At 65.2% G+C, this 55,602-nt stretch carries 51 protein-coding genes and 1 pseudogene (1 of these 52 only partly in view); 22 read left to right on the top strand and 30 right to left on the bottom strand.

Annotated elements, in window-relative coordinates; genetic code table 11:
* Positions 1–500: 500 nt before the first annotated feature.
* The 3 genes from CR918_RS17835 to CR918_RS17825 all read right to left on the bottom strand — a co-directional run bounded on the left by CR918_RS17835 (position 501) and on the right by CR918_RS17825 (position 2,399).
* Positions 501–1,004 (bottom strand): cold-shock protein, encoded by a 504-nt coding sequence (locus CR918_RS17835; protein ID WP_099843981.1) that lies wholly within the window; start codon positions 1,002–1,004, stop codon positions 501–503.
* A gap of 46 nt (positions 1,005–1,050) precedes the next feature.
* The gene (locus CR918_RS17830; RefSeq protein ID WP_099843979.1) at positions 1,051–1,407 is read right to left on the bottom strand and encodes a hypothetical protein; all 357 of its coding nucleotides are present in this window, start codon (positions 1,405–1,407) and stop codon (positions 1,051–1,053) included.
* Between the two features lie 689 nt (positions 1,408–2,096).
* Complete coding sequence (locus tag CR918_RS17825; RefSeq protein ID WP_165780910.1) at positions 2,097–2,399, bottom strand: type 2 periplasmic-binding domain-containing protein; 303 nt, start codon at positions 2,397–2,399, stop codon at positions 2,097–2,099.
* Here CR918_RS17825 and CR918_RS17820 point away from each other — a divergent pair.
* Complete coding sequence (locus CR918_RS17820) at positions 2,398–7,359, top strand: AAA domain-containing protein (RefSeq protein WP_165780909.1); 4,962 nt, start codon at positions 2,398–2,400, stop codon at positions 7,357–7,359. The two genes, CR918_RS17825 and CR918_RS17820, sit on opposite strands and share 2 nt — an antisense overlap.
* On the top strand, positions 7,352–8,944 hold the full coding sequence (locus CR918_RS17815; RefSeq protein WP_099843973.1) for a hypothetical protein: 1,593 nt from the start codon (positions 7,352–7,354) through the stop codon (positions 8,942–8,944). The genes CR918_RS17820 and CR918_RS17815 overlap by 8 nt, the downstream gene beginning before the upstream one ends.
* A 264-nt stretch (positions 8,945–9,208) precedes the next feature.
* On the opposite strand, the gene arr is transcribed toward CR918_RS17815, so the two are convergent.
* Both arr and CR918_RS17805 read right to left on the bottom strand, forming a co-directional pair.
* Positions 9,209–9,643, bottom strand: coding sequence for an NAD(+)--rifampin ADP-ribosyltransferase (gene arr / locus CR918_RS17810; protein WP_099843971.1), 435 nt, complete (start codon positions 9,641–9,643; stop codon positions 9,209–9,211).
* Between the two features lie 125 nt (positions 9,644–9,768).
* The gene (locus CR918_RS17805) at positions 9,769–9,969 is read right to left on the bottom strand and encodes an accessory factor UbiK family protein (RefSeq protein WP_099843970.1); all 201 of its coding nucleotides are present in this window, start codon (positions 9,967–9,969) and stop codon (positions 9,769–9,771) included.
* Positions 9,970–10,144: 175 nt separating this feature from the next.
* Here CR918_RS17805 and CR918_RS17800 point away from each other — a divergent pair, with 175 nt between their 5' ends.
* A complete protein-coding gene (locus CR918_RS17800; protein WP_133119699.1) occupies positions 10,145–10,573 on the top strand; it encodes a hypothetical protein in 429 nt (142 codons plus the stop codon).
* A gap of 115 nt (positions 10,574–10,688) precedes the next feature.
* Here CR918_RS17800 and ubiK read toward each other — a convergent pair whose 3' ends face one another.
* Complete coding sequence (ubiK, locus tag CR918_RS17795) at positions 10,689–10,943, bottom strand: ubiquinone biosynthesis accessory factor UbiK (protein WP_080149656.1); 255 nt, start codon at positions 10,941–10,943, stop codon at positions 10,689–10,691.
* Between the two features lie 157 nt (positions 10,944–11,100).
* Here ubiK and CR918_RS17790 point away from each other — a divergent pair, with 157 nt between their 5' ends.
* The gene (locus tag CR918_RS17790) at positions 11,101–11,439 is read left to right on the top strand and encodes a P-II family nitrogen regulator (RefSeq protein ID WP_032977217.1); all 339 of its coding nucleotides are present in this window, start codon (positions 11,101–11,103) and stop codon (positions 11,437–11,439) included.
* Between the two features lie 99 nt (positions 11,440–11,538).
* Here CR918_RS17790 and CR918_RS17785 read toward each other — a convergent pair whose 3' ends face one another.
* Positions 11,539–12,198 (bottom strand): RIO1 family regulatory kinase/ATPase domain-containing protein, encoded by a 660-nt coding sequence (locus tag CR918_RS17785; protein ID WP_051585083.1) that lies wholly within the window; start codon positions 12,196–12,198, stop codon positions 11,539–11,541.
* 441 nt (positions 12,199–12,639) lie between these two features.
* Between CR918_RS17785 and CR918_RS17780 the strand changes: the two genes are divergently transcribed.
* The gene (locus CR918_RS17780) at positions 12,640–13,545 is read left to right on the top strand and encodes an aspartyl/asparaginyl beta-hydroxylase domain-containing protein (RefSeq protein WP_049465655.1); all 906 of its coding nucleotides are present in this window, start codon (positions 12,640–12,642) and stop codon (positions 13,543–13,545) included.
* A 113-nt stretch (positions 13,546–13,658) separates the two neighbouring features.
* Here the strand turns inward: CR918_RS17780 and speE are convergent, their stop codons facing one another.
* A complete protein-coding gene (speE, locus tag CR918_RS17775) occupies positions 13,659–14,513 on the bottom strand; it encodes a polyamine aminopropyltransferase (protein ID WP_032977218.1) in 855 nt (284 codons plus the stop codon).
* Between the two features lie 179 nt (positions 14,514–14,692).
* Between speE and speA the strand changes: the two genes are divergently transcribed.
* Both speA and CR918_RS17765 read left to right on the top strand, forming a co-directional pair.
* Positions 14,693–16,582, top strand: a complete 1,890-nt coding sequence (speA, locus tag CR918_RS17770) for an arginine decarboxylase (protein ID WP_025874563.1) — start codon at positions 14,693–14,695, stop codon at positions 16,580–16,582.
* A gap of 43 nt (positions 16,583–16,625) precedes the next feature.
* Entirely contained in the window at positions 16,626–16,946 is a 321-nt protein-coding gene (locus CR918_RS17765) for a DUF6122 family protein (protein ID WP_033832425.1), read from the top strand.
* A gap of 118 nt (positions 16,947–17,064) precedes the next feature.
* On the opposite strand, the gene CR918_RS17760 is transcribed toward CR918_RS17765, so the two are convergent.
* The 3 genes from CR918_RS17760 to CR918_RS17750 are packed head-to-tail and all read right to left on the bottom strand — an operon-like array spanning position 17,065 to position 19,330.
* Positions 17,065–18,384 (bottom strand): ATP-binding protein, encoded by a 1,320-nt coding sequence (locus tag CR918_RS17760; protein ID WP_025874565.1) that lies wholly within the window; start codon positions 18,382–18,384, stop codon positions 17,065–17,067.
* Positions 18,381–19,040: a response regulator transcription factor gene (locus tag CR918_RS17755; RefSeq protein WP_025874566.1), complete on the bottom strand. Its 660-nt coding sequence runs from the start codon at positions 19,038–19,040 to the stop codon at positions 18,381–18,383. Before CR918_RS17755 ends, CR918_RS17760 begins: the two co-directional genes overlap by 4 nt.
* A complete protein-coding gene (locus CR918_RS17750) occupies positions 19,040–19,330 on the bottom strand; it encodes a PepSY domain-containing protein (RefSeq protein WP_025874567.1) in 291 nt (96 codons plus the stop codon). Before CR918_RS17750 ends, CR918_RS17755 begins: the two co-directional genes overlap by 1 nt.
* Positions 19,331–19,486: 156 nt before the next feature.
* Here CR918_RS17750 and CR918_RS17745 point away from each other — a divergent pair, with 156 nt between their 5' ends.
* Positions 19,487–19,921, top strand: coding sequence for a PepSY domain-containing protein (locus tag CR918_RS17745; protein ID WP_025874568.1), 435 nt, complete (start codon positions 19,487–19,489; stop codon positions 19,919–19,921).
* 151 nt (positions 19,922–20,072) lie between these two features.
* Here CR918_RS17745 and CR918_RS17740 read toward each other — a convergent pair whose 3' ends face one another.
* From CR918_RS17740 to CR918_RS17730, 3 genes are all read right to left on the bottom strand, one after another.
* Entirely contained in the window at positions 20,073–20,564 is a 492-nt protein-coding gene (locus tag CR918_RS17740; protein WP_025874569.1) for a hypothetical protein, read from the bottom strand.
* Between the two features lie 125 nt (positions 20,565–20,689).
* Complete coding sequence (locus CR918_RS17735; protein ID WP_099843967.1) at positions 20,690–21,898, bottom strand: NAD(P)/FAD-dependent oxidoreductase; 1,209 nt, start codon at positions 21,896–21,898, stop codon at positions 20,690–20,692.
* A 12-nt stretch (positions 21,899–21,910) separates the two neighbouring features.
* On the bottom strand, positions 21,911–22,405 hold the full coding sequence (locus CR918_RS17730) for a lipocalin family protein (protein WP_025874571.1): 495 nt from the start codon (positions 22,403–22,405) through the stop codon (positions 21,911–21,913).
* A 182-nt stretch (positions 22,406–22,587) separates the two neighbouring features.
* Here CR918_RS17730 and CR918_RS17725 point away from each other — a divergent pair, with 182 nt between their 5' ends.
* Complete coding sequence (locus CR918_RS17725; protein ID WP_025874572.1) at positions 22,588–22,836, top strand: hypothetical protein; 249 nt, start codon at positions 22,588–22,590, stop codon at positions 22,834–22,836.
* Between the two features lie 90 nt (positions 22,837–22,926).
* The gene (locus CR918_RS17720) at positions 22,927–25,353 is read left to right on the top strand and encodes a DUF3772 domain-containing protein (RefSeq protein ID WP_051501681.1); all 2,427 of its coding nucleotides are present in this window, start codon (positions 22,927–22,929) and stop codon (positions 25,351–25,353) included.
* 698 nt (positions 25,354–26,051) lie between these two features.
* On the opposite strand, the gene CR918_RS17705 is transcribed toward CR918_RS17720, so the two are convergent.
* Both CR918_RS17705 and CR918_RS17700 read right to left on the bottom strand, forming a co-directional pair.
* Positions 26,052–28,157, bottom strand: coding sequence for a phosphoglycerol transferase I (locus CR918_RS17705; protein WP_099843961.1), 2,106 nt, complete (start codon positions 28,155–28,157; stop codon positions 26,052–26,054).
* Between the two features lie 261 nt (positions 28,158–28,418).
* Positions 28,419–30,071, bottom strand: a pseudogene (locus tag CR918_RS17700) (ABC1 kinase family protein); the annotation flags it as partial.
* Positions 30,072–30,274: 203 nt separating this feature from the next.
* Between CR918_RS17700 and CR918_RS17695 the strand changes: the two are divergent.
* On the top strand, positions 30,275–31,201 hold the full coding sequence (locus CR918_RS17695; RefSeq protein ID WP_025874576.1) for a DUF808 domain-containing protein: 927 nt from the start codon (positions 30,275–30,277) through the stop codon (positions 31,199–31,201).
* 87 nt (positions 31,202–31,288) lie between these two features.
* Here the strand turns inward: CR918_RS17695 and CR918_RS17690 are convergent, their stop codons facing one another.
* Positions 31,289–32,827, bottom strand: coding sequence for a GGDEF domain-containing protein (locus CR918_RS17690; protein WP_032976627.1), 1,539 nt, complete (start codon positions 32,825–32,827; stop codon positions 31,289–31,291).
* Between the two features lie 106 nt (positions 32,828–32,933).
* Between CR918_RS17690 and CR918_RS17685 the strand changes: the two genes are divergently transcribed.
* From CR918_RS17685 to CR918_RS17675, 3 genes are all read left to right on the top strand, one after another.
* Positions 32,934–33,569, top strand: coding sequence for a Rossmann-fold NAD(P)-binding domain-containing protein (locus CR918_RS17685; RefSeq protein ID WP_099843959.1), 636 nt, complete (start codon positions 32,934–32,936; stop codon positions 33,567–33,569).
* Complete coding sequence (locus CR918_RS17680) at positions 33,569–34,276, top strand: helix-turn-helix transcriptional regulator (protein WP_080149666.1); 708 nt, start codon at positions 33,569–33,571, stop codon at positions 34,274–34,276. Before CR918_RS17685 ends, CR918_RS17680 begins: the two co-directional genes overlap by 1 nt.
* Before the next feature lie 213 nt (positions 34,277–34,489).
* Positions 34,490–34,876, top strand: a complete 387-nt coding sequence (locus CR918_RS17675; protein ID WP_099785668.1) for a VOC family protein — start codon at positions 34,490–34,492, stop codon at positions 34,874–34,876.
* Between the two features lie 185 nt (positions 34,877–35,061).
* On the opposite strand, the gene CR918_RS17670 is transcribed toward CR918_RS17675, so the two are convergent.
* The 4 genes from CR918_RS17670 to pdhA are packed head-to-tail and all read right to left on the bottom strand — an operon-like array spanning position 35,062 to position 38,950.
* Positions 35,062–36,456 carry a dihydrolipoamide acetyltransferase family protein gene (locus CR918_RS17670; RefSeq protein WP_099843957.1) on the bottom strand — a complete coding sequence of 465 codons (1,395 nt, stop codon included), beginning with the start codon at positions 36,454–36,456 and terminating at the stop codon, positions 35,062–35,064.
* Positions 36,453–36,806, bottom strand: a complete 354-nt coding sequence (locus CR918_RS17665; protein WP_025874583.1) for an SH3 domain-containing protein — start codon at positions 36,804–36,806, stop codon at positions 36,453–36,455. Before CR918_RS17665 ends, CR918_RS17670 begins: the two co-directional genes overlap by 4 nt.
* A 1-nt stretch (position 36,807) precedes the next feature.
* Entirely contained in the window at positions 36,808–37,875 is a 1,068-nt protein-coding gene (locus CR918_RS17660; RefSeq protein WP_025874584.1) for an alpha-ketoacid dehydrogenase subunit beta, read from the bottom strand.
* On the bottom strand, positions 37,868–38,950 hold the full coding sequence (gene pdhA, locus CR918_RS17655) for a pyruvate dehydrogenase (acetyl-transferring) E1 component subunit alpha (protein WP_032976633.1): 1,083 nt from the start codon (positions 38,948–38,950) through the stop codon (positions 37,868–37,870). The genes CR918_RS17660 and pdhA overlap by 8 nt, the downstream gene beginning before the upstream one ends.
* 325 nt (positions 38,951–39,275) lie before the next feature.
* On the opposite strand from pdhA, the gene CR918_RS17650 reads away from it, so the two are divergent.
* From CR918_RS17650 to CR918_RS17635, 4 genes are all read left to right on the top strand, one after another.
* Positions 39,276–40,151 carry a tryptophan 2,3-dioxygenase gene (locus tag CR918_RS17650; RefSeq protein WP_025874586.1) on the top strand — a complete coding sequence of 292 codons (876 nt, stop codon included), beginning with the start codon at positions 39,276–39,278 and terminating at the stop codon, positions 40,149–40,151.
* 179 nt (positions 40,152–40,330) lie between these two features.
* A complete protein-coding gene (locus CR918_RS17645) occupies positions 40,331–41,830 on the top strand; it encodes a peptide MFS transporter (protein ID WP_033832413.1) in 1,500 nt (499 codons plus the stop codon).
* Between the two features lie 16 nt (positions 41,831–41,846).
* Complete coding sequence (locus CR918_RS17640) at positions 41,847–42,449, top strand: thioredoxin family protein (RefSeq protein ID WP_033832411.1); 603 nt, start codon at positions 41,847–41,849, stop codon at positions 42,447–42,449.
* Positions 42,450–42,580: 131 nt separating this feature from the next.
* The gene (locus CR918_RS17635) at positions 42,581–43,720 is read left to right on the top strand and encodes a hypothetical protein (protein WP_088101782.1); all 1,140 of its coding nucleotides are present in this window, start codon (positions 42,581–42,583) and stop codon (positions 43,718–43,720) included.
* 131 nt (positions 43,721–43,851) lie between these two features.
* Here the strand turns inward: CR918_RS17635 and CR918_RS17630 are convergent, their stop codons facing one another.
* Positions 43,852–44,079, bottom strand: a complete 228-nt coding sequence (locus CR918_RS17630; RefSeq protein ID WP_033832409.1) for a hypothetical protein — start codon at positions 44,077–44,079, stop codon at positions 43,852–43,854.
* A gap of 531 nt (positions 44,080–44,610) precedes the next feature.
* The gene (locus CR918_RS17625) at positions 44,611–45,105 is read right to left on the bottom strand and encodes a MarR family winged helix-turn-helix transcriptional regulator (RefSeq protein WP_049467584.1); all 495 of its coding nucleotides are present in this window, start codon (positions 45,103–45,105) and stop codon (positions 44,611–44,613) included.
* Between the two features lie 129 nt (positions 45,106–45,234).
* Between CR918_RS17625 and hppD the strand changes: the two genes are divergently transcribed.
* Complete coding sequence (hppD, locus tag CR918_RS17620) at positions 45,235–46,347, top strand: 4-hydroxyphenylpyruvate dioxygenase (protein WP_025874592.1); 1,113 nt, start codon at positions 45,235–45,237, stop codon at positions 46,345–46,347.
* Between the two features lie 78 nt (positions 46,348–46,425).
* Positions 46,426–47,724, top strand: coding sequence for a homogentisate 1,2-dioxygenase (gene hmgA / locus CR918_RS17615; RefSeq protein WP_099843955.1), 1,299 nt, complete (start codon positions 46,426–46,428; stop codon positions 47,722–47,724).
* A 124-nt stretch (positions 47,725–47,848) separates the two neighbouring features.
* Here the strand turns inward: hmgA and CR918_RS17610 are convergent, their stop codons facing one another.
* On the bottom strand, positions 47,849–48,385 hold the full coding sequence (locus CR918_RS17610) for a hypothetical protein (protein ID WP_099843953.1): 537 nt from the start codon (positions 48,383–48,385) through the stop codon (positions 47,849–47,851).
* Positions 48,386–48,509: 124 nt separating this feature from the next.
* Between CR918_RS17610 and CR918_RS17605 the strand changes: the two genes are divergently transcribed.
* Together CR918_RS17605 and CR918_RS17600 are read left to right on the top strand one after the other, a co-directional pair.
* Entirely contained in the window at positions 48,510–49,154 is a 645-nt protein-coding gene (locus CR918_RS17605; RefSeq protein ID WP_049467575.1) for a hypothetical protein, read from the top strand.
* 73 nt (positions 49,155–49,227) lie between these two features.
* Positions 49,228–50,187: a sodium:calcium antiporter gene (locus CR918_RS17600; RefSeq protein ID WP_099843951.1), complete on the top strand. Its 960-nt coding sequence runs from the start codon at positions 49,228–49,230 to the stop codon at positions 50,185–50,187.
* A 108-nt stretch (positions 50,188–50,295) separates the two neighbouring features.
* Here CR918_RS17600 and CR918_RS17595 read toward each other — a convergent pair whose 3' ends face one another.
* The 6 genes in view from CR918_RS17595 to CR918_RS17570 are tightly spaced (each overlapping or abutting the next) and all read right to left on the bottom strand, a layout consistent with a single transcriptional unit that may run on beyond the window.
* Entirely contained in the window at positions 50,296–50,682 is a 387-nt protein-coding gene (locus CR918_RS17595; RefSeq protein WP_025874597.1) for a Na+/H+ antiporter subunit G, read from the bottom strand.
* Entirely contained in the window at positions 50,679–50,963 is a 285-nt protein-coding gene (locus CR918_RS17590) for a K+/H+ antiporter subunit F (RefSeq protein WP_025874598.1), read from the bottom strand. The genes CR918_RS17595 and CR918_RS17590 overlap by 4 nt, the downstream gene beginning before the upstream one ends.
* Positions 50,960–51,466, bottom strand: a complete 507-nt coding sequence (locus tag CR918_RS17585; protein WP_093818195.1) for a Na+/H+ antiporter subunit E — start codon at positions 51,464–51,466, stop codon at positions 50,960–50,962. The genes CR918_RS17590 and CR918_RS17585 overlap by 4 nt, the downstream gene beginning before the upstream one ends.
* Positions 51,463–52,998 carry a monovalent cation/H+ antiporter subunit D gene (locus CR918_RS17580; RefSeq protein WP_099843949.1) on the bottom strand — a complete coding sequence of 512 codons (1,536 nt, stop codon included), beginning with the start codon at positions 52,996–52,998 and terminating at the stop codon, positions 51,463–51,465. The genes CR918_RS17585 and CR918_RS17580 overlap by 4 nt, the downstream gene beginning before the upstream one ends.
* Positions 52,995–53,372, bottom strand: coding sequence for a Na+/H+ antiporter subunit C (locus CR918_RS17575; RefSeq protein WP_025874601.1), 378 nt, complete (start codon positions 53,370–53,372; stop codon positions 52,995–52,997). Before CR918_RS17575 ends, CR918_RS17580 begins: the two co-directional genes overlap by 4 nt.
* On the bottom strand, positions 53,372–55,602 hold the 3' portion of the coding sequence (locus CR918_RS17570) for a monovalent cation/H+ antiporter subunit A (protein WP_032976643.1). The gene runs 598 nt beyond the window's last position; the window shows 2,231 of its 2,829 coding nt (coding positions 599–2,829); its start codon lies off the right edge, out of view; the stop codon is at positions 53,372–53,374. Before CR918_RS17570 ends, CR918_RS17575 begins: the two co-directional genes overlap by 1 nt.

The raw sequence follows: 55,602 nt of genomic DNA, 5'->3' as shown, positions 1-55,602 counted from the left end.
GAGCGGAAAGACCTGCACTGCCTACAAGGGCTTTGATCGCCACCCCCCTGAAGGGGTTGTTGCCGAGCTTTCCAGGCGGGGGTTGGACAGTCGCAGGTTGATTCATAAAACAGTCTGCGGTTCGATCACCAGCTGGGAGATCCTTCCTGCGGGGGCGTCGATCAATCGGATACCTCCGCCAGATGTGTATGTAGGCGTCCGGCTGAGGGAAGACGGCTCCGTTTCCGTCAGTACGGACCGCCCATGATGTCGGCGCTGCCCCTGATGGTCGAGCATCGGGCCAGCGTCACTGGACGGTAGGATTGCTACGTGGGGCGCTGGGTTTGTCCAGTACCCGGAGAGGTCAGGCTCTGGCCGGACGCGAATCTGATCAATGACGGCGTCGCAATTCGTTTAATGCGGCGCAGTCCAATCTGATGGTCTGCGGAGGGTGGCCAGAGAACGCTCGATGGCGCGACGGACACCCTGCGGGCTGCCGTCGGGAGTCGCTGGCGAAGCGGCTAGAGGGATTGCGACCAAGGGCGGCCCGCGGTCCCCAACAAGCAACGCTGCTCATCAGGCACTGCCCCACTGAAGCGCCCAAACAGCGCTTCGATCCACGATGTTCCTGCACTCTGCACCAGCAACGCGCCCTGGCTCTGGTGGTAGTCCAACCATCGCTCGAAACTGAGGCGCAGGCGCTCGATATCCGGTGCCCGCGTAAGTGCATCGGCGGGCACCCGGATCAGCACGCGTGAGGGAGCATTCTCCACGTCCATCACCAGGACGCCCTTGCAGCGGATCTCGAAGGACGTCACCCCGGCATAGCGCGTGTGCAGTTCAAAGCCCTCATCTGCTTTGGCGGTCACGAAGCCGAGTGCATCACTGTGCAGCTGCCGGTAGTCGGCTGGCTGCAGCTTCTGGTACGCCCACACCTGATCGCCCGCTGGCTCGGGCCACCCCGCCCATACCGCGCCGATCACCACGATGCACACCGCCGCCGCGGCAAGCCCACGCTTCTTCATTCATCACTCCGCACAAAAACAGAACGTCACGCCCACAAGCGTGCCCTCAGTCTCTTGGCCGCACCCGTTCGTGGATGAAGGCCGTGAGTGCGATGTCGGCCATTACCAGCCCCTCCATCACCCGGTCGCCCACGTACTGGTCGGGCTCACCGTTCTGGCGCGTGCGCTCGGCCGCCAACAGGATCTCCTGCACGATGCGCTGGCCGGTGAGGGCGCAGTCTGCGTCGGACAACGCCATCTGTCGGCTGCGTAGGTGATGGCGCTCGGGCCAGGGCTGGCCGTCGGCTGCAGCACCAGCGCCGATGCTGTGCAGGATGGCGATGAGGCTGTTGGGTTCCAGAGCAGGGGCGGGCGAGGGCGCTTCCTGGATGGGGCGTGGGGGAGGGGAGTGCGGCTTGGTCATGGCAGGCTCCGTGCAAGCAGGCAGAAGCCGCCACCGATAAAGGTGGCGGACGATGCGTGGCTCGAAAACCGGATCACTAGACAATCCCGGCGGGTGCAAGACCCCCACGCACCGCCCGCCATAGCCGGCAGACGGATTGCCAGCCGGCACCACGCGTGGCGGTACCGGCTGGCAAGCGTAAACAACGTCTAGTGAATCGGGTTTTCGACGCCCGGCCACCCGTTGTCGGTGGCTCTACCAGAGTTGCCTGATGTTGTTTGAGATGCCAAGGGGTTGGGGCCAAAGCCGCCAAAGCCCGAGACGTTCTTGGCATTGTGGCATAGGAGCGTGTACTGCGAGATTCCTTGGGGGACAAGAGCTTTGGCACTTATGGGGGAGCATCGGCCAGTTGTTCCGATGTCAGGCTCGGAACATGGCAAGTGCGACATCGCTCGTCTAGCTATATTGCCTAGACGCCCATGGGCTGGAACCGGAAGGTGCCGCCTACCTACTTGCGAATACCAGGTGGGGGCCGGTGCGATGTCCGCTTCTGGCCGGAAGCAGTCGTGGGCTCGACATAGCAGCAACCGACCCGAAGCGGACTTAAACGCGCAGCGCAACGACCACCCAACGGAGTGAGGGCGATAGCTTTCTTCGGCTGGGGTAGTACAAGTGTCATCTACAAAAGACGGACACCAGAGTGCTGGCATTCACACCAGCTCAGTCGATTCGATATGAGGCGCGAACTCGTCCTCGGGCAGGAAGGCGACATCTAGACCATTCAGCGTGGCCGCGATGATATGGTGGCTGGCGTTGAAAATGACCTGTCCTTCGACGCGCACGTTCTGCTCTAGCCCGGCTCGCTCGAAATCCCACACGCAGATACGAGTATAGGTCGGCAGCCGGATGCTGATGATGCGGCGTCCGGCGAGATCGCGCGGCGTCTTCGTTGGCATATAATTACTTAATGGCCACCTCTGGGCCAGGGTTGTCGTATGAATGAGGGGACTCATGGACATAAGGATTCTTGGGGGCAACGGACTGCACGCTAGCGAAGTTCGAGCGGTCAAGCGGATGCAGGAGTCGTTGAGACAAAGTTGGTTCGGCTACGCCAGTTTACTCGTTGTTGATGACGAGGGCTCCATGGACGTGGACACAATGATCATCACGCATGACCGTCTATTGCTTGTGGAGCTCAAGGAGTGGACTGGGAAGCTTGAGAGCAGTGATGGCCGCTGGTACCTCAACGGCTATTCAAAAGGGAAAAGTCCCTATGAGATCAAGCGTGTCCACGCGATTCGGATTAGCAAGCTTCTAGGAAGGGAGCTTCAACACAAACTCGGCTATGCGCCCAGAGTCGAAGCCCATGTTGTGATGTGTGGGACTGCCGGTCCAGAAAATCTTTCCACAACAGAACGTCGATTCGTTCACACGCTTGATGATTTTATCAAAATAACTGGAGCCAACGATTACTCATCGATTGTTTCTGAGGCGCCACAGAATTACATGGACCTGTTTGATCGCCGAGGGAAGCCACGCCCAAATAGCGCGACTTGTCGGCCAATCTTCGAACAGTTCTTCACCGGAAACCGAATCAGGCCGAAGGAATTCTCCCATCACAGCTATACGGCTGAACCAACCCCTTGGTTTCGGCACAAGCTCGGCTTGTTCGCGGAATTCAAAGGCCATCATCAGGAAATTGCCAATGATCTGGCTTTGATGAGGCGTTGGAACATGTCGTCGCTCGGCGTCGGAAACGCGACGCAAGAACAATGGGCAAAAGTGGCTCTTCGAGAAAATCGAGTGTTCGCGCTCGCAAAATCCCGTGAGAGAGGACTGGAGGAATATCTACTCCGCCCGCTGGTTCCACTCAGCACAAGTGACGTTTCTGACGATTTTACGGAGCTTTACGAGCTCAGGAGAACCTTTAGCCGCCTGGATGAGTACCTAAGCAAATTGGGGCCTGGTCACGACCACCAGTCTCGCTTGGACTTGGTCAGGGCTCTCTTAGTACCATTTTCAGAATTGCACGCCTTAGGTGTTGCGCATCGTGATATCGATCTTCACAACCTGTGGCACGCATCAGATCAGCGAAGCGTAGTCATCTCTGGCCTCGCAGCGGCTTTTTTTCCGGAGCGTGGAACGATTAGCGAAGTTCGAGACTTTCTGCAGGGTTCGCATGTCCGATTGCCGGAAGAGGCAATGAGCGTAGAGGGCGAGATTTACGACGCCTTTAGACAAGACGTATTCATGCTCGCCGCCGCTGCGTATCGAATTCTCTTCCCTGAGTCAGATCTTCCGCGCGACGAGCAGGGCATCTGGCAATGGATCCCCCCGAAACATGATCCATATGACGGCGCCCTGAGCGCTTGGCTTCAGCGCGCCCTCTCCTGGGGACCGGTTGATCGCTTTGAAAATGCTGCGGCGATGTTGGCGGCTCTCAACGAGTGCGTTAAGCCGGCGGCAGCGAGCAAAGAGGAGGCAATCAATACTTGGAACGAAATATCGGATGGCGACTTCATAAAGCGGGGGTGGGGCCAGTTTCAGATTTTTCAGCACTTCCCGCCAAGCCACGGCGAGAACCCTGGATCGGGACAAGTGCTCAGGTACAGATCCGCATTTGACGATGGGCCCGTACTGGTCAAACTTTGGCTGCAGGTTGCCCCGAACGCGGGCACGCATGGACTGAATCGGCGTGTCGCGGCATTCCGATCCAAGGCCGAAAAAGTCAGGTCGCGTGAAACCGCGACCCCGCACCTTGTCGACTTCGGCTTGCTGGAGTCGGGCGGGCTCCTCGTCGTAACCAGAATTGAGCCAGGTAAGGAGTGGCAGGAGGCTATTGCAGGGGCGGACATTCCATCGCGCAGACGGATCGCCGCGGCCCTTATTCAGGCGGTTTCGGCATTGCACGACCAGCAGCTTAGCCACGGGGATCTTCACCCAGGGAATCTGCTTGTGCAATCTCCGGAGATGCGGGAGGCCGGCTCCGAAAAGGTTCTTCTGCTCGACTTTCTCGACTTTGGGGAGAGGACGCAACCCTTCAATGTCGAATATGGTCCATCAAATCCGGCGGCAACCGACGGCTTCGGTCGCGATCGCTTTGCGGTCTATAAGCTTGTAGAAGAGCTCCTAGCCGAAGAATCCGACGAGCAGTTCAAGCAGGAGCTGGAAGTCGGTCGCAGCCAGCCGCAAGGCGTGCCCGTATCGCTATCTCCGCTGCAGTTCGAGGTTCGACGACTCATCGAGGAAGCATCGGAATCGACTGAAGCGGCGGCACCGATCATTGTTCCTTGGAACAGACTTCAGTTCGCAGGCTCGGAGTTCACGCTTGAGTCTGATGGCGGCGGCTACCACTTCAATTTCAAATGGGATAAGCGCAACGATGCCTTGTTGGACTGCTACGTAACGGGGCTTAATGGCGTAATCACATTTGTGATTGATCCTGAGCAGCGTCAGCTTCGTGATGTCCGATTGGTAACGCCAATTCCGCTCAGTGAGTTGGTGTCAGCCAGCAGTAAATCCTCCGCAAGCATTGAACGCTCAATCGGGCTGCTCAAGTCAAACGAACGCGGGCCAGGCACTCAAGATCTCCTCGATCTGATTCTGGGGTTGGATCCGGTGCTCTCGCTACTTGAAGCGAAATTTTCTCCCTCGAGATCGGAGGTGGCGGAGAGGTCGGAGGGCGCGAATATCCAAATCGAAGAGATTTGGCGAACTCTGATGAACACTGAAGAGGAGAGCCTCCTCGAAGTCGAAGTGACCGGTGCCATCCAAGAAAACGCTGTGGGCCAAATGCGGCTCCCATACCGGACGGCGCACGGTGCCGCGATGGATTTCGGCTCGGATGATCGCGTTCTCGTTAGTCTGAAGGACGACGGCAACAATTTTGCAATTCTGGACATACTCCAAACAAGCCAAGATGAGCTTGTAATCGATGTCACCAGAATGGATGCCCGCAAGCGCGTCATACCTGGCACAATCCTGAAACTCGAATCCTTGCAGAGCAAAGCCTCCCGAGACCGAAAATCCAAAGCAATGGAGCGCGTGCTAGAGCACGCTTCGGCAATTCCCGATCTCCTAAAATACTTTGACCCTACCGCCTCATCATCGATCTCTCCGATGGCTCCTCGACCCAGTGCAGAGCGAGTTAGAGAGCTGTACGATGATGAAGATACAAGCCTCAATGAACGGCAGGTCGAGGCCTTTCAACAGCTGATTGAACAGGGACCCGTTGGCGTTCTTCAGGGGCCACCTGGGACCGGAAAGACCACGTTCGTTGGGGCGTTCATTCACTACCTCTTTAGCGAGGTCGGCGTTAGAAACGTACTGCTGGTCGGGCAGTCTCACACCGCTGTTGATGCGGTAGCTACGAAGGCTCGAGCGATGTGTCAAAGGCACAACTTTCCGCTCAGTGTGGTTCGAATGGGACAAGAGCGAATGCTTGCCACGCCAATGTTGGATGCTCACTCGCGAGCGGTCCAACGCCAAATGCGACATTCTTTCCATCGCGAGTACGAGCATCGTATCGCAGTTTTTTCGGAGCGCCTTGGGATACCGACGCAGCTTTCGGCCGAGTTGGCTTCTCTGCACCGAACACTAGATGGGCTTATCTCGTCAATTGTTGCTTACGAAGCGGAATTGAACCTGGCGAAGTCGGATAAAGCAGGCGCTGATCTTCGCGAACGTCTTCCTGAGCTACAGTCCCAGCTTGACGAGGTCCGAGAGCTCACTTCCAAAATTGTTCGAAATCGATTCCCAGAGGATGCGGCCTCCCTTCTAGAGTCCGAAAATCTATGGGAGAGCACCATCACGCTGGTCGCATCTGCCCACGGTGTCAATAATCCGATCGCTCTGTCACGTTTAAAAATTTTGCTTTCACTCAGCCAGGAATGGCTTTCGGTTCTACACGCAGGCCAGGCCAACTACGACCAATTCCTGGTACAGACGAGGCAACTTGTCTGTGGAACTTTGGTTGGCATGGGGCAGAAGCAACTCGGTGTTGCCGATGTCGACTTCGATTGGGTAATCGTCGACGAAGCTGCTCGCGCGCAAGCGAGTGAGTTAATGATTCCGCTTCAGTCTGGACGCAGGATATTGTTGGTTGGTGACCACAGACAGTTGCCGCCAGTCTACGAGTCATCCCACCTTCGCGCTGCTTCCAAGGCCTTGGGAATACCGCCGGAATCACTTCGGCAGACCGACTTTGAGCGCGCATTCCGTGTTACCCGTGGAGTTGCCCTCAATACGCAGTATCGAATGGTCGAGCCAATTAGCGACTTGGTTTCCGATTGTTTCTATAAGGATGACGGAGTGCAGCTAAGGACCGGCCGCGGCGAGTCACAGGCTTGGTGCGAGCATCTTGCGTTTCCTTGGAACTCTCCTGTTACTTGGATCGATAGTGGAGCAGGGCCGGAGTCAACCGGCGACAGCGACCCAAGTAAGCGAGGGAAATACGTAAATCCGCACGAAGCCCGCCTCGTGCTTCGACTCCTTCAACGTCTCGCCACCCCATACAAGGCGGAGCTGCTCAAGAACATTCAGTCGCCGCACCACCCAATTGGGGTGATCACAATGTATAGCGCGCAAAAAGCATTACTTGAGAAAGAGCTAAGCAAGGCCGAGTGGGCTGCCTCGATTCGTAGTCTGATTAGAATCGATACAGTCGATAGCTATCAGGGGCAAGAAAATCCATTCATCATCTTGAGTCTTGTTCGAGACAATGTTGGCGAGACACAAGGTTTCATGTGGGAGCCATCGCGAATCAATGTTTCGCTTTCCCGAGCGCAGGAGCGCCTTGCGATCGTAGGTGCAGCTCGGATGTGGCGAAAGCGAAACAAACTAGATCCGTTGGGGCGCGTGCTGAGCTTCATCGAAGAGAAGGCGGCATTGCGGCATCCGGGGTATGCGATCGTGACGGATTTGCCCGAATTCGACTTCCAACGCGCTGTTCATGAGGAGGACGAAAATGCTTGACGAAGAGGTTGATGGCGGCGGGATCGAAGGGCAAGGCAAGCGGCGATTGGCAAATGTCATTTCCGTACTACTGCCGGCGAGAGAGTACCGGTTGGAATGTTCATGGACCACCGAAAGGCCCCTGCCGGCGATTGAGGAATTCGCTTGCAGATTGATCGTGATGATGGAGAGCGCAAGCCCTGGCGAGCTTCAAGCGTACTTTGGACTGTCGAAGCTGGAGACGGACGGTTTGGTTGGCAGCCTTACAAGAAACAGGCTGGTGGACGTCGCGGCCGACGGAGTACTTCACCCATCGGCGATCCTTCGCGCGAAGCAGATTGCCACGGGAGAGGTTCCGACCTTTACAACTTTCGAAACCCGAGAGGAAAACGCAGTATTTGACCTGCTGGCCCTCCAGCTCGTCCCGCGCCGCGGCTACAGTAATTCGAGATTTGGTCTACCTGAGGTCCCAATGCCTGAGCTAGCGAAGTCAGTCGCTCCCGACCGCGTAGCCGAAGCATTCAGCGAGCAGTCTCGAGCGTTCTTGGAGTTCTCGTGGGGCCGCACAAAGGAAAGCTTCAAGACTCGCCTGTACAAGGTGGCCCGCTGCCGACCCATGCGCACCCTGCAGGTGCCGGTAGACATGGAGATTTCGCTGGATGTGGGCGCCACAGGCGACTTGAACGTACACCGAGATGCTGTGGAACGCTTGGGAGACAACCGTAAGCGACCACTTTCGATTGAGCTTGAGTCCAAGGTGGCGGACTACCTCGCGAGCGAGAGCCTGCCCAAGACGGCCGCGTCCTTCTCAGACTTTTGCGCGTTGGTTGAGGACGAGGTTCTCGCTAGGTATGTGCGAGAAGACGAATTCGACCTTCCTAAGTGGCTAAGAGACCGAGATGCGAACAAGACTGGTTATGGGTCACAACAGACCAGGGGCCTCTTGGGGCCTATTTACCTCGTCGGAAATCGAACGACACTCATCAACATGTTGCGATCGGAAGACGATGGGGAGGAGCGATCCAGCATCGCACACTGGTTGCCTGCGGATGTCCCATTCTGGGCGGCGAACAGCACTGAGCTTGTCGAATTTGTCGCAAAGTTCCAAAAGGCCCTTGATCGAAGAGATGGGGGTCGACTGGTTGCGTGTTTTAAGGGCGAAGGCGCTTCAGAGGAGCGTTGGCTTAAGCGGAAATTTCACTCTAGGTTGCCTCATGCCGTGATGTTCTCCGGCGGAATCCTAATGGATAGATTTGAGTTTCTCGTGGTGCCCGAGCGGCTAGCAGTTGCGCAATACCACGTTCAACCGAGCAAGATGAGTGCGGTGACGCTTCCGATTGGTTACGCAACCACGGACCCCGATCGAGTGGACAGAATCACCAAGCTACTCGCTGAGCGGCTTGCCCCAACCATTAGCACTTCTATTTCTTGGTCGGCCGATTCGCAGCACGTCCAGAGCCTGATTGATTTCAATGCGCTAGGAATTGGTGATGCAGCCCGTCCGAAACCCTCTGCCGCGGCTAAAACAAGCGGCGCAACACCTGTGGCATCGGTTGAGAAGCCGCACCCAGAAATAATCGTCAAGCGACCAAAATTGGAATCTTGACGAGCGCTCACTCATCTCTTGATTTCAACTGGCCTCTCAGTGACGGAAAGCAAATCGAACGTCATTTGAGAGGCCAACACCATGAGAGCGGTGCGTAATAGTTGACGATATTCTCTGAGCTAACCCCTCTGAGCCATAATCTGGTTAGAGGCGTCGCTGATGGATCGGCAGCACACTTATGTCCGCTCCTGGCCGAAAGCGGACATCATTCGAAAACCTGCTGCGTTGATCGTCCGCCTGCCAAAGCACGGACACTTCTATTCATCAATTGATGATCTCCCCACTCCCCGACGCCACAAACGCCCTCAACTGCCGAACGAACTCCGCGTCGTAGGTCTCCCACTCCGTAATCTCCCCAACAACCCGCAACGGCTCCGCACTCCGATACGACCGTGTCGGATTCCCAGGAAACTTCTTGTTGGTCACATTCGGATCGTCCTCGAATGGCCCGGTCGGCTCCACCAAATACACACGCGGTCGCCCCTCACCCTTGGCCATCACCGCAGCCAGCCCGGCGCCCTTGGCAATCGCCGTGAAATAGATGTGGTTCATCACCACGCTGTGGCGATAGTTGGAGCGGAACCCCGCGCTCAATAACTCGCCCACCGCGAGGTCAGCGCGGGTGCCGTGATAGAACGGCCCGGCAACCTGGTCGCAGGTGTCATGCGAAACGGGTGTCCATTCGGTGTCCTGTGCCATCGGCACTGCCCCTACCTGTTCTGCCGGATCGACAGGCCGGCGAGTCTAGGGCGCCGGGCGGGCCTTGCGGCAAGGCCCCTTCAGGGAAATAATCTGTAAGTGGGAGGCGCGGTGCGCCTCCTTTTTTATTCTGCCGTGCCGCGGCCTTCCAGCTCGCGCACCGCCGCTTCCAGCGCATCCAGCTTCTCGCGGGTCTTCAGCAGCACCGCACGCTGCACTTCAAACTCTTCGCGGGTCACCAGGTCCAGCTTGGCCAGGCCGGCCTGCAGCGTGCTCTTGAAGGTGGCCTGCAGCTCCTCGCGCGATTCGCGCAGGCTCGGCGGCACCCGGTGGTTTCGCGCCGGCTGCGTGCAAGCGCTATGCTCCGGGGCGGGGTGCAGCAGAACGCCACTGTAAGGGCGTGTCGTGTACACGCTGTTTCGGGCCTCAGCCCAAGAGCGTTGAGGGTTCCGTCAAGTGCTGGGAAGCACGTCAGCAAAGGACCGCGAAGGACAAATGACCATGAAGCCAGCGTGTGCCGCGTTCGTGCTGACCCTGATGCTGCCTGCATGCGCGCATCGTGTCGCGACCACGGTGGAGGTAGAGCCCCGCGACGAATTACTGTGCGCCATCGCGGGCAACCCCGGCCAACACGATGGGGAAGAGCTTGTGTTGTCCGCAACGTACATAACGGATAACCGGCACTTCGAGATGTTGCGCAATTCCCATTGCGGCGAGGGTGGGCACATCCTGGTGATCGGCAGGCATGGGTCGTCCGATTCGGTCAAGCGGTTCTACGCGGAACAGAAGCGCATTTGCTTGAAGCGCGATGCTCCAGCGGTGTGCAACACCACGGCCGTCGTGGAGGTATCTGGGCGGGTACGGCTGCAGCCGGAGGGCCTCGTTGTCTTTGATATTGAGGAGGTCCGGTCGTTCCGGTTCAATGAGTAAGCCGATGGCCCGGGCAGATGCTACGTGTTGACCATGCTGGAGTGAGCTCGCTGGGCATGACACGGCAAGGCCTGCAATCGCGGGCCTTGTTGTTCACCGCCGCAGGGGCGTCCACTCAGCCGGCGTCGCTGCGGCCCTGTTCCAGCTCGCGCACCGCCGTTTCCAGCGCATCCAGCTTCTCGCGGGTCTTCAGCAGCACTGCGCGCTGCACTTCAAACTCTTCGCGGGTCACCAGGTCCAGCTTGGCCAGGCCGGCCTGCAGCGCGCTCTTGAAGGTGGCCTGCAGCTCCTCGCGCGATTCGCGCAGGCCCGGCGGCACCAGGTCGCTGAGGCGACGGGCGAGGTCATCGATTTGGTTCAGGTCGATCATGGGTGCTCCGTGGGGTGGTGGGCCTGCGCATCCGGCGCGGCCACGGCTGTTCGGCGATAAGGATACTGCTGGCCCCGGCCCGCCGGACAGGCGCTGTGGGTTTCGCACCGGCCGCGTTCAGGCGCTATCCTCCACGCCGGAATACAGGAGATAGACGATGAAGATGGTCATGGCGGTGATCAAGCCGTTCAAGCTCGACGACGTGCGCGAAGCGCTGGCCGAGCGCGGGGTTACCGGGATCACGGTGACGGAGGTGAAGGGCTTCGGTCGCCAGAAGGGCCATACCGAGCTGTACCGTGGCGCCGAGTACGTGGTCGACTTCCTGCCGAAGGTGAAGCTGGAAGTGGCGGTGACCGACGATCAGGTGGAAGTGGTGGTGGAAGCCATCGTGAAGGCGGCAGGCACCGGCAAGATCGGCGACGGCAAGGTGTTCGTGTATGACCTGGGCAGCGTGGTGCGTATTCGTACCGGTGAGCTGGACGCGGACGCGTTGTAAGCCGCTGAAGGGATGTGACCGGCGGGGTTTTGCGTCGCCGGAACGAAGAGCGGTCGAGCAAGCTCGACCTCTACCGGTAAGGCGGGTGAAGCGAAGCGCCTACCGGCGCTTGGCCCACTTGTAGAACCGCTTCCAGCCTTGGCGCACAGCCGCCACCCAACCGGGGTCGGCGACCAGCGCCGCCTGCGCAGGGCTCGGTGCCTGCCCGGTCACGCGCTGGCGCATCTTCAGCAGGTTCTTCATGTCGCTGCGGCTCAGCTGCCGGCTCAGCGGGTTGCGGCGCAGCCAGCGCGGTACGCGCCAGGCCGAGGTGAAATCCAGCAGTACCGGCACGCCGGCGCTGACCACCACGTTGGTGCCATGCAGGTCGTTGTGGGTGATGCCGGCGGCATGCAGGCGGCTCAGCGCGTGCTGCAGCTGTTCGAACACTTCATTGCCCACGGCCTGCGCGGTGCTGAGGGTCTGGCCGGGGATGAATTCCATGCCCAGGGCCAGGCCACCGAGGGTGCCGAGCAGGGCCGGGGCGTGCTTCCAGCCGCCCAGCCGCTCCAGCATGCGCGCCTCGCGGCGCACCATCAGCCGGGCGATCGGCGACACCGGGGTGCCACGGTAGCGGGAGTAGTCCTTCACCACCGCCGGACGGCCGTCCAGGCAGGTGCGGTAGACATCGGGGGCGAGGAAGCGCTCGCCGCGCTTGAGCAGCAGCGGCGCCACGGCGTCATCGCCGCAGGACGGGGAGGGAGTGATGGAAGGGATCATGTGGGGTCTCGGGCGACCCGGTGGGCGGCGCTGAAGCGTCAAGCGAACCGGTACGACGGGGGGAACTGGCTAAACTTTCGTTAAGCCAATTTTAGTACCGGCAAGTTCGCTATTCCACGATTTGTCGGAGAAATGTCGGCGTCGTGGCTGGAACAGTTCGTCGCGCTTTTTCGGACAATTCTGTCTCACTTTGCGAAAAGCAATTTGATTTCAATAGCTTGCAGATGCGTCCGGCAGCGCTCGCGGCGCGGCGCTGCGGCCCACGCACGCTTGGCTTGACCCCGGCGCACGGCCTGCCGACCATAAGCTGTTACACGCGACATCGACGGCCGCACCCACCCGGCACGTCCCCGTCTCCTGCCGCGTTCCCCCACTGATGCCGGCCCTGCGGCCGCATCGCCCTGTTTCCCTGTCCGGCGCGTGCTGGAGGAAAGTGCTTTGATCATCAAAATCGTACTTGCGGCGCTGTTCGTGTCCTGCGTGCTGTACATCCACTTCCGTGGCAAGGTCCGTGCGCGCTGGTCGCGCCAGCTGCTGGACCATTCCAGCTTCATGGCTCCGATCAACGTGGTCATGTACATGTTCTCCAAGGTGCCGACCACGCCGTTCCTGGACCCGGGCAAGGAATTCCCGCAGCTGGAGCCGCTGCGGCAGAACTGGCAGATGATCCGCGACGAGGCACTGGCGCTGCGCGATGCGCAGGCGATCGCTGCCTCCAGCACGTTCAATGATGCCGGCTTCAATTCGTTCTTCCGCCGCGGCTGGAAGCGCTTCTACCTGAAGTGGTACGGCCCCTCGCACCCGTCGGCCAAGGCGATGTGCCCCAAGACCACCGCGCTGCTGGAATCGCTGCCGGACGTGCGCGCGGCGATGTTCGCGCAGCTGCCGTCGGGCAGCGAGCTGCGCCCGCACCGCGACCCGTTTGCCGGTTCGCTGCGCCTGCACCTGGGCCTGGCCACGCCCAACAACGATGCCTGCTACATCGAAGTGGACGGCATCAAGAAGAGCTGGCGCGACGGCGAGTGGATGATGTTCGACGAAACCTACATCCACCATGCGCACAACGAGACGCCCGATGACCGGGTGATCCTGTTCTGCGATATCGCCCGCCCGCTGCGCTTCGGCCTGCCGGGCCTGTTCAACCGCCTGGTGGCGTCCACGCTGCTGGCCGGTGGCGCCTCGCCGAACCTGCCGGGCGACCCGACCGGTGGCGTCAACAAGGCCTTCGGCAGCGTCTACAAGGTGCGGCTGAAGGCCAAGGCGCTGCGCGAGCGCAGCGTGGTGGCCTATCAGGTGATCAAGTGGGGCCTGGTGGTGGCGGTGATCGCTGGTATCTGGGCGCTGTAAGCGAACGGCCGCCGGGCATGGCCCGGCGCTACCGGAAAACGAAAAAACCCGCGCTGTCGCCAGCGCGGGTTTTTGCTTTGGTAGGTGCCAACCTTGGTTGGCACGCTTTCCGATCAACCCTTCAACGCCGCCTTCACGAACGGCGGGGTCACCAGCACGCCGGTGTGCAGCGCGGCGGTGTAGTACAGGGTATCGAAGGTCTTGGCGGCCGAATCGGCCTGGCGGAAGTCGAAGCTGCTGTCGCCCTTGCGCGCCAGGGTCACGCTCCACCAGCCGGTGGGGTAGCACGGCTGCGGGAACGGCAGGGTCTTGAACGAGCCGAAGCCGGCCTTGCCCATTTCGGTGCGCATTTCGTTGATCAGCTCCAGCTGCATCAGCGGCGACTCGGACTGCTGCACCAGGATGCCGTCGTCCTTCAGGGCCTTGAAGCAGCTCTCGTAGAACGCCTTGTTGAACAGGCCTTCACCCGGGCCGACCGGATCGGTCGAATCGACGATCACCACGTCCACGCTGCCGGCCGGGCAGTTGGCCATGTAGGCCACGCCGTCGTCGAACATCAGCTCGGCGCGCGGGTCGTCGTTGGAATCGCACAGTTCCGGGAAGTGCTTGCGCGCCATCACCGTCACCTGCTCGTCGATGTCGCACTGGGTCACGCTCTCCACGCCCTTGTGCTTGAGCACTTCGCGCAGGGTGCCGCAGTCGCCGCCGCCGATGATCACCACGCGCTTGGGCGCGGCGTGGGTGAACAGCACCGGGTGGCTGATCATCTCGTGGTAGAAGAAGTTGTCCTTGCTGGTCAGCATGATGGCCCCATCGATGGTCATCAGGTTGCCCCAGTCGGTGGTCTGGAAGATCTCGATCTTCTGGAACGGCGACTGCACTTCGTCCAGCTTGCCGGTGATGCGGTAGCCGATGGCCGAGCCGGTGCGCTCGAAGTGTTCGATGTACCAGTTGCTGTTGTCAGTCATGGGAAAGCATTCCTGTTCGGAGGGGATGGAGCCGGGCTGAAGGCGGGGTGCCACGCATCCGGACGGATCGGCCCGTTCAGGTTCAGACCTGCCACGGGCGCGGGCGCGCATGATAACGAACCTGTGGGCATATAGGCGTTATCATGCCCCCCCTTTTATTTGCCACAAGGCCGACTGCAATGACCGATTGGTCCCTCGACCAAGCCCGCAAGACCTACTCGATCCCGCACTGGGCGGATGGCTATTTCGACGTGGATCAGGCCGGGCACATGGTGGTGAGACCGACCGGGGCGGATGGCCCGGTGGTGTCGCTGCCCAAGGTGGTCGATGCCGCGCGCGCGGCCGGTGCCAAGCTGCCGCTGCTGGTGCGCTTCCCGGACATCCTCGGCCAGCGCCTGGGCAAGCTGCAGGCGGCGTTCGCCCAGGCCCAGCAGGATTGGGACTACCCGGGCGGCTACACCGCCGTGTACCCGATCAAGGTGAACCAGCACCGCGGCGTGGCCGGCACCCTGGCCAGCCACCACGGTGAGGGCTTCGGCCTGGAAGCGGGCAGCAAGCCGGAACTGATGGCCGTGCTGGCGCTGTCGCGCCCGGGTGGCCTGATCGTCTGCAACGGCTACAAGGACCGCGAGTACATCCGCCTGGCCCTGATCGGCCGCAAGCTGGGCCTGCAGACCTTCATCGTCATCGAGAAGCCGTCCGAGCTGAAGCTGGTGCTGGAAGAATCCAAGGCGCTGGACGTGAAGCCGGGCCTGGGCGTGCGCATGCGCCTGGCCTCGCTGGGCGCCGGCAAGTGGCAGAACAGCGGTGGCGACAAGGCCAAGTTCGGGCTGTCGCCGCGCCAGCTGCTGGACCTGTGGAAGTCGCTGCGCGATACCGAATACGCCGACTGCCTGAGCCTGCTGCACTTCCACATGGGCTCGCAGATCTCCAACGTGCGCGACATCGCCAACGGCATGCGCGAAGCCACCCGTTACTTCGTCGAGCTGTCACAGCTGGGTGCGAAGATCACCCACGTCGACGTGGGCGGTGGCCTGGGCGTGGACTACGAAGGCACCCGTTCGCGCAGCTTCTGCTCGATCAACTACGGCCTCAATTCGTACGCCAGCAACATCGTGCAGCCGCTGGCCAATGCCTGCGAAGAACACGGCCTGACCCCGCCGCGCATCGTCACCGAGTGTGGCCGTGCGATGACCGCGCACCACGCGGTGCTGATCGCCAACGTGTCTGAAGTGGAACAGGCGCAGGAAGGCCGCGTGCCGGACCAGCACGACGACGAGCCGGCCTCGATCCGCCACCTGCGCGAGATCCACGAAGAACTGGACGTGCGTCCGGCGGTGGAACTGTTCCAGGAAGCACAGCACTTCCATGCCGAAGGCCTGTCCAGCTATGCGCTGGGCCAGATCGACCTGCCGCAGCGTGCGCGCATCGACGATCTGTTCTATGCCATCGCCCATGGCGTGCGTGCGCGCCTGAGCTACGACGAGAAGAGCCATCGCCCGGCGCTGGATGAACTGAACGAGCGCCTGGTCGACAAGTACTTCGTCAACTTCAGCGTGTTCGAATCGATTCCCGATGCGTGGGCGATCGACCAGGTGTTCCCGATCGTGCCGATCGAGCGCTTGAACGAGGCGCCGGATCGCCGCGGCATCATCGCCGACATGACCTGCGATTCCGATGGCATGGTCAAGACCTACGTCGAGAACGAAAGCCTGGACAGCTCGCTGCCGCTGCACGCGATCAAGCACGGCGAAAGCTACCGCATCGGTTTCTTCATGGTCGGTGCCTACCAGGAAATCCTCGGCGACATCCACAACCTGTTCGGCGATACCGACGCGGTGGAAGTGCTGGCCGATGCCGATGGCTACGCCATCACCCAGCAGCGTCGCGGCGATACCACCGACGTGATGCTGGACTACGTGGGCTACAAGCTGGATGACCTGCGTGCGGCCTACGCCGAACGCGTGGCATCGGCGGACCTGTCGCCGGAGCGCGCGCAGGAACTGTCCGAAGCGCTGGAAGCGGGCCTGACCGGTTACACCTACCTGTCCGACGAACCGTTGATCTGAGGGTGACGGGAAAGCCGGGCATGGCCCGGCGCTACCGGTGCTGATGAGCGCCCGCGCGATCTTTCATCTGTTCCTGCATGCCGCCGTGCCAGCCCTGCTGGCATGGCTGTTCTGGCGCAAGCGTTTCGCCTCGGCGTGGCTGTTGCTGCTGCTGGGCTGGATCATCGACCTGGACCACCTGCTGGCCGATCCGATCTACGCCCCGAACCGCTGCAGCATCGGCTTCCACCCGCTGCATACCGCACCGGCGATTGCCGTGTATGCCGGGCTGTGCGTGCCGAAGAAAACGCGGCTGGTGGGCATCGGTTTGATGATCCACATCGTGCTCGATGCCATCGACTGCTGGTGGATGCATCACCGTTGAGGCTTGGTAGATGCCGACCTTGGTCGGCGCTCTTGATGCGTGTCGACCACGGTCGACACCTGCCGGCGCGCGCATGATCCGGTAGCGCCGGGCCATGCCCGGCGAGCGCAGCGGCGCGTCACCCCATCGGCAACCACAACGTGGCGCGCAATCCCGGTTGTGCATTCTCCAGCGCCAGCCGTCCACCATAACTGGCGGCGATATCACCCACGATGGCCAGGCCCAGGCCACTGCTGTTTTCGCGCTCATCCAGCCGTACGCCACGTTGGGTCACCTGCGCCAGCGCCTCGGCTGCCAGCCCCGGACCGTCGTCGCGCACATCAATGCGCAACTGTTCGTCGTCCACGCGCGCAGTGACCGTCACCTCCCGCTGTGCCCACTTGCCGGCGTTGTCGAGCAGGTTGCCGAGCATCTCTTCCAGGTCGGCGCTGGCACCGGCGAACTGCAGGCCGTCGGCAATGCCCTCGGCCTGGAACTGCAGCGCACGGTCGCCATGCACGCGCGCCATCAGCCCGCACAGCGCCTGTGCCACCGTGGACACCGGCGTGCGTTCGCGATGGTCGGCGGTCAGCCCGGCGGCAAGGTAGCGATCGACGCTGGCCTGCATGCGTGCGCCCTGTTCGCGCAGCGTTGCGCGCCACGCGCGGCCCTCGCCATCGGCCTCGGCGGCGAGCACGCTCAGCGGTGTCTTCAGCGCATGCGCCAGATCCTGTGCGCTGGTGCGGGCGCGGCCCACCATCCGTTGCTGGTGGTCGAGCAGGGTATTGAGCTCCTCGCCGAGCGGTGCGATTTCAGCGCCCAATCCGGCCGTATCGATGCGCTGTGCATCGCCGCGGCGCACGCGTTCCAGCTGCGCACCGAGACGCTGCAGGGGCCGCAGACCGAAATGTACCTGGCTGGCCAGTACCGCCAGCCACGCCGCCACCAGCACGGCCAACGCCATTGCGCTGCGCTGGCGGAATGCGGCGACGTCCGCATCCAGTGCACTGCGGTCGGTGGCGACCACGGCGACATAGGGTTGGTTGGCGCGGGGCAGGCGCACCGGTTGCACGCGCGCGCGCAGCGATTGCTGCAGCGGGCCCGGCAGATTGCGTTCGGCTGCGCCAGTGGCGGCCACTGGCAGCGTTTCGTCCCACAACGAACGTGACTGCAGCAGCACCTTGCCGCTGCCATCGGCGATCTGCCAGTACGCGCCGGAGAACACGCGCTGGAAGCGCGCATCGTTGGGTTCCTGGCGCAGCTGCAGCTGGCCATCGGCATCGATCTCGGCCTGCGCCAGCAGGGTCAGCATGTCCTGCTGCAGTTCGTTGTCCAGGCGGTCGCGCGCGCTGCGCTTGAACAGTTCCCCCAGCAGCGCACTGGCCAGTGCCGAGACCAGCAGCAGGCCGATGCCACCGGCCAGCAGCAGCCGGCGTCGCAATGACGGCTGCCGGCTCACGGCGCGGCCAACCGCCAGCCCTGGCCGCGTACGGTCTGGATCAGGTCGGTGCCGAGCTTGCGGCGCACCCGCCCCAGCAATACGTCCAGCGCATTCGAATCGGGGTCATGACCGCCATCGAACACATGTTCGCCCAGGCGGTCGCGGCCGATCACCTGGCCGCTGTGGTGGATGAAGTAGCTCAGCAGGCGGAATTCCTGCGGGCTCAGCGCCAACGCCTGGCCATCCAGGTCGAAGCGCCCGGCATTGACGTCCAGCTGCAGTGGACCGCACTGCAACCGTGGACTGGCATGGCCGTGGCTGCGGCGGATCAGCGCGCGCAGGCGCAGCACCAGTTCGTCGGCCTGGAAGGGTTTGGTCAGGTAGTCGTCGGCGCCGGCGTCGAAGCCGGCCAGCTTGTCGTGCCAGCGCCCGCGCGCGGTCAGCACCAGCACCGGAAAGTCGCGGCCGTTGCCGCGCCAGCGTTCGATCACGCTCAGGCCGTCCAGCCCGGGCAGGCCCAGATCGACGATGGCGGCCTGCAGGTCTTCCACCTGGCCGATCTCCTCGGCCTGGCGACCATCGGCCACCACCTCGACCACGTAACCGGCCTGCTCCAGCAGCGGCTGCAGGCGTTCTGCCAATGCGGCATCGTCTTCGGCCAACAGGATGCGCATCAGTCGTCCAGCTCCGTCTTCAACAGCCTGCCGTTGCGCGCATCATAGTCCAGCTCCACCACCACGCCGTCGGCGCGCAGGATCTCCACTTCGTACACGCCATCGTCCAGTTCCACTTCCAGCAGCTGGCCGGGGTGGCGCTTGAGTGCATCGCGCACCACGCCTTCCAGCGGCACGTAGCGGCCTTGCTGCACCGCGCGGCGCGCGACCTGCTGCGCCGGGTCCTGGGCAGGGCCGGCGGCGGTCGGGGCGCTGGCCAGGGCCAGCAGCAGTGACAGGGAGGGCAGGATCGGCACGTGAGTGGCTGGAAGCATGGGAACAAGTGACAGGCGCGAGTGTGCCGCGGCCGACTAACGGTTGGCTAACAGCGCCGGCTAGGCCGCTGTTAACCACGCCGTGCATCGTGGCGTTGCCGGGATGGTCCGGCACCGAACAGGAGAACCCCCATGTTGAAGTCGCTCACCCTCGCCACCGTTGTCGCCCTGGCCGTGGCCCCCGCCGTCCAGGCGGCACCGCTGGGCATGGCCCAGGTCGAACAGACCCTGCGCAAGGCCGGCTACACCCAGATCCATGAGATCGAGCGGGATGATGGCCTGTGGGAAGCTGATGTCAGCCGTGCCGATGGTCGTTTCAGCGAGGTGTATGTGGACCCGAAGACCGGCGAGATCTTCGACGAGCACGATGGGCGTGCGCAGCTGAGCACCGAGCAGGTGCTGGCCAAGGCGCAGTCGCAGGGCCTGCGCGAGATCCATTCGCTGGAACGCGATGGTGCGACGTGGTCGCTGGAAGCGCGCAATGCCCGCAACCAGAAGGTGGAAGTGCGCCTGAGCGGTCATGACGGCCGCATCCTGCACAGCGAGCGCGATGGCTGGCTGGATTGACGCCTGCTTCGGGATGGGGCGTGTCGCTGGTAGCGCCGGGCCATGCCCGGCGAGCGCAGCGGACGCATCAGGCCGCCGGGCATGGCCCGGCGCTACCTTCCGCTGTTACCAGTAGAGGCCGACCTTGGTCGGCCCAGGCCCGACGCGGGGCTTACCAGCCGTAAGGCGGCGGGTAATCCCAATAGCCCGGGCCACCACCGTAATACCCACCACCGCCGTACGGCCCGAAGAAGCCCGGGCCCTTGCCTTCGCTCACGTGGATGTTGACGTTGACCCCGCGGGTCTTGCCTTCATCGTTGGTGTAGTTCTTGCTGAGATTCAGCGTGGCGGCGTTGTAGTGGGTGTTGCCGTAATTCTTGGCATAGCCGATGCCGGTGGTGAAGCTGCCGGAGACCTTGACCTTGTCGTCCTGCACGTCGGCGATCCTGCCGTCGCCGTGCACGCGCGGGCCGGTCTTGTCGCCGTAGAACGTGCCGGGCGGATCCTGTTGCAGCGTCGGATCGTTGAGATAGCGCATAGGCGTCTGCGGCACGGACAGGTCCAGGCCGGACGCCTGCGGCGCGGTGGCGCCGGCGGCGGACTGCGCCAACGCGGTCCCGGGCAGGGCGGCCAGGCACAGCAGCAGGGTCAGGGGGCGGATCATGACGGCACTCCAGCGCAGAGGGGCCGCGCAGCACGCGGCGGTACAGGCCGACGCTAGCAGGCGTTGCTTGAATGATGCCTGTCGGCGCCCGTTTGCGGTAGAGCCAGGCCATGCCTGGCTTCACGCTACAACCGCCCGAACCCGAACAGGTCCTGCAGCGGGTGCCGGCGCCGCTCGATCCGCGCCCGCAGCAGCCCGGCGCCGATCATCGAATAGGTGATGCCGTTGCCACCATAGGCCATGGCGAACTGTACCCGTGGCCCCCATTGCGCATGCGGCCCGAAGAACGGCAGGCCGTCAGCGGTCTCGGCAAAGGTGCCCGCCCATGAGAACGCCGGAGTCGGCTGCAGGTGCGGGAACCATTGCAGCAGCTGCTTCATCAGTTTGCGGGCCTTGCTGTCCACCCGGCCATCGCGGCGGGCGGGAATATCGATGGCATCGTCCAGCCCGCCCACCAACAGCCTGCGGTCGCCAGTGGCACGCAGGTACAGGTAGGGGCGCGCGCTCTCCCAGACCATCGTGCGCTGCAGCCAGCCCAGTTCATCGGCGTTGATCGGGTCGGTGATGAACGCATAGCTGCTGCGGTTGCGGGCCACGCGCGGGTCCAGCCACTGCTGGTTGGCATAGCCCATCGCCAGCACCACGTGGCGGGCGCGGATCTGCATGCCGGATTCGGTGCGGGCGGTTACGCCGCGCGCGGTGGGGGTGAGGGCATGCAGCACGGTGCGGTCATGCACAGTGCCGCCGCGCCGCTGCAACCGCCGCAGCAGCCCGTAAGTGAAGCAGTAGGGATCAACCCGTGCGGCCTGGCGGGTCAGCAGGGCGCCTCCGGCATCGACGCTGAAACGTTCCTGCAGCGCATCCCGGTCCAGCCAGCGCGCATCCAGGCCGATGCGACGGCGCGCCTCGCCTTCGGCCATCAGCCGCGGTACGTCGCGGCGACGGCTGGCCAGGTACAGGCTGTCCATCTGCTTGAAGTCGACGTCCTTCAGGCCGCGCGCGACCTCGCCCAATGCAGGGATCGCGTCCGCACAGGCCTGGTAGGCCAGTGCCGCAGCGTCCTGGCCATACTGCGAGGCCAGTTCCAGCAGGTGGGTATCGATCTCGTACTGCAGCAGCGCGGTACTGGCTGCGGTGCTGCCCCAGCCGATGTCACGCTGCTCGATCAGCGCAACGTCGTGGCCATGGGCCGACAGCTCATCGGCGATCAGCGCGCCGGTGATGCCACCACCGACCACCAGCACATCGCACTGCAGATCCTGTTCCAGCGGCGGAAAGGCCTGGATCAGGCCGTTGCGCACCGCCCACCACGGGTAACCACTCTTCAGGTCCATGCGATGTCAGGCTCAGGCGGTGGGGTGGCCGGTATGCGGGGTCAGGATCAGTTCGGACAGATCGAAGCCCTGCAGGCGCGCGCTGGCCAGATAATGTTCCTGCACGGTGGCATCGAGCCGGGGCTCACGTGCCAGCAGCCACAGGTACTTGCGATCCGGGCTGCCGACCAGGGCAACGCTGTAGTCCGGCGCCACCTGTATCACCCAGTAGTCACCCTTGGCGAAGGGCAGCCAGCGCAGGCCCTTGGGCAGGAAGCTGACTTCCAGCCGCGCGCTGTCGTTGTCGATCGCGCAGGCCTCACCGGTGGCTTCCTCGATCTCGCCGTCCATGCGGCAGCGGTTGGTGACGCCCACGTTGCCGTTGTCGAGCAGCTGGTAATGGGCCGACACATCGGTGCAGCCCTCCGGCTCGTGGCGCATCGGCAGGCGGGCGATCTCGTACCACGTGCCCAGGTAGCGGGGCAGCTTGAGGTCGGTGACGGTCTTCAGGGGAGGCAGGTCGGTCATTGTCAGGCGTGGCAGGAGAGGACCTCCACGATGCCGAGGACACTGCCACGGGCGGGTGAAGCCGGGGCGAGGGCCATGTCCAGAACATTCCGTCGCCCGGGCGGAGCGCGTGCCGTCATCGGCGCAGCGGTATGCTTCCGCCAGCGCCGCGTTTTTCCGATCCAACCGAAGTGGAGGTGCCGATGTACCAGGTGATCCTGTTGAAGAGTGAAACCCAGTTCGCCCGCGAGCAGTGGCCGCAGGTGGACGATCTGGTGGACTACGAAGGCGTGGCCTACAGCCTGCGCGCCGGGCCGCGCCAGCCGTTGCCGACCGACCACGCCTGGCACCCGATCGCGGTGTATGCGCCGGATGAGATCACCGAGGAAGAATTCCAGGACTGGTACGCGCTGCAGCAGCCGCAGGTGGAAGAGCTGCGCCTGAAGTACTGAGCCGCAACCAGCGGCAAGCGCCTGCGCATCCGCCGTTTACAGTACCTGCCGTATAGTCGCGCGCAGGCGCGGTGGTCCGCGCAAAACGGTATGGCTGGCTTGTCTTCCTTCTTCCGAACGATCCTGGTGCGTGGCCCCTGGTTGGCCCTGCTGTTGTGCTGCACGCTGCTGCTGGCTGTGCCGGCGCTGGCCCAGGATGACGACCCCACGCCCAAGCAGCAGCTGGCGCAGATCGACAGCACGCTGAAGGATGTTGAGCGCAAGCGTGTTGATGCCGAAGCCACCGAAACGCTGGGCACGCTTTCGGAAAATGCATCACAGGCCAAGCGTGATGCCGAGGCGCTGGAAAAGACCCTGCAGCCGCAGCTGGACCAGCTCAACGAGCAGCTGACGCAGCTGGGCGAGGCGCCCAAGGACACCACTGAACCGCCGGAGCTGGCGGCGCAGCGGCGCACGCTGACGCGTCAGCGCGATGCCCTGGCGGCATCGATTGCCCAAGCCAAGTCCAGTGCCGTCCGTGCGCAGCAGTTGAGCGCGGACATCGACAAGCAGCGCAACGCGCAGCGCACCGAGGAACTGGGGCGCAAGGTCGCCTCGCCACTATCGCCAACGCTGTGGCGGCAGGTGGCCGACCAGTTGCCGAACGATATCGCCCGGGTCACCCCTTTGGCCCAGCAGGGCCGTGCCGCGCTGACCACGGCCATTGCCACCCATGGCTGGGGCACGTTGCTGCTGGGGCTGGCGGCGGCACTGGTGATGATGTTCCCGTTGCGCCTGTGGCTGCGCGCGCTGGGGCGCCGGTTCGCTGCGTCCGAGCGTGCCCCCGACGGCCGCCTGCGCCGCTCTGGTCTGGCCATGTGGTTGCTGCTGGTGGGCACCCTGCTGCCCGGCTACGCCGTGGTGGTGCTGGTGGCTGCGCTGGATGCCATCGGCGCGATTCCGCCGCGCTTGCAGAGCGTGGCCGAAGGCGTACAGGCGGCGACGTTTGCCGCGGCCTTCATTTCCGCGCTCAGCGCCTGCCTGCTGGTGCCCAAGCGGCCTTCGTGGCGGCTGCTGAACCTGGATGACACCGCCGCGCTGAAACTACGCAAGTACGCCTGGGGTGCCGCAGCACTGGCCTGGCTGAGCACGGTGCTGGTGGCCATCGATCGCGCCACCCGCACCAGCGACGTCACTACGGTGGCGCTGGACGGCGTGATCGCGCTGACCTATCTGGGCCTGATCATGGCCATGCTGGTGACCCTGGCGCGCCTGCATCGGCGCCAGACCGCCGAGGCCGAGGCGAAGCTGGAAGCGCAGGCCGACGGCCAGGGCGCGGCCGTTCCGGTGCGGCGCAGCAGCTGGCTGGTGCTGGCACGGGTGGCCGGCAACATCGCCGTGGTGGCCGCGATCATCGCCACCCTGATGGGCTATGTGAACTTCGCCAAGTTCGTCAACCAGCAGCTGATCGGCGGCAGCATCGTGGTGCTGGCGGCGACGCTGCTGTTCAAGTTCGTCGATGATTTCTCCACCTGGCTGCTCAACGCCGACAGCAAGGTCGGCCAGACCATCCTGCTCAGCACCGGCCTGAGCGTGTCGCGGCTGGAGCAGGCCGGTGTGCTGCTGTCTGCCGTGCTGCGCACGTTCGTGGTGCTGATCGCGCTGCTGGCACTGGCGGCGCCGTTCGGCAACATCGGCTCGGTGGTCGAGCGCGTCGCTTCGCTGGCCAACGGCATTTCCATCGGCGACATCACGCTCAAGCCTGCGCGTATCGCCATCGCCCTGCTGGTGATGCTGGTCGGGTTGGGGCTGACGCAGCTGCTGCAGCGCTGGTTGACCGACACCTACCTGCCCAAGACCGAACTGGACCTGGGCGCGCGCAATTCAATCAGCACGATCACCCGCTACGTGGGCATCATCCTGGTGGCGCTGTGGGCGCTGACCGCCATGGGCCTGAACCTGAAGAACCTGGCGTTGCTGGTCAGTGCGCTCTCGGTAGGTATCGGCTTCGGCCTGCAGGCGATCATCCAGAACTTCGTCTCCGGCCTGATCCTGCTGACCGAGCGGCCGGTGAAGATCGGTGACTGGGTGAAGCTGGGCGATCAGGAAGGCGACATCCGCCGCATCAACGTGCGCTCCACCGAGATCCAGGTGAGCGACAAGTCCACCTTGATCGTGCCCAATTCCGAGTTGATCACCAAGACCATCCGCAACATGACGATGGGCAACAACCAGGGGCGCATCCAGATCCAGTTCGCGGTGCCGGCCAGCACCGATGTCGCGGGCCTGCGGCAGGCGTTGCTGGATGCCTACGGTGCCCACAACACGGTGCTGCAGCAGCCGGCGCCGTCGGTGTACATCGACAGCATCGCTGGCGGCCAGATCACCATCAACAGCTTTGCCTACGTGGCCAGCCCGCGGCAGGTGTATGGCACGCGCAGCGATCTGTACTTCAGCCTGCTGCAGATCCTGGCGGAGCGAAACATCCCGCTGTCCACGCCGACCGACATCCACATCACCCGCGATCCGCCGCAGTAAGAGGGTGGGTCGGCAGGGCTGCGCCCTGCACCCGCCGAAGCGGTAGTGCCGGCCGCTGGCCGGCAACCTCAGGAGCAACAGCAACAGCAACAGCAAAAGCAAAAGCAAAAGCGGGTTTCCTGTGGGATGGCGGGGTGGGTCCGGTTGCGGGGGTGTCCGCGGCATGGATGCCGCGGCCAAGCCTCCAAGGACGGGTTTACGGCGTCCCCCGCAACCGGACCCACCCCGCCTTCGACAGATTCCCGCGATCTGTCGGAACGGTGTTCTGTGTTGCTGTTGATGGGTGTCGACCTTGGTCGACACGTAGATCCACGCCATGCGTGGATGCTCTTCAATGAACTATCGAAATATTCGATTTCATGCAGATGGGGTCAGATCCGTTTTCCGCAAGAAAACGGATCTGACCCGGATTGATTTCCATATCTGACAGAAGTGTCGACCAAGGTCGACACCTACCGACAGCTGCAGGAATCTGTCAGAGGCGGGGCGGTGTGGGTTGGCAGGACCGTTGGCGCCATGGATGGCGCCATCGAGCCCCCAAGGACGGGTTTACGGCGTGTCCTGCCAACCCACACCGCTCCGCCACCCCACGGAACCCCAGCTGTTGCTGTCGCTTTGGCTGTTGCCGTTGAGGTTGCCGGCCAGCGGCCGGCACTACTGCTTCGGCAGGTGCAGGGCGCAGCCCTGCCGAACCCCCTTTACCCCCGCGGCCGGCCGCGCGAGGGCACCAGTGCGAAGGTATCCACCGCCAGCTTCTCGGCATGGTTCAACCACGCGCGGATTTCCAGATCATCCACTTCGTGGTCGAGCCCGAACGCTACGTTGATCTTGCCGTCCGCATCGGGCTGCACCCACTGCTGGGCCAGCACCACCTTGCGCTGCGAGGACACCGCTTCGATCCAGAAACCGCGATCCGGGCGCGTGCTCGCCACCAGCTGCAGCATGTACTGGCCGGCGCGGGTACGGCGGCCCTTCTGCGTGATCATGTGTGCCTGGCGCACGCTGGGGCGGGGGCCTTGGAAGGCATCCAGTGGTGCATCCACGTCGATGCCGTTGCGCAGCTGGCCGTCCCGGTACAGCTTGATGCCGTTGTCGCGGTTCACCAGCAGCGCGCACCAGTCGCCGTCGGCCGAGCCATCCTCGAACGCGGTGCAGCGATCAACGTAGGCGAGCGTGTTGTCCGGGTCGGCATCGTCGAACTGGCGCGAGGTGTTTTCCAGATACACCGATTTCAGGTCCCAGTCCTTGTCGTATTCCAGCAGCACCGGCGGCTGCACGTGCTGCAGGCCCACCACCACCTGGTCGTCGCCGTCGATCTTCAGCTGCCGCGTAGGCTCACCCAGCCACAGCGAGCGGGCGAAGGCCAGGTACTGCGGATAGTCGCGGCCGCCATCGCGGCGTGCCGCGGCGCTGGCACTCGGCGCGCGCTTGTCGTCCAGCAGCGAACGGCCAAAGCCCATCGTCTGCAGGTTCGGATCGAGCAGGCTGAGCAGGGTGGCCCCGGAATCCAGGGTCGAGCCGTCTTCGGCGGCCAGCTGGCGCGGGGCCACGCCATCACCGAGGAACAACAGCAGGTTCTCGCGCTTCTGCCTGGTCAGGATATGGCTGAGGTCGTTGGGCATGGCCAGGTGATCGGAGGCGATCACGATCAACGTGTCCTTGCCGTAGGGGCTGGCCTGGATGCGTTCGACCAGCTGCGAAATCAGGCGGTCGGTGCACTTGAGCGCATTGAGCATGCCGATGTTGCCGTACTGGCTCTGGTAGCGCTCGCCCTTGCAGGCCACCGGCAGGTGCCCGGCCGGATGGTGCGTGTCCATGGTTAGCGTGGTCAGCATGAACGGCGCATCCTGTCGCGACAGCTGCTCGAAGCGCTGGTAGGCGGTGTCCAGCAGCACGTCGTCATGCACGCCCCACGCCGAGTAGTGGATACGGCCGATCTTCTTCTGCTGCTTGAACCACGCCAGGTCATGCACTTCATCGAAGCCGTGGCTGGCCAGGAACTGGCCCTTGCCGGCGAACTGGCCGTTGGCACCACCCAGGTAATGGTTGGTGTAGCCCTGCTGCTTGAGGTAATCGCCCAGGCACACGGCCTTGGGCAGGAAGCTGCCCATGCGGTCCATGCTGTTCTCATCACCCTGCGAGGTGGTCAGCGGCACGCCGCACATCGACGACACCAGGCCGGCGATGGTCCAGCCACCGCCTTCGGCCGAGGCCAGCCCGCGCACATCCAGCGACCTGGCCGCCAAGCGGTTGAGATTGGGCATCAGGCCGGGAAACACGGCCTCATCCAGATAGGTTCGCTCCAGGCTCTCGCCGTAGATCCAGACGATGTTGCGTGGGCGCTGCAGGGCCTGCGTGGGCACCTGGTATTCGGGGGCGATACGGGCGAAATCCACCGGGCGCAGCTGCTGGTACAGGCGTTGGCCATCGCGGGCCAGTGGGCTGATCATGATCGTGGCCACCCACAGCGCGGCGAAACCGGCAAACCACGCACCACCGGCCGTGGGGCGGCGCCAACGCTTCACCCGCGTAGCGAACAGCGGCAGCAGCGACACGGCGGCCAGCACGATGAAGCCGGCGATATAGCCCTTGAAGTCGGCGACACCGGCGCCTTCCATGTCCGCACCCAGGTGGTACAGGGTGGCGGCGTTGAGTCCGTCACCGGACAGCTTGTCGATCAGCCACCAAGCACTGAGCGCCAGCAGCAACAGCGAGAACAAGCCTGCTTTCCACCACACCCACTTTGCGGACGCGAGGAACAACCAGGACAGCAGCAACAGCGACAGCAGCAGAATCCAGAGCATAGGCAGCTTCGGCAGTGACGGGGTGGCGATGGACGTCGTACCGACGCGTGTCCATCCGACCGGCGCTGCTGCAAGCACATCTGCATGACAGGCCGATGACCCGATAGTGCATGCACGAACCTGACTGAAATGTTTGTTGAAATCGTGCGCGCGATATCACGCTGCGAACGTAAATCGAGCGTGAAAACTCACGCTCGATTGCATTAAAAACCTGCATGAATGCACTGTTTTCGCTGATCCACGTCGAGCGTGGATGCGACACTATCGATGCCCGCGTTCCTCGCGCGAACGCGCACGGCGATCGAACAACAATGCGCTGGTCACGATGCCCAGCCCAAGCACCACGCCGATCAACAGCAGCACCAGTGCGATGGCGGGATAGCCCAGCACATGCCAGCCGGTGTCGATCTTCATCATCATTGCCGCCGCCATGATCAACGCGGCGCTGATGATGCCGGCGGCCACGCGGTTGGCGATCTTCTGCAGGTTCTCCATCAGCCGCGATTCTTCCAGCCCGGTCACCTTCATCTGCAGGCGGTTCTCGGCCAGCAGCGCCATGATGTCCGACAGCTTGCGCGGCCCGTCGCGCAGCAGTTGCTGCAGCTCCATCGCCTCGCTGGCCAGGTTGGCGGCCGACAGCGATTTTTTCAGGCGCGCGCGCATCACGTGCTGCAGCTGGCGTTCGACGATGCGGCGCGTGTCCAGATCCGGTGCCAGCAGGCGGCATACGGTTTCCAGGTTGAGCAGCGCCTTGCCCAGCAGGCTCAGCTCCGGCGGCGTACGCAATCCGGACGAGGTGGCGATGCGCACCATGTCCAGCACCACGCGCCCTTCGGAGAAGTTCGCGCTGGCGGCATAGCGTGCGATCAGCTGGCCGGTCTCGCGCAGGTAGCGCTCCTCATCGAATGCCTCCAGCCGCGTGCTGATGCTGATCAGGTCGTCGGCCACTTCCTCGCCGCGGCCATCGACGGCGGCAAACAGGATCTTCAGCAGGCGCTCGCGCAGCCGCGGCGGCATGTGCGCGACCATGCCCAGGTCGAAGATGGCCAAGCGCCCATCAGGCATCACCCGCAGGTTGCCGGGGTGCGGGTCGGCGTGGATTTCGCCGTGCACGAAGATCTGGTCCAGATAGCCGCGGATCAGCGCCGCCGCCAGCGGGTCCATCGCCTGTTCGGTGCGGCGCACATCGGGAATGGCATCCACGCGCACGCCGGTGGCCAGTTCCATGGTCAGCACGCGATGGCTGCTGTAGTCCCACAGCGGCTGCGGAATCCACAGGCGACGGAACGGCTTCAGGTGCCGGCCGAAGCGCGACAGGTTCTCGGCCTCGGCGTGGTAGTCCAGCTCCTGCATCAGCGTCTTGGCGAATTCGTTGAGCCAGTCGCGCAGGCGCACGCGGCGACCGATCTGGGTCAGATGGTCGGCGGCCAGGGCGAAGCTGCGCAGCACTTCCAGATCCGAGCGCAGCTGCGCGGCCACCTCGGGCTTCTGCACTTTCACCGCCACCTCGCGGCCGTCGTGCAGCACCGCGCGATGCACCTGGGCGATGGACGCACAGCCCAGCGGTTGTGGGTCGAATGCGGCGAACAGCTTGTTCACCGGCGCCCCCAGCTCCTGCTCGACGATGGCGTGGATGCGTTCGACCGGAATCGGCGCCACCTTCTCCTGCATGCGCTCCAGCGCGGTGGCGAACTCCACCGGCACCATGTCCGGACGGGTCGACAGCATCTGCCCCAGCTTGACGAAGGTGGGCCCCAGCGCTTCCAGGTCACTGACGAACTGCTCCGGATTGCCGTCCGGTGGCACGTCGGTGTGGCTGCCGGCAGCGTCCAGGTTCATGCCGGAGAACACGCCGGAATGGCGGTAGCGCATCAGCAGGCGCAGGATCTGGCTGCGCCGGTTCATGCCCCTGATCAGCGGCGGATTGCCTGTGGCGGTGGACGGATTGCTCAAACGACACTCCTCGAAGACGACGACCCGATGTCCGTGATCCCGCCGCCGGCGGGACCGGATTACGCTTCCAGTGTCCCTGCCGCCCGGTGGGCGCGTGGTGAACCCGCTACCGCAGGTGGCGCCGGATCGGTCAGAATCCGCTCATTCCCTTTACTGGATCCCCCATGGCCGGTGCCAGCCTGTTTGCCCTGCTTGACGATATCGCCTCCCTGCTCGACGACGTCTCGGTGCTGACCAAGGTCGCCGCCAAGAAGACCGCCGGCGTGCTGGGCGACGACCTGGCGCTGAACGCGCAGCAGGTAACCGGCGTCAACGCCAACCGTGAATTGCCGGTGGTGTGGGCGGTGGCCAAGGGCTCGCTGGTGAACAAGGTGATCCTGGTGCCGGCGGCGCTGGCGATCAGCGCGCTGGAAGCGTGGCTGCACAGCCGCGGCTGGAACGTGCCGCTGATCGTGCCGCTGATGATGATCGGCGGCGCCTTCCTGTGCTTCGAGGGCGTGGAGAAGCTGGCGCACCGGTTCCTGCATTCCGCCGATGAGGACGCCGAACACCAGGCCGAGCGGCGCAAGGCGCTGGCCGATGCGCAGGTGGACATGGTCGCGTGGGAAAAGGACAAGGTGAAGGGCGCGATCCGCACCGACTTCATCCTCTCGGCCGAAATCATCGTGCTGTCGCTGGGCGTGGTTGCCACGGCGTCGTTCATCAACCAGGTCAGCACCCTGGTGGTGATCGCGCTGGCGATGACCGTGTTCGTCTACGGGCTGGTCGCCGGCATCGTCAAGCTGGACGACCTGGGCCTGTACCTGTCGCGCAAGGGCGCGGCGCTGGCGGCAGTCGGCCGTGGCCTGCTGGTGTCGGCACCGTGGCTGATGAAGTTCCTGTCGGTGGCCGGTACCGCAGCGATGTTCCTGGTTGGTGGCGGCATCCTGGTGCACAACGTGCCGGCGCTGCACCACGCGGTGCAGGCGCTGGGCGGCGAAGGCCAGTGGGGCTGGCTGGTTAACGCGCTGGGCAACATGGTGGTTGGCATCATCGCCGGTGCCATCGTGCTGGCGGCGGTGACCGGGTTCCAGAAGCTGCGCGGCAAGTAAGCGCCGGCCCGCTGCTCGGTAGAGGCCGACCTTGGTCGGCGGTTTTATTCCCGCAAGCACCAACCAAGGTTGGCACCTACCCGCGAGCTAGCCCGCGTGTACCCGGTTCTTGCCTTGGCGCTTTGCCGCGTACAGCGCGTCATCGGCGCGCCGCAGCAGCGTATCGGCATCGTCTCCCGGCTGCCATTGCGCCAGGCCCGCGCTGAAATGCACGGGGATGCGCCGCTCCTGCAGGGTCAGCACGCGATGCGCCAGTGAGCGCTGCAGCCGCTGCACCGTGGCCATGCTGTCCGCGCCGGGAGTTTCGGGAAGCACCAGCACGAACTCGTCGCCGCCCAGCCGGGCGATGCCATCAGTGGCACGCAGCAGCAGGCGGCACACCGCCACCAGGTGCTGCAGCAGCGCGTCGCCGCCGGCATGGCCGTGTTCGTCGTTGGTCTGGTGGAAATCATCCAGGTCGATCACCGCCAGTCCGAGCGGCGAGTGGTTGCGTGCGGCGCGGGCCAGCTCGCGCTGCAGCAGTTCATCCAGGCCACGCCGGTTCAGGGCCTGGGTCAACGGGTCGATACGCGCCAGATCGCCGGCCGCGCGCAGATCCTGCTCCAGCTGGTTGATGCGCTGTTCGGCGCGTTCCACTTCCTGCCGCGCGCTGGCCAGGTGATCGCGCGCCTGCGCCGCCTGCTGCTGCACTTTGCCGGTGTCCTGCATCACTTCCTGCAGCAGGTGGTTGAGGTCGGCGATGCTGCGCGCCTCGCGCAACTGCAGCGCGTAGCTGCCAATGCGGTCGTGGTATTCACCGGTGCTGGCAGCCATGCCATCCATGCGCTCGATGAACTCGCCCATCAAGCTACGCATGGCCGCTTTCGAATCGTCGATTCCCTGCCGCAGCAGGCCCTGCTTGTAGATCACTTCGCGCAGCTCGGCGCGGGTGCGCTCGACCGATTCGGCTTCCAGCGGCCCGGCCAGCAACTGGCGCACGGCCGCGATCTGGCCCTGCAGCCAACTGCGGTCATCCAGCAGCTCGCTGACGTTCTCCAGCAGCAGGGCGAACAACTCAAGCAACAACGCCTGCTGTTCCTGCCAGCTTTCGGCGCGCACGCCGATCTGGTGGCCCAGCTCGCGCGCGCCCTGTTCGATCGGTTCCAGTGCCGCGCCCGGTTGCCATTGGCGCAGGCGTACGGCCAGGGCCTGCGCCTGCTCGCGCAGGTCGGGATCGTGCTGCAGCAGCGCGACCACCGCGCCGCCCAGCAGCAACCGCAGCTGCTCGGACAGGCGCAGGCTGTCGGGCTGGCCATCGGGCGAGTGCTGGTCGATGGTGCGGATGTATTTATCGATCAGCTGCCGCATCGCCCGGCCATAGCGCGGCCAGTCGGCACTGGCCTGCGCCGATTGCAGGCGATCACCCATGTCGCCCAGCTCACCCGGCAGAGTGGCCATGCCATTGGCGAAGGCGGCCAGCAGCGGCTCGGGGGCATCGGCCCCGGCAAACAGCTGCTGCAACGCCACGCTGCTACCGCCCTGCAGTACCACCCGATCGCCGCGCCCGTCATCGACCACCGCGCGCACGCGCGCAGGCGGCCCGATGGCGGTGCCGGGGGCAGGGCGGGGGTCGGGCTGGTCCGTCATGGAACGCATCCTGGGATGGCAGGGGGGCTGGTCACAGCATATCGGCGCAACCGGCGGTGGCTTGAACCGATAGGATGGGCGACAGGATGCCGCAGTGGAGGTGGGTATGCGTGTGATGTTGCTGGGGGCGACGGGACTGGTCGGAGGCCACGCCCTGTCGCAGCTGCTGGCCGACCCCCGCTGCAGCGCCGTGGTCGCGCCCAGCCGTCGCCCGCTGGCTGCGCCGCACGGGAAACTGCACAACCCGGTGCTCGACTTCGCCCGGCTGCCCGATGCGCCGGACTGGGCCCGGGTGGACGCGGTGGTCTGCGCCCTGGGCAGCACCATCGCCCAGGCCGGCAGCCGCGAGGCGTTCCATCGCATCGATCACGACTATCCGCTGGCCTTCGCCCGCCTGGCCCTTGCGCAGGGTGCCCAGGCCTTCGCGCTGAACTCGGCCGCAGGCGCCAACCCGCGTTCGTCGATCTTCTACAGCCGGGTCAAAGGCGAGCTGGAGCGCGACCTGCGCGCGCTGGGTTTCCCGTCGCTGACGCTGGTGCGGCCGGGGCTGATCGGCGGTGAGCGGCAGGAGGTCCGCCGTGGCGAACACTTCGCGCTGCAGGTGCTGGGTGTGCTGGGACCGGTGTTGCCACGTGCGTGGCGGATCAATCCGGCACCGGTTATTGCCCACGCGCTGGTGGATGCGGCGCTGGCGGCAAAGCCGGGCGAGCGCGTGGTGCCGTCGCGCGATCTGGTCGGCTGATGTCCCGCGCGCTGCGCCTGAACCAGCTGCTGCAGGTGCTGCGCCGCCACCGCCGGCCGGTGGCCGGGCAGGCGCTGGCCGAAGAACTGGGCATCAGCCTGCGTACGCTGTACCGCGATATTGAAACGCTGCGCGAGCAGGGCGCCGATCTGCGCGGGGAAGCCGGTGTCGGATACCAGCTGGAACCGGGCGATGTGCTGCCGCCGCTGACCTTGCCACCGGCCGAGATCGACGCGCTGGTGCTGGGCCTGCGCTGGGTGGCGGCACGCACCGAGCCGGCCCTGGCCGAGGCCGCGCGTGATGCCCTGGCGCGCATTGCGCACGTGCTGCCGGCGGCGCGACGCGAGGCGCTGCGTGACAGCGGCCTGCGGGTGGGGCCATCGCGAACGACGGCCAAGGTACCCCCGGCGCGGCTGCAGGCCGTACGCGAAGCGGTGGGCACGCAGCAGCGGCTGCAGTTCGCCTATGAAGATGCACAGGGCCGGCGTACCGAGCGCGTGGTCTGGCCGTTCGCACTGGGGTACTTCGATGAAGTGCCGATGCTGGCGGCGTGGTGCGAGGGCCGCGAAGACTTCCGTCATTTCCGCTTGGATCGCATTCGCCATGTGCGTGCGTTGGAAGAGCACTACCTGGTGCCACGCGCGACCTTGTTGCGGCGCTGGCAGAAGGCGCAGGGCATCGCCCCGGATTGGCTGGACCGTTCGTGACGAGGCCGAGCTTGCTCGACCGCTTCTGGTCGTTGCTCTGGCTTTGGTAGGTGTCGAGCTTGCTCGACGCTCTTGCTCTTCGCGGAGAGCAGTCGAGCAAGCTCGACATCTACCAAAGCCAGAGCAAAGGCAGTCGAGCAGGGTCGACGCTGCTGACAGGATCTGTCAGCAGGGCAGGGCCACCATGGCCGCTCCCAACCACGGAGCTTTCCCATGTTCAAGCCAAGCACCCTGCTGCAGTACGTGCGCGACGTTGCCACCAGCGCCACCTTCTACAGCGGCATCCTCGGCACGGCACCGGTCGAACAGTCGCCCGGCTTTGCCCTGTTCCTGCTCGGCGATGGCGCCGCGCTCGGCCTGTGGCAGCGCGATGACGTGCAGCCGCCAGTGGATGCGGAGGGCGGTGCAGCCGAGCTGGCGATGGTGGTGGCCAATCCTGATGAAGTGCGGCAGTTGCACGATGCCTGGCGCGCACTCGGTGTGCAGATCGCCCAGGCGCCGGTAACGCTGGAATTCGGCTACACCTTCGTCGGTGTCGACCCCGATGGTCACCGGCTGCGTGTCTACAGCCGCGCCGAGGGCATGGTTGCGCGCGATTGATCCAGGAAATTTGTATAGCAGAGCCCAAGCTCGGCTTGTTTCATGCCTTCATCCACGCATGGCGTGGATCTACTGAAAAGCAGCCGAGCATGGCCAGGCGACATAGTGGAGCAGGCACAAAAAAACGCCGGGCATTGCCCGGCGTTTTTTCAACTCATGTGCCAACCAAGGTTGGCACCTACCGGTCAGCTGGCCAGCGCCAGGTCGTCCATCATCGCGCGCAGGAAGCGGGCCGCTTCACCGCCGGTGGCGGCGCGGTGGTCGAAGGTCACCGACAGCGGAATGACCTTGTGCGCTTCCACGCCGCCCATCACCGGGGTCATCTGGTGGCGGGCACGGCCGGCACCGACGATGGCCACGCACGGCGGCACCACGACCGGGGTCGCGTAGCGGCCGGCGAACATGCCGAAGTTGGACAGCGAGATGGTGTAGCCGCTCAGCTCCGAGGCCGCGATCGAACGCGCTTCCACCTGCTCGCGCAGACGGTTCACGCCTTCACGGATGCCACGCGCGTCGAGCATGTCGGCGTTGCGCAGGGCCGGCACGAACAGGCCGTCGTCGGTATCCACGGCGATGCCGATGTCCACCTGCGCGTGCAGGGTGCGGGTCAACGCTTCACCGTCGAACCAGGCGTTCATCGCTGGCACCTTCTGCGCGGCGACCACGATCGAGCGCACCAGGCGCGCGGTGACGTCGTTGCCCGGCAGCCAGGCGTGGATGTCGGCGTCGTCGTTCAGCGTGGTCGGCACGACCTTGCTGTGCGCATCGGCCATGACGCGGGCCATGTTGCGGCGCACGCCCTTCAGCGGTTCCGGCTGGCCCTTGGCGACCACGCCCGGCGGCTGGGTGCGCATCGGCTTGCCGGCAGCGGACAGCGGGGTGCGTGCGTCGGACTGTACCGGTGCGGGCACCTGGGCCGGCGCCGGCGCGGCGGCAGCCGGTGCAGCAACCGCTGCCGGAGCCGCGCCAATCTTCGCGCTGCCGTCGGCGGCGGCCTGCTTGACGTCGGCCATGGTCACCGCGCCATCGGCGCCGGTGGCACGTACGCGGCTCAGGTCCACGCCCAGCTTGCGGGCGGTGGCCCGCACCGCCGGCACGGCCTTGACGCCGCCCACGGCCAGCGCCTGTTCGGCATGCACAGCGTTGGAGCTCTGCATCGCGCCGACCACGGTGCCGGCGTCATCACGCTCGGCGGCAGCCGGCTTGGCTTCTTCTGCAGCTACCGGGGCGGCTGCGGTGGGCAGCGGCGGCGGCGTCGGAGCTGCGGCGGCAGCCGGAGCGGCATGGCCGTGGCTGTGGCCGGTGTCCTGGCCGTCAGCACGCTGCGGCAGGTTCGGGTCCAGCGCGAAGCTGGCCAGCACCGCGCCGGTCGGGATGATGTCGCCGGCAGCGCCGGACAGCTTCAGCACCGTGCCGGAGAACGGCGAGGGCACTTCGACGACGGCCTTGGCGGTCTCCATCGAGACCAGCGGCTCGTCCAGCTTGATCACATCGCCTTCCTTGACGAACCACTCGACGATGGTCGCGTCCGGCAGGCCTTCGCCCAGGTCGGGCAGGTTGAAGTTCTTGGTCTGGCTCATTTGCAGTTCTCTTCCAGCAGTTCCAGTTCGCGGGCAGGCAACCAGCCCGTCGCGCCATTGGCGCGCTCGGACCACCACCACCCGCCGTGTTCGTGATGAAGCTTGACCATCTCGCCGTTCTCCACATCCAGCTCGCGGGCGTCGTAGTCGCGCAGGGCTTCGGCGCGACCATCGTCCAACAGCTGCAACCACGCTACCGGTGCCCATCCGGCGCGCCCATCGCTGGTGCGCACCCAGGCAAACGCCGGCCATTCCTCGTCACGTACACCTACTTCGACGATCTGGCCGGTGCGGAACCGGAGCGGGTTGGGATACTGGCTGCGGTAAGCCCCGAGAAGGCGGGCCCGCATGTCAGCCTGCCGCCACCGCGCGCTTGGCCGCCGCCACGATCCGCTCCACGCTCGGCAGATACTTCATCTCCAGGCGGAACAGCGGAATGTGGGTGTCGTAACCGGTGACGCGCTCGACCGGAGCCAGCAGGTCGTAGATCGATTCCTCGGCCAGGCGTGCGGCGATTTCCGCGCCGAAGCCCGCGGTCTTCGGGGCCTCCTGCACGATCACGCAGCGGCCGGTCTTGGCCACCGACTCGGCGATGGTGGCAAAGTCCAGCGGACGCAGCGTAGCCACGTCGATGACTTCGGCACTGATGCCTTCGCCGGCCAGCTTGTCGGCCGCTTCCAGCGCTTCCTTCACCTGCGCACCCCAGGTCACCAGGGTCACGTCGGTGCCATCGCGCAGCACGAAGCACACGTCCAGCGGCAGGGCTTCGCCGTCGTTGACGACCACTTCCTTGTACTGGCGGTAGATGCGCTTGGGCTCCATGTAGATCACCGGATCCGGCTCGCGGATCGCGGCCAGCAGCAGGCCATAGGCGCGCTGCGGCGAGGACGGCAGCACCACGCGCAGGCCCGGCACGTTGGTGAAGATCGCTTCGTTGGCCTCGCTGTGGTGCTCCGGCGCACGGATGCCGCCACCCCACGGCACGCGCAGCACCATCGGGCAGTGCAGGCGGCCACGAGTGCGGTAACGCAGGCGCGCGGCGTGGCAGATGATGTGGTCGACCATCGGGTACATGAAGCCATCGAACTGCGCTTCGGCCACCGGCTTCATGCCCTGTGCGGCCAGGCCGATGGTGAGGCCGGCGATGGTGGTTTCATCCAGCGGGGTGTCGAGGATGCGGTCGGCGCCGAAGCGCTGCTGCAGGCCGGCGGTGGCGCGGAACACGCCGCCGTTGACGCCCACGTCTTCGCCCAGCACCAGCACCGACTTGTCGTGCTCCAGCTCCCAGGCCAGCGCCTGGGTGATGGCTTCGATGAGGGTGATCGGGGTGTCGGTCATGTTCTGTTCTCCGCGCGCGACGGCAGCGCTGTCGGCGGCGTTGGTATGCGCGCTGGACGCGCCGTTCTTGATCTCATCCATGGCGCTGCTCCAGGGCGATCGCCTGGGCACGCTGGGCCAGCAGGTCCTGCGGCGGGTCGGCATAGAGGAAATCGAACATCGCCTCGACCGGCTGCACCGGCGTGTTGAGGTACAGGTTCACTTCCTCGTCCACGCGCTTGCCGCACTCGGCGGTCCAGGCAGCTTCTTCTTCCTCGCTCCAGACACCGGCGTTGGTCAGGTACTTGCGCAGGCGCAGCATCGGCTCGCGCTGCCAGGCATCCTTCACTTCGGCGTCGTCGCGGTAGCGGCGCGCGTCATCGGCGGTGGTGTGGTCGGACAGGCGGTAGGTCATCAACTCCAGCACGGTGCCGCCGTCGCCGGCCAGCGCACGCTCGCGCGCCTGCAGCATGGCGGCCATCACCGCGATCAGGTCGTTGCCGTCCACCTGCAGGCAGTGCAGGCCGCCGGCCAGGCCCTTCTGTGCCAGCGTCTCGGCACCGGTCTGCGCCGAACGCGGGACCGAGATGGCCCAGCCGTTGTTGACGATGCACAGGATCAGCGGCAGCTTGTAGGCACCGGCCGAATTCAAGGCCGCGTAGAAGTCGGTCTTGGAACTGCCACCGTCGCCGCATACGGCCACCGCGATCTGCGGTTCCTTGTTGAGCTTGAACTTCAGCGCAGCGCCTGCGGCGTGCAGGCACTGGGTGGAAATCGGCACGCAGAACGGGAAGTCCTTGGCGGCATTGCCGCCGTAGTCGTTGCCGCGCTCGTCGCCGCCCCAGTACATCAGCACGTCGTGCGGGCGCACGCCACGCATGAACATCGCGCCGTACTCGCGGTAGGACGGTGCGAACACGTCGTCCTTCTGCATCGAGGCGCCGATGCCCACATGCGCGGCTTCGTGGCCGAGGCAGGCCGCGTAGGTGCCCAGCTTGCCGGTGCGCTGCAGCGCGATCGACTTGCCGTCGAACACGCGCACGAACAGCATCTGCTTGAACATCGGCAGCAACGCGCGTGGGTCGCGCAGGGCTTCGGGCAGGTCATCGCGGACGAGCGTGCCGTCCGTGTCCAGATACTGCAGGTATTCGATCTTGAACTCAGCGGCAACCGTCATTGCGTACTGCACCTTCGACAGAGAAGTTACAAATGATATGAATCGCCATGTTAAGGAATGCGTACGAAAAAGCCGTCCTGCGGCGCAGCACGGCCCACCGGCCTTTGTACCCCCTTCCGGGCGCATGATGCCAATAACTTCAACGTATTCAGCCATTGCTGCAAAGCATCACAAACGACGCTGGGCTGAGCGCCAGTAGAACGGCGCAAACGGTTCCACGCGCAACCACCGTTCCACAGCCCTACCGCACGCCCCGGTACGGTCATCACGGCTGCCAGCGCGGCGGCAACGCGCTACCCTTGCCGCCCCCGATCTGGTCCCGCCCATGTCCGTCGACAACAACCAACGCGATCTCGAAGCCGGTATCCACACCGATCTGCAGGGGCGGCTGACCTACGGCGGCTACCTGCGGCTGGACCAGCTGCTCAGCGCGCAGCAGCCGCTGTCCAACCCGCCGCATCACGACGAGATGCTCTTCATCATCCAGCACCAGACCTCCGAGCTGTGGTTGAAGCTGCTGGGCCACGAGCTGGGTGCGGCGATCGGCTTCCTGCAGCGCGATGAGGTCTGGCAGTGCCGCAAGGTGCTGGCGCGCAGCAAGCAGGTGCTGCGCCAGCTGACCGAGCAGTGGTCGGTGCTGGAAACGCTCACCCCGTCCGAGTACATGGGCTTCCGCGACGTGCTGGGTCCGTCCTCGGGCTTCCAGTCGCTGCAGTACCGCTACATCGAGTTCCTGCTGGGCAACAAGAACGCGCAGATGCTGCAGGTGTTCGAGCACGACACGGCCGGGCAGGCGCAACTGCGCACCGTGCTGGAGGCGCCGAGCCTGTACGAGGAATTCCTGAAGTACCTGGCCCGCTTCGGCCACGCCGTACCGGCGGTGTACGAGGCGCACGACTGGACCCAGCCGCACGTGGCCGACGACAGCCTGCAGCCGGTCTTCGAACGCATCTACCAGGACACCGACCGCTACTGGCGCGAGTACGCGCTGTGCGAAGACCTGGTGGACCTGGAAACCGCCTTCCAGCTGTGGCGGTTCCGCCACATGCGCACGGTGATGCGGGTGATCGGCTTCAAGCGCGGCACCGGCGGCTCGTCCGGCGTGGGCTTCCTGGCCAAGGCGCTGGAACTGACCTTCTTCCCTGAATTGTTCCAGGTACGCACCACCCTGCAGGCCGCGCCCCCGCCGGATCTGGCCTGATCCCCATTCAGCTTGGCCGCCCGCGGCTGGCTGGATCGTTTCAGATGCAAGTTCAGCGAGCAGGCTGCGACCTGCCTCAAACGGCGTGTATTTGACGTGAACGCCAGAAGTCGGTGATCCTCGCGCGTTGCTTCACCGCACATCGGACGTGCCTCCATCCACCGAACCAGGAATTCCGCATGAGCGTAAACGCCACTGCGAACACCCCAGAGCCGGCGCTGCCGGACTTCAACACCACGATGGGCCATCCGCGCCCGTTGTGGATGCTGTTCATGACCGAGTTCTGGGAGCGCTTTGCGTTCTACGGCATCCGCTGGGCGTTGGTGCTGTACATCGTTGCCCAGTTCTACAACGGCAATGCCGCCGGTGAAGGCGACGCCAGCCGCATCTACGGCGCCTACCTGGCGCTGGTGTACGCCGCAGCGATCTTCGGCGGTTACGTGGCCGACCGGGTACTGGGTTACCAGCGCTCGATCCTGACCGGCGCGATCATCATGGCCGTCGGCCTGTTCATGATCTCGCTGCCGCAGGAGCACATCTTCAAGCTCGGCCTGGCCACGATCATCGTCGGCAACGGTCTGTTCAAGCCCAACATCTCGACCATGGTCGGCAAGCTGTACGGCCTGAAGGACGAACGCCGCGACTCGGGCTTCACCATCTTCTACATGGGCATCAACATCGGCGCGATGATCGCCCCGGTGCTGACCGAGTACCTGGCCCGCAAGGTCTTCGGTACCTCGGAAATGCCGTCCTACAAGGTCGTGTTCATCGCTTCCGGCGTGGGCATGCTGATCTCGCTGGTGTGGTTCTACATCGGTCGTGCCGGCCTGAAGGGCATCGGCGCACCGCCGGCCGGTGCCGAAGGCTTCGGCCGCATCGTCATGGTGCTGGTCGGTTCGCTGTTCGCCATTCCGGTGGCCTACTTCCTGCTCGCCACCGGCGCCACCGCGCTGGCCTGGATCCTCGGCGTGATGTTTGCCGCGCTGGCCGTGCTGCTGCTGGTGGAAGGCATCCGCGAGGGCAAGGTGCAGCGCGACCGAGTGATCGCCATGCTGATCATCTTCGCCTTCAACGTCATGTTCTGGATGTTCTTCGAACAGGCCGGCAGCTCCTTCACCTTCCTGGCCGAGAACATCGTCAACCGCCAGCTGGGTGATTGGACCTTCCCGACCGCGTGGTTCCAGTCGGTCAACTCGGTGGCGATCATCACCCTGGCGCCGATCATCGCCTGGATCTGGGTGGCCCTGGGCCGCGCCAATCCGTCCATCCCGCGCAAGTTCGGCCTCGGCCTGCTGTTCAACGGCGCTGCCTTCGCCCTGCTGATGTTCGCCCTGTCGACCATGGTCGTGGACGGCAAGATCCCGTTCTGGACCCTGTTCATGGTCTACGTCATCCAGTCCGTCGGTGAGCTGTGCCTGTCGCCGATCGGCCTGTCGATGGTGACCAAGCTGGCCCCGGTGCGCCTGGTCGGTTTCGGCATGGGTGGCTGGTTCCTGTCCACCGGCATCGGCAACAACCTGTCGGGCATCTTTGCCGGTGCGGTCAGCGGTGAAGGCGGCATGACGGTCGAATCGGCCCTGAAGGGGTATACCTTCGGGTTCTGGGCCTTGATCGGTTCGGGTGTGGTCCTGTTCCTGGTCGCGCCGCTGATCAACAAGCTGATGCATGGCGTGAAGTAATGAGAGGGTAGTGGGCATGCGTACAACGTTCGGTGGTGCAGTGGTGGCAGTGGTGTGTGCGGCGCTGATCGGCGCCTGTTCGCAGCCTCAACCTCCCGCGGCCCCCGAGCCCACGCAGCCCCTCGACACCCGCCCCACCGAGCCACCGGTCGCTGACCCCAGCGAACCGGTGGCCTCGGGGAACACCCCGGCGGCGGCCGACATCGCCGCCATTGCCGGGCTCGGCGCGCAGTTCGACCCCGCCCGCAATCCCGTTGCCGACCTGGAAACGGCCAAGGTCGAGGCCCAGCGCGGCAACAAGCGCATCATCCTGGAAGTGGGCAACGCCGCGTGCGAGCCCTGCCATGCGCTGGATGAAGCCGTGGAAGGCAATGGCGATCTGCGCCGCTTCCGTGATGCCCACTACGTGTGGGTGAAGGTCAACGACAGCGCCGAGAACCCGAACGCGGCGTTCCTCGGCCAGTTCCCGCCGCTCGAAGGCGAGCACCCGCACCTGCTGGTGATCGACGCCGACGGCACCCTGCTGGCGCCGCAGCCCAGCGAAGCAATGCGCAAGGGCAATGCCGTGCAGACCGCACGCGTGATGGCGTTCCTCAAGCAGTGGGCACCTGACCGGTAGCGCTGGACAGTGCCCGGCGGCCCACGGTGCGCTGCCTGGCCATCCACGCGTGGCGTGGATCTACAGATCATTACCCTTCGGCCGTTAATGGCAAGGACCTCACTGCGCCACCCGGCGCGACCGGAGCGCCCATGCACAGCGACCACGCCGAACGCCTGCCCGAACCTGCCAGCCCGTTGGCCGAAGGAGAGGCACCCGATGGCGTGAGCCTGCCTGCGCAGGAAGCCCTGCTGGATGACGCCGGCACCGGCGAAGACACGCTGGAGTTGGCACCGCCGCGGCATCGGCTGCCGCAGATCGCCCTGCCCGACAACGTGGTGCTGAAAGGCGCGGTGCAGAAGCTGGTGGAACAGAAGGCGCGGCTGGATCGACTCGCCGCCGAAGGACAGCTGGCCGGCCTGCTGCCGCCGGAATGGCACGGCAACGGCGTGCGTGCGATCGACCTGTCCAGTTTCGTGCAGGGCGTGCTGCCGTTCCTGCAGCCCGCTGAGCGTGGTGAAACCGCACCAGCCCGCCTGCCGGTGCGCCATGTGCTGGGCGACGACAGCCGCTGGGGCCTGGCCGACGTGCCCGAACCGAAGTCACTGGCCTGGTACCTGGCCAGCGATGACCGCGCCAACGCGGGCAGCAAGGATGTCGCCGAGGCTTATCTGGTCGGCGCGCTTGGCCTGGCCTGGATGCAGGAAGGGCGCAGCCGTCCCGGCTTCCTGCGTGCGATGGACCAGGACAGCCTGGCGGCCCGGGTGACCATGCTGGGCTACCCGCCGCCGAGCGAGCTGGCGTTGTACAGCGTGACCGCACACGGCCAGCCACAGATCTGGTGTGTGCATGGGCGGCGCAGGCTGCGCCCGCTGGTGGCGCCATGGCTGAGCGTGCCGCTGCTGACCGCCTATGGCGTGCCGGCACCGGTGGCGTGGCCGGGCAGCTTCCCGCCCGTCGAGGCCGTGGCCGAGGCGATTGCCGCCGCGCGTCCGGGCAAGCTGCTGCCGGAAGTGGATCTGGGCAGAGTGGTGGCGAAGATCGCCGAAGATGCCTCGTCCGAAGCGTGGCAGCCGGTCAGCCTGCTGCAGCTCAACACCTGGTCGCCGCGCTGGCCGTTCTTCCTGGGCACCTTCGTCGGCCTGCCGTCGCTGCTGCTGGTCACTGCCGCACTGGCGTTGCCCGGGGCGGTCGAAGCGGCCACTGTCGCTGCATCGCTGGGCTTTGCCGGTGGCGCCATCGGCGCGCTTGCGGTGCCGTGGATCCATGCGCGGCGCAAGCATCTGAGCTGATTGAGTGGGTCATCCACGCATGGCGTGGATCTACTGGGAAGCGCCATAGCGCACCCACATATGGTGCGGATCCATCCGTGTGCGTGATGCGGTAGATCCACGCCATGCGTGGATGCTCCTCCATCCGCCTCTCAGGGTTCGGCAATCACCCGCAACGCACTGGCATAGCCCTTGGCGAGACTGGTCAGGTCAAGCAGCCGGTTCAACGACAGCAGCAGGCCTGGCTGGCAGGCCTTCAGGCGATGATGCTCAAGCCAGGCCTCGGTGACGGTTTCCAGTGTGGCCAAGGCCTCATCGATGCGCTGCAGGTCGGCATCGCGGTCGATGGGCCCGGTGGTGGGGTGATGGGGGCGTGTCATGGCGAAGCTCCGTAGCGGGCCGCCGGGAAGGCGGCAGGCGATGCGTGGTTGAAAGACCGTGATCCGAAGGAGAACGGCGGCCATGCGGCCCCACGCACCGCCCGCCAAAGCAGGGCAGCGCGAGTCGTTGCCGCCCGCGATGGGCGGCGACGGGTGCGGCGTGGTTTCCTTCGGATCATCGGGCTTTCAACCCCGGCAGCGGAGCGCCGCTGCGTTCCCACCCTCAGGCTTGTGCGGCCCGCCGTCCAATAGGCAATGCCACTCGATACGCGAATGTCGATACAGCCGCTCTGTCGGTCAGGACTCTACCGGCCCGATGCCGAAACATCAGGTGGTAAACGCGACATGTCGAGTCGAACCCGGCCGAAAGACCGTTCGTCGGCGGGCCATGAACACCGCGCGTTGCACGTCATCAATGGCCTGCGCCGGATCCCTCACAGCGCAGCCCGCGACATCATCCACGCGTGGCGTGGATCCATGTGTCGACCAAGGTCGACACCTACCAGGGGGGGAAGCGCCGCCCCGAAGGGGTCAGACCCCTTCGCCCATCCGCTCCAGGCCATCGCCGGCCAGGCGCAGGATCAGCTTCTCCAGCACCTGCTCCTCTTCCTCGCTCAGCACCGACATCAGCTTGCGGGTGATCTCGATCACCATCGGCGCGATCGTTTCGTATACCTCGAACCCCGCCGCCGACAGCGCCAACACCGAACGGCGGCGGTCATCGCCATGCGTCTCACGCTTGATGAAACCGCGCTCCAGCAGGCGGGCCACCGCGCGGCTGACCGCGACCTTGTCCATCGCCGTGCGGTCGGAGACCTCGCTGGCCGACGACCCGGGGTACAGCGCCAGGATGGTGATCACCCGCCACTCTGGAATGGCCAGGCCATAGCGGTCGCCGTACAGCTTGGCGATGTTGCCGCTGACCCGGTTGGACAGCACGCTCAGCCGGTACGGCAGGAACTGTTCCAGGTCGAGCAGGACGTGGGAGGCACGCAGGCGGGTGGAAACGGGATCGGCGGGGCTCATGTTGCGGTGCACCTTGCTGGTGGTTTCAAGTGTAACTATAAGTGTTGGGTCCGTACCCTGCATTCTCGCCGGGTCCAACCCCGCCCGCACCTGGTTTGTGCCGATGCGGCACCGATTCGGAGCCACGCCATGAATACCGCAGTCCCGTCCGCCTCGCATCCCAACCCCGGCATGCAGGTCACCACCTTCGAAAACCCGATGGGCATCGACGGCTTCGAGTTCGTCGAATTCGCCGCACCGGCCGGCCGTGGTGCCGAGCTGCACGAGTACTTCCGCAAGATGGGCTTCAGCGCGGTGCTCAAGCACAAGCAGCGTCCGATTACCGTCTATCGCCAGGGCGACGTCAACTTCCTGGTCAATGAAGACCCCGATTCGTTCGCCGCCGACTTCGCTGAAAAGCACGGCCCGTGCGCCTGCGGCTTCGCCATCCGCTTCAAGAAGCCGGGCGCGGAGGTCTACCAGACCGCGCTGGGCAATGGCGCCGAAGCCATCGCCTTCAAGCCGGAGAGCAAGGCGGTGAACGCCCCGGTCATCAAGGGCATCGGTGACTGCATGCTGTACCTGGTGGACCGCTACGGCGAAGCCGGCAGCATCTTCGATGGCGACTACGAGCTGATCGCCGGCGCCGAGCTGCGCCCGAAGGGCTTCGGCCTGACCTTCATCGACCACCTGACCCACAACCTGTACTTCGGCAACATGCAGCAGTGGTCGGACTATTACGAGCGCCTGTTCAACTTCCGCGAGATCCGCTACTTCGACATCAAGGGCCTGAAGACCGGCCTGGTGTCCAAGGCGATGACCGCGCCGGATGGCATCGTGCGCATTCCGCTGAACGAATCGTCCGACCCGAAGAGCCAGATCAACGAGTACCTGGATGCGTACAAGGGCGAGGGCATCCAGCACATCGCCTGCTTCACCGAGAACATCTACGAAACGGTCGAAGCCATGCGCGCGCAGGGCGTGGATTTCCTCGACACGCCGGAAACCTACTTCGATGTGATCGACCAGCGCGTGCCGAACCACGGTGAGGACGTCGCCCGCCTGGCGAAGAACAAGATCCTGATCGATGCCGACCCGGAAACCCACCAGCGCAAGCTGCTGCAGATCTTCACCCAGAACTGCATCGGCCCGATCTTCTTCGAGATCATCCAGCGCAAGGGCAACGAAGGCTTCGGCGAAGGCAACTTCACCGCGCTGTTCGAGAGCATCGAACGCGACCAGATCCGCCGCGGCGTGCTGTAAGGTTTCCACAACGGCACCTTCTCCACCGGTAGCGCCGGGCCATGCCCGGCGGCTTTCCCCAGGCTTCCAGGAACCCCCATGTCTCCCTCCATCACCGCCCGCGGCTACCAGTCCGGTTTCGGCAACGAGTTCGCCAGCGAGGCCGTGCCCGGTGCGCTGCCCGTCGGCCAGAACTCGCCGCAGAAGGTGGCCCATGGCCTGTATGCCGAGCAGCTGACCGGTACCGCATTCACCGCACCGCGCGGCAGCAATCGCCGCAGCTGGCTGTACCGGATCCGTCCGGCGGTCACCCACGGCGAGTTCACTCCCTTCGCGCAATCGCAGCTGCAGTGCGATTTCAGTGCACAGCCGGCTTCGCCGAACCAGCTGCGCTGGAGCCCGCTGCCGCTGCCGGAACTGCCCACCGATTTCGTCGAAGGCCTGTACACGATGGGCGGCAACGGTTCGCCCGACGCGCATGCCGGTGTCGGCATCCATCTGTACGCGGCCAACCGTGACATGGTCGGCCGCTACTTCTACGACGCCGACGGCGAACTGCTGATCGTGCCGCAGCTGGGCAGCCTGCGCCTGCTGACCGAGCTGGGCGTGATCGAGATCGAACCGCAGCAGATCGCGGTGATTCCGCGCGGCGTGCGCTTCCGCGTCGAACTGCCGGATGGCCCGAGCCGCGGCTACATCTGCGAGAACTTCGGCGCACTGCTGAAGCTGCCCGACCTGGGCCCGATCGGTTCCAACGGCCTGGCCAATCCGCGCGATTTCGAGACCCCGCATGCCGCGTTCGAAGACGTCGACGGCGATTTCGAACTGATTGCCAAGTTCGACGGCCGCCTGTGGCGTGCGCCGATCAATCATTCGCCGCTGGACGTGGCCGCCTGGCACGGCAACTACGCGCCGTACCGCTATGATCTGCGCCGCTTCAACACCATCGGCTCGATCAGCCACGACCACCCGGATCCGTCGATCTTCCTGGTGCTGCACTCGCCCAGCGATACCCCGGGCACCAGCAACATGGACTTTGCGATCTTCCCGCCGCGCTGGCTGGTGGCGCAGAACACGTTCCGTCCGCCGTGGTTCCACCGCAACATCGCCAGCGAGTTCATGGGCCTGGTGCATGGTGCCTACGACGCCAAGGCCGAAGGCTTCGTGCCGGGCGGTGCGTCGCTGCACAACTGCATGAGCGGCCACGGTCCGGATGCCCCGACCTTCGACAAGGCCTCCAATGCGGACCTGTCCAAGCCGGATGTGATCAAGGACACCATGGCCTTCATGTTCGAGACCCGCGGGGTGATCCGCCCGACCGCGCAGGCGCTGGCAGCAAGCCACCGGCAGGGCGATTACCAGCAGTGCTGGAACGGCCTGCGCAACAATTTCCGTTGATCGTCCGCATCCACGCATGGCGTGGATCTACTGCACCACGCACACGGATGGATCCGCGCCATGTGCGGGTGCGCTATCGCGCTTCCCAGTAGATCCACGCCATGCGTGGATGCTGTTCGCCGGTTCAGGCAATGGCCGCGAACGCGCTGCAATGCTCCACCGGCAGCGCCTCCATCAGCCGCTGCCGCACGCGCTGGCAGTACCCTTCCGAGGTCAGCGCCGGCAGCACCTGCAGCGCCGATTGCATCACCCGCAGCACCTCGCCTTCGGCACGCGCCTGCTGCAGGTCGCGGAACAGCGCCGCTGCGTTGGGATGCCGCTGCATCTCCAGGATTCCCAGCACATAGATGCGCGCGGCGACCAGCGAGCGGCGGCGCTCGACCGGCGCCGCAGAAGCGGCAGTGACTGACGGCGCCAGTGGAGCCGGCATCGCAACCGGCGCAGGTGGCGTGGAGGCGGGTGCGTCCGCAGCGGTCACCAGGTAGCCGCCCTGGATCAGCTGGATCACCATCGCTGCCGCGTCCTGCCCAAGCAGTGCGGTCAGCTCGGTGATGCTGCGCTGGCCATCACACAGGATCAGCAGGCGTCGCTGGCGCATGTCCAGCGGTGCGCGGTGGGCCTGCAGCGCGGTTCGGGCGAGGTCGGTCTTGCGCGGTTGCATGGGGAGGACAGCCAAGTCGGTGCTCGCCCAGCCTGAATGAGGGCGATGAAACCGGGATGACAATGCAGCGCCTGCACGCCGGCTGCGGTAGCGTGCACCCACCCTGTGCCAAGGATCTGCACCGATGAAGCATCTCCCGATGGCCGGCCTGCTGCTGTTGTCGTTGGCCGCCTGCAACCGTAGTCCCGACACCGCCGCACCGGCAGCGCCGCCCGCGGCCACCGCACCGGCGAAGGATGCCTCCGTTCCCGCCGACGCCGATCTGGCCACCGCTTCGCCGGTGGATCCGCGCAGCGACAGCCCGGCACGCCTGGATGGCTTCGGCGGCGCCACGCTGGGCGCAGGCATCGCCGAGGTCCGCAGTGGCTTCGGCACCCCCTTGCAGGGTCTGGGTACCGACGCCACGGGCAAGCCGCTGCCTGCCGACGATGCCAATGAAGGCTGCTACTTCCTGCGCCCGCAGGGGGCCGAAGACCCGCGCCTGATGTTCGAAGCGCGCAAGCTGGTCCGCTACGACGTACGCAGCCCGTCCATCGTCGCCCCCGGTGGCGGCCGGGTCGGCATGACCCTGGGCGAGCTGCAGGTGCTCTATCCCGAGCGCGCCGACGTCGGTCCTGACAAGTACGACGACAAGGCCCAGCACCTGCGCGTGCGCCCGGCGCAGGAGGGAGCGGCGATCATCGATTTCGCCCTCGGCGCTGACGGCAAGGTCGGCGCCTGGCGGGTCGGCAGGACCCCGCAGGTGGACTACGCCGAAGGCTGCGGCTGATCGGCCATCCTCGGCTCACCCGCCGCGGGTGGGCCGAGCGTAGAATCGCGCCACGACCGCTGGGGAGCGCCCGATGATCGCTATTGCCATTGCCTGGTTCCTGCTCGGCCTGCTGTTGCTGGCCCTGGGTGGGGACTCCATCGTCAAAGCCGTGTCCGGCCTGGCGCAGCGTTTCGGCGCCAGTGCATTCACCGCAGGCCTGCTGTTGCTGGGTATCACCACCTCGCTGCCGGAGCTGGCGGTCAACGCCCGCGCGCTGGTGGTGGGCCAGCCGGAGCTGGCCTTGGGCAATGCCGTCGGCAGCAGCGTGGTCAACCTCGGCCTGACCCTGGCGGTGGCCGCGATGGTCGCGCCGTTGCTGCTGCGCGCGCGCCTGCAGGCCGTGCTGTGGTGGGGGCTGCTGGCCGCGGGCCTGCTGCTGATCGTGTTCGGACTCGATGGCCGCCTGCTGCGCTGGGAGGCCGGCGTGCTGGTGGCCGGGTTCGTGGTGGTGCAGTTCCTGCTGCTGCATCGCGGACGCCATGAGAGCGCCGAGGTACAGGCGATCATTGCCGAGTCGGCCCTGAGCCGCACCAGCCTGCCGTTGAACGTGCTGCGCCTGCTGGTTGCCGCACTGGCGTTGTATTGGGGCGCGCGCCTGGTGGTCGGTGCCGCCGCTGATTTCGGCGCCGCGCTGGGCTGGACGCCGCTGCTGGTGGGTCTGCTGCCGGTGGCGATCGGCACTGCGTTGCCGGAGGTGGCGGCCGCGGTCGCGGCAGCACGCCGTGGTCACGGCGACATGGTGCTGGGCCACGTGCTCGGCTCCAGCGTGGTCAACCTGATGCTGGTGATCGGTGCGATGGGGCTGCTGCAGCCGCTGGCGTTGCCAGCCTCGTTCGTGCGCCTGGAACTGCCGGCGGTGCTGGCCTTCGCACTGGTGCTGTACCCGATGCTGCGCGGCGACCTGCGCATCAGCCGCATCGAAGGTGCGGTACTGCTGGGCGCGTTCGTGGCCTGGCTGGGGCTGGAAATCGCGCTGGTCACACCGGTCTGAGGTAGTGCCGGCCGCTGGCCGGCAACCTCGGCGAACTCGCAGCCAGGCATGGCCTGGCTCTACTGGCGGTTATCCGGGGTCGTGCCGACCAACGGTCGGCACCCACCGTCAACGCGCGGTGGTTTCCTCTTCGCGCTCCGGTTCCGGCGGCGGCAGCTGCTCGTCTTCGGCACGCTCGTTGCCCGGCAGGCTGGGGCGCGTTTCCATCAGCAGCGACAGTGCGGCCTTGGCCATCAGGTGCGCGCTGATCGGTGCGGTGATGAACAGGAACACGGTGATCAGCAGCTCGCGCGGCTGCGGGTCCTGGCCCAGGAAGATGTGGTAGCACACCGAGCACACCAGCACGCAGCCCACGCCCAGCGTGCTGGCCTTGGTCGGTGCGTGCAGGCGCTTGAAGAAGGTGGACAGCTTCACCAGGCCCAGTGCGCCGACCAGGATGAAGAAGCAGCCGAACAGCAGCAGGATCGACAGCGCGATCTGGATGAAGGTGATCATTCGACGATGTCCCGGCGCAGCACGAACTTGCTCAGCACCACGGTGCTGCCGAAGCCGAGCATGGCGATGATCAGTGCCGCCTCGAAGTAGATCGCCGAATTGAGGTACATGCCGAACAGCATCAGTTCGGCGATGGCGGTCACCGACAGCGTATCCAGTGCAAGGATGCGGTCGGGCACGGTCGGCCCGCGCAGCAGGCGCCAGGTGGCCAGCAGCATGGCCAGGCCGACCACGTGCATGCACACCACCAGGGTGGTCTGGATGATCTGGAATCCAGTCATGGGAAGATCTCCATCAACGGGGCTTCATAACGGCGCTTGATCGTGTCGATCAGCTCCTGCGGGTCTTCCAGGTGCAGCACGTGCACCAGCAGGAATTTGCGGTCGTCGCTGAGGGCGGCCGACACCGTGCCGGGGGTCAGGGTGATCATGCTGGTCAGCGCGGCGATGCCGTGGATGTTGGCGATGTCCAGCGGCAGCCAGATGAAACCAGGGTGGATGTTCTTTTCCGGGCCCAGCACCTGGATGGCCACGCGGATGTTGGACATCAGGATGTCCCACAGGGTCACCAACAGCAGCTTCGGCAGCGGCCGCAGGGTGCCGATGCGGGCGAACTCGCGGTCCAGGCGCGCGGCGAACAGCGGAATGACCACGCCCAGCAGCAGGCCCAGCAGGAACTGGCCGAGCGTGAAGCTGTCGGACATCAACAGCCAGAACACCACCACCATCACGCTCAGCGCGGGCGAGGGCAGCAGGCGGCGGATCGGGGAACGCTTGGCGGTCATGGCTGGCGGATCTCCGGCGTGGTCGCGCGCAGCTGCTGCACGTAGTCGCCCGGCTGCAGCAGCTGGGTGGCGATGGCGTCGGTGTGCTGCATCAGCGGGGCAGCGAACAAGGTCATGCCGATGCCGTAGGCCAGCAGGATGCAGGCGGCGAACAGCTCCACACGGCGCAGTGGTGCCTTGCGCGGTGGCGGTGCATCGGGATCGGGCAGCGGCACGCGCCAGAACAGGCGGATGCCGCCGCGGGTCAGGCCCATGATGACCAGCAGGCTGCTGACCAGCACTGCGGTCCACACCGCGCCGGTGTACTGCGCCGGCATGCCGGCCAACAGCGCGGCCTTGGCCAGGAAGCCGGACAGCGGCGGCAGGCCGGCCACCGACACCGCCGCAATCAGGAACAGCACGGCCGGGGTCTCCTTGCCGGGCATCGGTGCGATCACTTCCTTGCGGTCGCTGGCGCCGCCACGGCGGCGTCGGATCAGGTCGGCGACCAGGAACAGTGCGGCGGCGACGAAGCTGCTGTGCGGCAGGTAGTACAGGCCGGCCGACAGCACCTCAGGCGTGCCCACCGAGAAGGCGATGAACAACGTGGCCGCCGAGACGATCACCAGATACGAAATCAGCACGCGCAGGCGCGCGGCGGCCAACGCGCCCAGGCCACCCAGCACCAGCGTCGCTACGCCGGCCCACAGCAGCCAGTCGCGGCCGTAGCCGGCCATCGCCCCCGCATCCTCGCCGAACCACAGCATCTGGATGCGCAGCACGGCATACAGGCCCACCTTGGTCATGATCGCGAACAGCGCCGCCACCGCCGCCGGCGCACGCGCATACGATTCGGGCAACCACAGGTACAGCGGCATCAGCGCGGCCTTGGCACAGAACACCAGCAGCAACAGGCCCATGGTCGCCTTCACCAGGGTCAGCTGCGCAGGCGGCACTTCGGCGATGCGCTGCGAGAGCTCGGCCATGTTCAATGAACCCAGCGAGGCGTACAGCAGGCCCAGTGCGATCAGGAACAGGGTCGAGGCGGTGACGTTGAACACCACGTAGTGCAGGCCGATGCGCATGCGCAGGCCACGGCCGCCACTGAGCAGCAGGCCGTAGGAGGCGATCAGCATCACCTCGAAGAACACGAACAGGTTGAAGATGTCGCCGGTCAGGAAGGCGCCGTTGAGGCCGACCAGCTGGAACTGGAACAGCGCATGGAAGTGCGGTGCGCGCCGGTCCCAACCCGAACACGCATGCAGCAGGCAGGGGATGGCCAGCAGCAGGGTGGTCAGCAGCATCCACGCCGACAGCCGGTCGGCCGCCAGTGCGATGCCCAGACGCGACGGCCAGTCACCCAGCAGGTACACGCGTATGTCGCCGCCAGCGGTGTCGGCGAACAACAGCCCGACCACCACCGCCAGCGCGCCCAGTGCGGTCCACGCCACGGCGCGCTGCACCTTCGGCCCATAGCGGCGGTGTTCGACGAACAGCGACAGCGCAGCGCCGAGCAGCGGTACCAGGATCGGCAGGATCACCAGATGATTCATGCGCGGTCCTCGCCCCGGCGCGGCGGTGCATCGTCGTCCGGCTCGTGCGCGTCCACGTGGTCACTGTGGTTGTCGCTGCGGCTGCGCATGGCCAGCACGATGCTGACGGCGGTCATCGCAAAGGCAATGACGATGGCGGTCAGCACCAGCGCCTGTGGCAGCGGATCGGTGTAGTTGCCCAGGTGGCTTTCCACGCCTTCCTGCAGCACCGGCGCCTTGCCCTGCACCACGCGGCCGCCGGCGAAAATCAGCAGGTTGGTGGCGTAGGACAGGAAGGTCATGCCGAGGATCACATCGAAGCTGCGCGCGCGCAGCAGCAGGTAGATGCCGATGGCGGTCAGCACGCCGATCGCAGAGGCCAGGGCCAGTTCCATCAGTGCATCTCCCCCGTTCGTGCCGAGCGGCGTTGCAGGTCGATCTCGCCCTTGCGCGCGGTGCGCGTCCGCGAGGGTTTGACGGTGGCCATCATCGACAGCATCAGCATCGCGCCACCGAACACCACCAGGTACACGCCGATATCAAAACCAATCGCGCTGGCCAGCGGTACATCGCCGATCAACGGCAGGTGCAGGTCCAGGTGGCCGCTGGTCAGGAACGGCACGCCGAACAGCATCGACGCGGCGCCACTGAGGATGGCGATCAGTAGGCCGGTACCGATGCAGCGGATGTAGTCGAAGCCGAAGCGTGACTCCACCGAGGCGGTGCCCTGGATCACGTACTGGATCAGCAGCGGCACCGCCAGCACCAGGCCGGCGATGAAGCCGCCGCCCGGCGCGTTGTGGCCGCGCAGGAACAGGAAGATGGAGACCGTCAGGGTCAGCGGGAACATGATCTGGGCCAGATCGGCCGGCACCGGCAGCTTGATCGGCGGACCGGGCATGATCTGCTCCGGCGCCATCCGCGTGCGACGCAGCAGTGCATGCACGACCAGTGCGGCAATGCCGAACACGGTGATCTCGCCGAAGGTATCGAAGCCGCGGAAGTCGACCAGGATCACGTTGACCACGTTCTGGCCGTACGCCTCGGGCAGGGCGCGGGCAAGCAGCTCGCCGGCCATGGTGTTCGGCGGCAGGGTCATCGCGCTGTAGGCCAGCGCGCCCAGGCCGGCACCGGCCACGATCGCGATCAGCGCATCACGGCGCTTGCGCCAGCGCGGCCGCTCCGGGCCGGACTGTGCCGGCAGGTAGTTCATGCCCAGCAGCATCAGCACCAGGGTCACCATCTCCACCAGCAGCTGGGTCAGCGCCAGGTCCGGTGCGGACAGGAACACGAAGGTCAGCGCCACCATCAGGCCGACGCCGCCGACCAGCAGCACGGCCAGCAGGCGCTGCTTGTACATGCGCAGGGTCGCCACCGCGCAGGACATCATCACCAGCCACAACGCCCAGCCCAGCAGCGGTATCGGCTGCGGTCTGGTCCATTCCGGCGAGGCCGGGTTGGCGATGTAGGGCGCGGCGGCGACCACGATCGCCACCAGCACCAGGCCCAGCAGCATGCGCTGCAGGCTGCCGTTGGCGATGCCGGCGGTCAACCGCTGCGCACCGGCCGACAGCAGGTCCAGCTGGTGGTGGAAGACGTTGCGTCCGGGCGTGGTGTTGGTTACCGCGTGCAGATCGATCAGCTTGCGCAGGCCGAAGTAGAGGGCCACGCCACCGACCACGCCAGCGGCGCTCATCGCCAGCGGCAGGTTGAAGCCATGCCAGATCGACAGGTTGTACTCGGGCATCGCGCTGCCGAGGATCGAGGCGGCTGCCGCGTGCAATACCGGGGCCACGGTCACGGCCGGGGCGATACCCACCGCCACGCAGATCACCACCAGGATTTCCACCGGTACCTTCATCCAGCGCGGCGGCTCGTGCGGCACGCGGTCCAGGCCATGCGGGCCCTTGCCGAAGAACGTGTCGTGCACGAAGCGCAGGCTGTAGGCCACGCCGAACACACCAGCCAGCAGCGCGGCGATCGACACCGCCGTGCGCATGGTGTCGGTGCCGCCCGCCGAGAGCGCTTCGGCGAACAGCATTTCCTTGGACAGGAAGCCGTTGAGCAGCGGGATGCCGGCCATCGCCAGCGAGGCGATGATCGCCAGCGCGCTGGTGAACGGCATCAGCCTGCGCAGGCCACCCAGCTTGCGCATGTCACGGGTGCCGGTCTCGTGGTCGATGATGCCGGCGGCCATGAACAGCGAGGCCTTGAAGGTGGCGTGGTTGATGATGTGGAACACGCCGGCGACCACCGCCATCGGCGTGGACAGGCCGAACAGCAGGGTGATCAGGCCCAGGTGCGAGATCGTCGAATAGGCCAGCAGGCCCTTCAGGTCATGCTGGAAGATCGCGTTCCAGGCACCGATCAGCAGGGTGATCGCACCGATGCCGCTGACCGTGTAGAAGAACAGATCGCTGCCGGCCAATGCCGGATGCAGGCGCGCCAGCAAGAAGACGCCCGCCTTCACCATGGTGGCCGAGTGCAGGTAGGCCGACACCGGGGTGGGGGCGGCCATCGCGTGCGGCAGCCAGAAGTGGAACGGGAACTGCGCGCTCTTGGTGAAGATGCCCGCCAGCACCAGGAACAGGGCATAGGGGTACAGCGCGCTGGCGCGGATCTGCT

The sequence above is a fragment of the Stenotrophomonas indicatrix genome, from assembly GCF_002750975.1.
Taxonomy (GTDB): Bacteria; Pseudomonadota; Gammaproteobacteria; order Xanthomonadales; family Xanthomonadaceae; genus Stenotrophomonas; species Stenotrophomonas indicatrix.
The sequence above is the reverse complement of the archived record's forward strand: the minus strand, read 5'-3'. Positions and strand labels throughout refer to the sequence as shown.

What these genes read in the sequence shown, in the direction of transcription:
- CR918_RS17575 (WP_025874601.1), bottom strand. Translation starts at nt 53,372, where the DNA reads ATGGAACTGGCCCTGGCCTCTGCGATCGGCGTGCTGACCGCCATCGGC.
- speE (WP_032977218.1), bottom strand. Translation starts at nt 14,513, where the DNA reads ATGACTGACAACAGCAACTGGTACATCGAACACTTCGAGCGCACCGGC.
- CR918_RS17730 (WP_025874571.1), bottom strand. Translation starts at nt 22,405, where the DNA reads ATGACCGACCTGCCTCCCCTGAAGACCGTCACCGACCTCAAGCTGCCC.
- CR918_RS17665 (WP_025874583.1), bottom strand. Translation starts at nt 36,806, where the DNA reads ATGCGGGCCCGCCTTCTCGGGGCTTACCGCAGCCAGTATCCCAACCCG.
- CR918_RS17645 (WP_033832413.1), top strand. Translation starts at nt 40,331, where the DNA reads ATGAGCGTAAACGCCACTGCGAACACCCCAGAGCCGGCGCTGCCGGAC.
- CR918_RS17800 (WP_133119699.1), top strand. Translation starts at nt 10,145, where the DNA reads ATGAAGCCAGCGTGTGCCGCGTTCGTGCTGACCCTGATGCTGCCTGCA.
- CR918_RS17690 (WP_032976627.1), bottom strand. Translation starts at nt 32,827, where the DNA reads ATGACGGACCAGCCCGACCCCCGCCCTGCCCCCGGCACCGCCATCGGG.
- CR918_RS17735 (WP_099843967.1), bottom strand. Translation starts at nt 21,898, where the DNA reads ATGGACCTGAAGAGTGGTTACCCGTGGTGGGCGGTGCGCAACGGCCTG.
- CR918_RS17635 (WP_088101782.1), top strand. Translation starts at nt 42,581, where the DNA reads ATGCACAGCGACCACGCCGAACGCCTGCCCGAACCTGCCAGCCCGTTG.
- CR918_RS17660 (WP_025874584.1), bottom strand. Translation starts at nt 37,875, where the DNA reads ATGGATGAGATCAAGAACGGCGCGTCCAGCGCGCATACCAACGCCGCC.
- CR918_RS17825 (WP_165780910.1), bottom strand. Translation starts at nt 2,399, where the DNA reads ATGAGTCCCCTCATTCATACGACAACCCTGGCCCAGAGGTGGCCATTA.
- CR918_RS17675 (WP_099785668.1), top strand. Translation starts at nt 34,490, where the DNA reads ATGTTCAAGCCAAGCACCCTGCTGCAGTACGTGCGCGACGTTGCCACC.
- CR918_RS17695 (WP_025874576.1), top strand. Translation starts at nt 30,275, where the DNA reads ATGGCCGGTGCCAGCCTGTTTGCCCTGCTTGACGATATCGCCTCCCTG.
- hmgA (WP_099843955.1), top strand. Translation starts at nt 46,426, where the DNA reads ATGTCTCCCTCCATCACCGCCCGCGGCTACCAGTCCGGTTTCGGCAAC.
- CR918_RS17705 (WP_099843961.1), bottom strand. Translation starts at nt 28,157, where the DNA reads ATGCTCTGGATTCTGCTGCTGTCGCTGTTGCTGCTGTCCTGGTTGTTC.
- arr (WP_099843971.1), bottom strand. Translation starts at nt 9,643, where the DNA reads ATGGCACAGGACACCGAATGGACACCCGTTTCGCATGACACCTGCGAC.
- CR918_RS17585 (WP_093818195.1), bottom strand. Translation starts at nt 51,466, where the DNA reads ATGACCGCCAAGCGTTCCCCGATCCGCCGCCTGCTGCCCTCGCCCGCG.
- CR918_RS17790 (WP_032977217.1), top strand. Translation starts at nt 11,101, where the DNA reads ATGAAGATGGTCATGGCGGTGATCAAGCCGTTCAAGCTCGACGACGTG.
- CR918_RS17625 (WP_049467584.1), bottom strand. Translation starts at nt 45,105, where the DNA reads ATGAGCCCCGCCGATCCCGTTTCCACCCGCCTGCGTGCCTCCCACGTC.
- CR918_RS17745 (WP_025874568.1), top strand. Translation starts at nt 19,487, where the DNA reads ATGTTGAAGTCGCTCACCCTCGCCACCGTTGTCGCCCTGGCCGTGGCC.
- CR918_RS17595 (WP_025874597.1), bottom strand. Translation starts at nt 50,682, where the DNA reads ATGATCACCTTCATCCAGATCGCGCTGTCGATCCTGCTGCTGTTCGGC.
- CR918_RS17610 (WP_099843953.1), bottom strand. Translation starts at nt 48,385, where the DNA reads ATGCAACCGCGCAAGACCGACCTCGCCCGAACCGCGCTGCAGGCCCAC.
- CR918_RS17785 (WP_051585083.1), bottom strand. Translation starts at nt 12,198, where the DNA reads ATGATCCCTTCCATCACTCCCTCCCCGTCCTGCGGCGATGACGCCGTG.
- CR918_RS17600 (WP_099843951.1), top strand. Translation starts at nt 49,228, where the DNA reads ATGATCGCTATTGCCATTGCCTGGTTCCTGCTCGGCCTGCTGTTGCTG.
- CR918_RS17680 (WP_080149666.1), top strand. Translation starts at nt 33,569, where the DNA reads ATGTCCCGCGCGCTGCGCCTGAACCAGCTGCTGCAGGTGCTGCGCCGC.
- CR918_RS17820 (WP_165780909.1), top strand. Translation starts at nt 2,398, where the DNA reads ATGGACATAAGGATTCTTGGGGGCAACGGACTGCACGCTAGCGAAGTT.
- CR918_RS17815 (WP_099843973.1), top strand. Translation starts at nt 7,352, where the DNA reads ATGCTTGACGAAGAGGTTGATGGCGGCGGGATCGAAGGGCAAGGCAAG.
- pdhA (WP_032976633.1), bottom strand. Translation starts at nt 38,950, where the DNA reads ATGACGGTTGCCGCTGAGTTCAAGATCGAATACCTGCAGTATCTGGAC.
- ubiK (WP_080149656.1), bottom strand. Translation starts at nt 10,943, where the DNA reads ATGATCGACCTGAACCAAATCGATGACCTCGCCCGTCGCCTCAGCGAC.
- CR918_RS17590 (WP_025874598.1), bottom strand. Translation starts at nt 50,963, where the DNA reads ATGACTGGATTCCAGATCATCCAGACCACCCTGGTGGTGTGCATGCAC.
- CR918_RS17605 (WP_049467575.1), top strand. Translation starts at nt 48,510, where the DNA reads ATGAAGCATCTCCCGATGGCCGGCCTGCTGCTGTTGTCGTTGGCCGCC.
- CR918_RS17765 (WP_033832425.1), top strand. Translation starts at nt 16,626, where the DNA reads ATGAGCGCCCGCGCGATCTTTCATCTGTTCCTGCATGCCGCCGTGCCA.
- CR918_RS17830 (WP_099843979.1), bottom strand. Translation starts at nt 1,407, where the DNA reads ATGACCAAGCCGCACTCCCCTCCCCCACGCCCCATCCAGGAAGCGCCC.
- CR918_RS17755 (WP_025874566.1), bottom strand. Translation starts at nt 19,040, where the DNA reads ATGCGCATCCTGTTGGCCGAAGACGATGCCGCATTGGCAGAACGCCTG.
- CR918_RS17640 (WP_033832411.1), top strand. Translation starts at nt 41,847, where the DNA reads ATGCGTACAACGTTCGGTGGTGCAGTGGTGGCAGTGGTGTGTGCGGCG.
- speA (WP_025874563.1), top strand. Translation starts at nt 14,693, where the DNA reads ATGACCGATTGGTCCCTCGACCAAGCCCGCAAGACCTACTCGATCCCG.
- CR918_RS17650 (WP_025874586.1), top strand. Translation starts at nt 39,276, where the DNA reads ATGTCCGTCGACAACAACCAACGCGATCTCGAAGCCGGTATCCACACC.
- CR918_RS17720 (WP_051501681.1), top strand. Translation starts at nt 22,927, where the DNA reads ATGGCTGGCTTGTCTTCCTTCTTCCGAACGATCCTGGTGCGTGGCCCC.
- CR918_RS17580 (WP_099843949.1), bottom strand. Translation starts at nt 52,998, where the DNA reads ATGAATCATCTGGTGATCCTGCCGATCCTGGTACCGCTGCTCGGCGCT.
- CR918_RS17670 (WP_099843957.1), bottom strand. Translation starts at nt 36,456, where the DNA reads ATGAGCCAGACCAAGAACTTCAACCTGCCCGACCTGGGCGAAGGCCTG.
- CR918_RS17835 (WP_099843981.1), bottom strand. Translation starts at nt 1,004, where the DNA reads ATGAAGAAGCGTGGGCTTGCCGCGGCGGCGGTGTGCATCGTGGTGATC.
- CR918_RS17685 (WP_099843959.1), top strand. Translation starts at nt 32,934, where the DNA reads ATGCGTGTGATGTTGCTGGGGGCGACGGGACTGGTCGGAGGCCACGCC.
- hppD (WP_025874592.1), top strand. Translation starts at nt 45,235, where the DNA reads ATGAATACCGCAGTCCCGTCCGCCTCGCATCCCAACCCCGGCATGCAG.
- CR918_RS17740 (WP_025874569.1), bottom strand. Translation starts at nt 20,564, where the DNA reads ATGATCCGCCCCCTGACCCTGCTGCTGTGCCTGGCCGCCCTGCCCGGG.
- CR918_RS17630 (WP_033832409.1), bottom strand. Translation starts at nt 44,079, where the DNA reads ATGACACGCCCCCATCACCCCACCACCGGGCCCATCGACCGCGATGCC.
- CR918_RS17725 (WP_025874572.1), top strand. Translation starts at nt 22,588, where the DNA reads ATGTACCAGGTGATCCTGTTGAAGAGTGAAACCCAGTTCGCCCGCGAG.